Source organism: Mesorhizobium sp. M0626 (assembly GCF_040320665.1).
Lineage (GTDB): Bacteria > Pseudomonadota > Alphaproteobacteria > Rhizobiales > Rhizobiaceae > Mesorhizobium.
On sequence record NZ_JAMYQD010000005.1, the window covers coordinates 1 to 54,604 of the forward strand.

At 62.4% G+C, this 54,604-nt stretch carries 61 protein-coding genes, 1 tRNA gene and 1 pseudogene (1 of these 63 cut by a window edge); 32 read left to right on the forward strand and 31 right to left on the reverse strand.

The features are described 5' to 3' along the window. Positions 1-292: 292 nt before the first annotated feature. Both NKI37_RS07155 and cysE read right to left on the reverse strand, forming a co-directional pair. Complete coding sequence (locus NKI37_RS07155) at positions 293-496, reverse strand: DUF3126 family protein (protein ID WP_006200852.1); 204 nt, start codon at positions 494-496, stop codon at positions 293-295. Positions 497-752: 256 nt separating this feature from the next. Next, positions 753-1,601 (reverse strand): serine O-acetyltransferase, encoded by an 849-nt coding sequence (gene cysE, locus NKI37_RS07160; RefSeq protein ID WP_023667506.1) that lies wholly within the window; start codon positions 1,599-1,601, stop codon positions 753-755. Positions 1,602-1,734: 133 nt separating this feature from the next. On the opposite strand from cysE, the gene NKI37_RS07165 reads away from it, so the two are divergent. Next, a complete protein-coding gene (locus tag NKI37_RS07165) occupies positions 1,735-2,349 on the forward strand; it encodes an HD domain-containing protein (protein ID WP_023681513.1) in 615 nt (204 codons plus the stop codon). On the opposite strand, the gene NKI37_RS07170 is transcribed toward NKI37_RS07165, so the two are convergent. The 6 genes from NKI37_RS07170 to NKI37_RS07195 form a co-directional block, all read right to left on the reverse strand. Continuing rightward, positions 2,346-2,846, reverse strand: coding sequence for a GNAT family N-acetyltransferase (locus NKI37_RS07170; RefSeq protein ID WP_023735356.1), 501 nt, complete (start codon positions 2,844-2,846; stop codon positions 2,346-2,348). The genes NKI37_RS07165 and NKI37_RS07170 overlap by 4 nt on opposite strands. A 39-nt stretch (positions 2,847-2,885) precedes the next feature. Continuing rightward, a complete protein-coding gene (locus NKI37_RS07175; protein WP_352787171.1) occupies positions 2,886-3,200 on the reverse strand; it encodes a hypothetical protein in 315 nt (104 codons plus the stop codon). Between the two features lie 70 nt (positions 3,201-3,270). Continuing rightward, positions 3,271-3,642, reverse strand: a complete 372-nt coding sequence (locus NKI37_RS07180) for a hypothetical protein (RefSeq protein WP_023741428.1) — start codon at positions 3,640-3,642, stop codon at positions 3,271-3,273. A gap of 56 nt (positions 3,643-3,698) precedes the next feature. Beyond that, a complete protein-coding gene (locus tag NKI37_RS07185; RefSeq protein WP_023681517.1) occupies positions 3,699-4,466 on the reverse strand; it encodes an alpha/beta fold hydrolase in 768 nt (255 codons plus the stop codon). 10 nt (positions 4,467-4,476) lie between these two features. Continuing rightward, a complete protein-coding gene (locus NKI37_RS07190; protein WP_023681518.1) occupies positions 4,477-5,049 on the reverse strand; it encodes a DUF192 domain-containing protein in 573 nt (190 codons plus the stop codon). A gap of 113 nt (positions 5,050-5,162) precedes the next feature. Next, entirely contained in the window at positions 5,163-5,759 is a 597-nt protein-coding gene (locus NKI37_RS07195; protein ID WP_352757901.1) for a cold-shock protein, read from the reverse strand. Between the two features lie 359 nt (positions 5,760-6,118). Here NKI37_RS07195 and NKI37_RS07200 point away from each other — a divergent pair, with 359 nt between their 5' ends. Then, on the forward strand, positions 6,119-6,559 hold the full coding sequence (locus tag NKI37_RS07200) for a VOC family protein (RefSeq protein ID WP_023681520.1): 441 nt from the start codon (positions 6,119-6,121) through the stop codon (positions 6,557-6,559). Between the two features lie 133 nt (positions 6,560-6,692). Continuing rightward, positions 6,693-6,986, forward strand: a complete 294-nt coding sequence (locus NKI37_RS07205) for a DUF2218 domain-containing protein (protein ID WP_023744840.1) — start codon at positions 6,693-6,695, stop codon at positions 6,984-6,986. Between the two features lie 105 nt (positions 6,987-7,091). Here the strand turns inward: NKI37_RS07205 and NKI37_RS07210 are convergent, their stop codons facing one another. The 3 genes from NKI37_RS07210 to ilvA form a co-directional block, all read right to left on the reverse strand. Beyond that, positions 7,092-7,796: an outer membrane protein gene (locus NKI37_RS07210; protein ID WP_023815356.1), complete on the reverse strand. Its 705-nt coding sequence runs from the start codon at positions 7,794-7,796 to the stop codon at positions 7,092-7,094. 145 nt (positions 7,797-7,941) lie between these two features. Continuing rightward, positions 7,942-8,487 (reverse strand): DUF1697 domain-containing protein, encoded by a 546-nt coding sequence (locus tag NKI37_RS07215; protein WP_023815357.1) that lies wholly within the window; start codon positions 8,485-8,487, stop codon positions 7,942-7,944. Beyond that, the gene (ilvA, locus tag NKI37_RS07220) at positions 8,484-9,740 is read right to left on the reverse strand and encodes a threonine ammonia-lyase IlvA (protein WP_352757902.1); all 1,257 of its coding nucleotides are present in this window, start codon (positions 9,738-9,740) and stop codon (positions 8,484-8,486) included. Before ilvA ends, NKI37_RS07215 begins: the two co-directional genes overlap by 4 nt. A gap of 123 nt (positions 9,741-9,863) precedes the next feature. Between ilvA and NKI37_RS07225 the strand changes: the two genes are divergently transcribed. The 3 genes from NKI37_RS07225 to NKI37_RS07235 all read left to right on the forward strand — a co-directional run bounded on the left by NKI37_RS07225 (position 9,864) and on the right by NKI37_RS07235 (position 13,784). Beyond that, complete coding sequence (locus NKI37_RS07225) at positions 9,864-11,267, forward strand: aminopeptidase P family N-terminal domain-containing protein (RefSeq protein WP_352757903.1); 1,404 nt, start codon at positions 9,864-9,866, stop codon at positions 11,265-11,267. A 146-nt stretch (positions 11,268-11,413) separates the two neighbouring features. Continuing rightward, a complete protein-coding gene (locus NKI37_RS07230) occupies positions 11,414-12,487 on the forward strand; it encodes an alpha/beta hydrolase (protein ID WP_023695396.1) in 1,074 nt (357 codons plus the stop codon). A 133-nt stretch (positions 12,488-12,620) separates the two neighbouring features. After that, positions 12,621-13,784, forward strand: coding sequence for an alpha/beta hydrolase (locus NKI37_RS07235; RefSeq protein WP_352653771.1), 1,164 nt, complete (start codon positions 12,621-12,623; stop codon positions 13,782-13,784). A gap of 21 nt (positions 13,785-13,805) precedes the next feature. Here NKI37_RS07235 and ade read toward each other — a convergent pair whose 3' ends face one another. Then, a complete protein-coding gene (gene ade, locus NKI37_RS07240) occupies positions 13,806-15,617 on the reverse strand; it encodes an adenine deaminase (protein WP_023751503.1) in 1,812 nt (603 codons plus the stop codon). A 247-nt stretch (positions 15,618-15,864) separates the two neighbouring features. On the opposite strand from ade, the gene NKI37_RS07245 reads away from it, so the two are divergent. From NKI37_RS07245 to NKI37_RS07265, 5 genes are all read left to right on the forward strand, one after another. Further along, positions 15,865-16,716, forward strand: coding sequence for an alpha/beta fold hydrolase (locus NKI37_RS07245; RefSeq protein WP_023702492.1), 852 nt, complete (start codon positions 15,865-15,867; stop codon positions 16,714-16,716). Positions 16,717-16,845: 129 nt separating this feature from the next. After that, positions 16,846-17,508: an outer membrane protein gene (locus tag NKI37_RS07250; protein ID WP_023702493.1), complete on the forward strand. Its 663-nt coding sequence runs from the start codon at positions 16,846-16,848 to the stop codon at positions 17,506-17,508. A 128-nt stretch (positions 17,509-17,636) separates the two neighbouring features. Beyond that, positions 17,637-17,722 (forward strand) — tRNA-Leu (locus NKI37_RS07255). 747 nt (positions 17,723-18,469) lie between these two features. Then, positions 18,470-18,661: a hypothetical protein gene (locus tag NKI37_RS07260; RefSeq protein ID WP_023667524.1), complete on the forward strand. Its 192-nt coding sequence runs from the start codon at positions 18,470-18,472 to the stop codon at positions 18,659-18,661. A 943-nt stretch (positions 18,662-19,604) separates the two neighbouring features. Next, positions 19,605-19,853, forward strand: coding sequence for a hypothetical protein (locus NKI37_RS07265; RefSeq protein WP_352520436.1), 249 nt, complete (start codon positions 19,605-19,607; stop codon positions 19,851-19,853). Here the strand turns inward: NKI37_RS07265 and NKI37_RS07270 are convergent. Continuing rightward, positions 19,850-20,713, reverse strand: coding sequence for an ATP-dependent DNA ligase (locus NKI37_RS07270; RefSeq protein ID WP_352787174.1), 864 nt, complete (start codon positions 20,711-20,713; stop codon positions 19,850-19,852). The two genes, NKI37_RS07265 and NKI37_RS07270, sit on opposite strands and share 4 nt — an antisense overlap. A gap of 86 nt (positions 20,714-20,799) precedes the next feature. Between NKI37_RS07270 and NKI37_RS07275 the strand changes: the two genes are divergently transcribed. The 3 genes from NKI37_RS07275 to NKI37_RS07285 all read left to right on the forward strand — a co-directional run bounded on the left by NKI37_RS07275 (position 20,800) and on the right by NKI37_RS07285 (position 22,288). Next, positions 20,800-21,021 carry a hypothetical protein gene (locus NKI37_RS07275; protein WP_023710600.1) on the forward strand — a complete coding sequence of 74 codons (222 nt, stop codon included), beginning with the start codon at positions 20,800-20,802 and terminating at the stop codon, positions 21,019-21,021. Between the two features lie 723 nt (positions 21,022-21,744). Then, positions 21,745-21,933, forward strand: coding sequence for a hypothetical protein (locus NKI37_RS07280; RefSeq protein ID WP_023688348.1), 189 nt, complete (start codon positions 21,745-21,747; stop codon positions 21,931-21,933). A gap of 148 nt (positions 21,934-22,081) precedes the next feature. After that, positions 22,082-22,288, forward strand: coding sequence for a hypothetical protein (locus NKI37_RS07285; protein WP_023815363.1), 207 nt, complete (start codon positions 22,082-22,084; stop codon positions 22,286-22,288). A gap of 142 nt (positions 22,289-22,430) precedes the next feature. On the opposite strand, the gene NKI37_RS07290 is transcribed toward NKI37_RS07285, so the two are convergent. After that, positions 22,431-23,402: an ATP-grasp fold amidoligase family protein gene (locus NKI37_RS07290; protein WP_352787175.1), complete on the reverse strand. Its 972-nt coding sequence runs from the start codon at positions 23,400-23,402 to the stop codon at positions 22,431-22,433. An 88-nt stretch (positions 23,403-23,490) separates the two neighbouring features. Further along, positions 23,491-24,069: an NUDIX domain-containing protein gene (locus NKI37_RS07295; protein WP_023688346.1), complete on the reverse strand. Its 579-nt coding sequence runs from the start codon at positions 24,067-24,069 to the stop codon at positions 23,491-23,493. 143 nt (positions 24,070-24,212) lie between these two features. Here NKI37_RS07295 and NKI37_RS07300 point away from each other — a divergent pair, with 143 nt between their 5' ends. The 4 genes from NKI37_RS07300 (at position 24,213) to NKI37_RS07315 (ending at position 26,411) form a co-directional block, all read left to right on the forward strand. Continuing rightward, on the forward strand, positions 24,213-25,310 hold the full coding sequence (locus NKI37_RS07300) for an NADH:flavin oxidoreductase/NADH oxidase (protein ID WP_352787177.1): 1,098 nt from the start codon (positions 24,213-24,215) through the stop codon (positions 25,308-25,310). Positions 25,311-25,434: 124 nt separating this feature from the next. Next, the gene (locus NKI37_RS07305; protein ID WP_352787179.1) at positions 25,435-25,749 is read left to right on the forward strand and encodes an SH3 domain-containing protein; all 315 of its coding nucleotides are present in this window, start codon (positions 25,435-25,437) and stop codon (positions 25,747-25,749) included. Between the two features lie 84 nt (positions 25,750-25,833). Then, a complete protein-coding gene (locus NKI37_RS07310) occupies positions 25,834-26,112 on the forward strand; it encodes a DUF982 domain-containing protein (protein ID WP_032891817.1) in 279 nt (92 codons plus the stop codon). Positions 26,113-26,171: 59 nt separating this feature from the next. Then, a complete protein-coding gene (locus NKI37_RS07315) occupies positions 26,172-26,411 on the forward strand; it encodes a DUF2188 domain-containing protein (RefSeq protein ID WP_023667535.1) in 240 nt (79 codons plus the stop codon). A 152-nt stretch (positions 26,412-26,563) separates the two neighbouring features. On the opposite strand, the gene NKI37_RS07320 is transcribed toward NKI37_RS07315, so the two are convergent. Then, entirely contained in the window at positions 26,564-26,797 is a 234-nt protein-coding gene (locus NKI37_RS07320; protein WP_352787180.1) for a hypothetical protein, read from the reverse strand. A 65-nt stretch (positions 26,798-26,862) separates the two neighbouring features. Further along, a complete protein-coding gene (locus NKI37_RS07325; protein WP_352787182.1) occupies positions 26,863-27,864 on the reverse strand; it encodes an alpha/beta fold hydrolase in 1,002 nt (333 codons plus the stop codon). 175 nt (positions 27,865-28,039) lie between these two features. Between NKI37_RS07325 and NKI37_RS07330 the strand changes: the two genes are divergently transcribed. From NKI37_RS07330 to NKI37_RS07360, 7 genes are all read left to right on the forward strand, one after another. Next, positions 28,040-28,780: a competence/damage-inducible protein A gene (locus NKI37_RS07330; RefSeq protein WP_023681539.1), complete on the forward strand. Its 741-nt coding sequence runs from the start codon at positions 28,040-28,042 to the stop codon at positions 28,778-28,780. 98 nt (positions 28,781-28,878) lie between these two features. Beyond that, a complete protein-coding gene (locus tag NKI37_RS07335; RefSeq protein ID WP_023681540.1) occupies positions 28,879-29,712 on the forward strand; it encodes a universal stress protein in 834 nt (277 codons plus the stop codon). A gap of 87 nt (positions 29,713-29,799) precedes the next feature. Then, entirely contained in the window at positions 29,800-30,300 is a 501-nt protein-coding gene (gene gpt, locus NKI37_RS07340; RefSeq protein WP_023667540.1) for a xanthine phosphoribosyltransferase, read from the forward strand. Positions 30,301-30,506: 206 nt separating this feature from the next. Further along, positions 30,507-30,986 carry an NUDIX hydrolase gene (locus NKI37_RS07345; RefSeq protein WP_352787184.1) on the forward strand — a complete coding sequence of 160 codons (480 nt, stop codon included), beginning with the start codon at positions 30,507-30,509 and terminating at the stop codon, positions 30,984-30,986. Between the two features lie 203 nt (positions 30,987-31,189). After that, a complete protein-coding gene (locus tag NKI37_RS07350; protein ID WP_023688340.1) occupies positions 31,190-31,510 on the forward strand; it encodes an ArsR/SmtB family transcription factor in 321 nt (106 codons plus the stop codon). Continuing rightward, complete coding sequence (locus tag NKI37_RS07355) at positions 31,507-31,971, forward strand: SRPBCC family protein (protein WP_023681542.1); 465 nt, start codon at positions 31,507-31,509, stop codon at positions 31,969-31,971. Before NKI37_RS07350 ends, NKI37_RS07355 begins: the two co-directional genes overlap by 4 nt. Before the next feature lie 20 nt (positions 31,972-31,991). Further along, entirely contained in the window at positions 31,992-32,405 is a 414-nt protein-coding gene (locus tag NKI37_RS07360) for a GFA family protein (RefSeq protein WP_352787185.1), read from the forward strand. 43 nt (positions 32,406-32,448) lie between these two features. Here the strand turns inward: NKI37_RS07360 and NKI37_RS07365 are convergent, their stop codons facing one another. The 6 genes from NKI37_RS07365 to NKI37_RS07390 form a co-directional block, all read right to left on the reverse strand. Next, on the reverse strand, positions 32,449-34,254 hold the full coding sequence (locus NKI37_RS07365) for an ABC transporter ATP-binding protein (RefSeq protein WP_352787186.1): 1,806 nt from the start codon (positions 34,252-34,254) through the stop codon (positions 32,449-32,451). A gap of 387 nt (positions 34,255-34,641) precedes the next feature. Further along, a complete protein-coding gene (locus NKI37_RS07370) occupies positions 34,642-35,052 on the reverse strand; it encodes a GNAT family N-acetyltransferase (RefSeq protein WP_352787188.1) in 411 nt (136 codons plus the stop codon). 70 nt (positions 35,053-35,122) lie between these two features. Further along, a complete protein-coding gene (locus tag NKI37_RS07375; protein WP_352787189.1) occupies positions 35,123-36,073 on the reverse strand; it encodes a diacylglycerol kinase catalytic domain-containing protein in 951 nt (316 codons plus the stop codon). Positions 36,074-36,086: 13 nt separating this feature from the next. Continuing rightward, positions 36,087-36,971, reverse strand: a complete 885-nt coding sequence (locus NKI37_RS07380; RefSeq protein ID WP_023695413.1) for an SPFH domain-containing protein — start codon at positions 36,969-36,971, stop codon at positions 36,087-36,089. A gap of 34 nt (positions 36,972-37,005) precedes the next feature. After that, complete coding sequence (locus tag NKI37_RS07385) at positions 37,006-38,721, reverse strand: NAD+ synthase (RefSeq protein ID WP_352787191.1); 1,716 nt, start codon at positions 38,719-38,721, stop codon at positions 37,006-37,008. 62 nt (positions 38,722-38,783) lie between these two features. Continuing rightward, a complete protein-coding gene (locus tag NKI37_RS07390; RefSeq protein ID WP_023818164.1) occupies positions 38,784-39,500 on the reverse strand; it encodes a DNA-3-methyladenine glycosylase I in 717 nt (238 codons plus the stop codon). A gap of 91 nt (positions 39,501-39,591) precedes the next feature. Between NKI37_RS07390 and NKI37_RS07395 the strand changes: the two are divergent. Continuing rightward, positions 39,592-40,155, forward strand: a pseudogene (locus tag NKI37_RS07395) (DUF1003 domain-containing protein). Next, positions 40,152-40,760 (forward strand): DedA family protein, encoded by a 609-nt coding sequence (locus NKI37_RS07400; protein ID WP_023704560.1) that lies wholly within the window; start codon positions 40,152-40,154, stop codon positions 40,758-40,760. Before NKI37_RS07395 ends, NKI37_RS07400 begins: the two are co-directional and overlap by 4 nt. A 3-nt stretch (positions 40,761-40,763) precedes the next feature. Here NKI37_RS07400 and NKI37_RS07405 read toward each other — a convergent pair whose 3' ends face one another. The 3 genes from NKI37_RS07405 to NKI37_RS07415 form a co-directional block, all read right to left on the reverse strand. Then, positions 40,764-41,351, reverse strand: coding sequence for a hemerythrin domain-containing protein (locus NKI37_RS07405; RefSeq protein WP_023708466.1), 588 nt, complete (start codon positions 41,349-41,351; stop codon positions 40,764-40,766). Between the two features lie 43 nt (positions 41,352-41,394). Next, on the reverse strand, positions 41,395-41,754 hold the full coding sequence (locus NKI37_RS07410) for a diacylglycerol kinase (protein ID WP_023681553.1): 360 nt from the start codon (positions 41,752-41,754) through the stop codon (positions 41,395-41,397). Between the two features lie 75 nt (positions 41,755-41,829). Then, a complete protein-coding gene (locus NKI37_RS07415) occupies positions 41,830-42,249 on the reverse strand; it encodes a GFA family protein (RefSeq protein WP_023667555.1) in 420 nt (139 codons plus the stop codon). Positions 42,250-42,587: 338 nt separating this feature from the next. Between NKI37_RS07415 and NKI37_RS07420 the strand changes: the two genes are divergently transcribed. The 3 genes from NKI37_RS07420 (at position 42,588) to NKI37_RS07430 (ending at position 44,889) form a co-directional block, all read left to right on the forward strand. Next, positions 42,588-43,658 (forward strand): GGDEF domain-containing protein, encoded by a 1,071-nt coding sequence (locus tag NKI37_RS07420; protein ID WP_023681555.1) that lies wholly within the window; start codon positions 42,588-42,590, stop codon positions 43,656-43,658. 105 nt (positions 43,659-43,763) lie between these two features. After that, positions 43,764-44,159: an MbcA/ParS/Xre antitoxin family protein gene (locus tag NKI37_RS07425; RefSeq protein WP_023667557.1), complete on the forward strand. Its 396-nt coding sequence runs from the start codon at positions 43,764-43,766 to the stop codon at positions 44,157-44,159. After that, positions 44,119-44,889 carry an RES family NAD+ phosphorylase gene (locus NKI37_RS07430; RefSeq protein ID WP_023748545.1) on the forward strand — a complete coding sequence of 257 codons (771 nt, stop codon included), beginning with the start codon at positions 44,119-44,121 and terminating at the stop codon, positions 44,887-44,889. The genes NKI37_RS07425 and NKI37_RS07430 overlap by 41 nt, the downstream gene beginning before the upstream one ends. Positions 44,890-44,947: 58 nt before the next feature. Here the strand turns inward: NKI37_RS07430 and NKI37_RS07435 are convergent, their stop codons facing one another. Next, positions 44,948-46,321 (reverse strand): class II 3-deoxy-7-phosphoheptulonate synthase, encoded by a 1,374-nt coding sequence (locus NKI37_RS07435; protein WP_023688326.1) that lies wholly within the window; start codon positions 46,319-46,321, stop codon positions 44,948-44,950. A gap of 271 nt (positions 46,322-46,592) precedes the next feature. Between NKI37_RS07435 and NKI37_RS07440 the strand changes: the two genes are divergently transcribed. Next, positions 46,593-47,201: a hypothetical protein gene (locus NKI37_RS07440; RefSeq protein WP_196814070.1), complete on the forward strand. Its 609-nt coding sequence runs from the start codon at positions 46,593-46,595 to the stop codon at positions 47,199-47,201. Here NKI37_RS07440 and mfd read toward each other — a convergent pair. Then, positions 47,198-50,689 (reverse strand): transcription-repair coupling factor, encoded by a 3,492-nt coding sequence (gene mfd / locus NKI37_RS07445; protein ID WP_023691172.1) that lies wholly within the window; start codon positions 50,687-50,689, stop codon positions 47,198-47,200. The two genes, NKI37_RS07440 and mfd, sit on opposite strands and share 4 nt — an antisense overlap. A 10-nt stretch (positions 50,690-50,699) precedes the next feature. After that, positions 50,700-50,987, reverse strand: coding sequence for an FAD assembly factor SdhE (locus NKI37_RS07450; RefSeq protein WP_023681561.1), 288 nt, complete (start codon positions 50,985-50,987; stop codon positions 50,700-50,702). Positions 50,988-51,301: 314 nt separating this feature from the next. Here NKI37_RS07450 and recG point away from each other — a divergent pair, with 314 nt between their 5' ends. Further along, positions 51,302-53,410 (forward strand): ATP-dependent DNA helicase RecG, encoded by a 2,109-nt coding sequence (recG, locus tag NKI37_RS07455; RefSeq protein WP_027050382.1) that lies wholly within the window; start codon positions 51,302-51,304, stop codon positions 53,408-53,410. Here recG and NKI37_RS07460 read toward each other — a convergent pair. Both NKI37_RS07460 and glmS read right to left on the reverse strand, forming a co-directional pair. Beyond that, the gene (locus NKI37_RS07460; protein WP_031193123.1) at positions 53,362-54,132 is read right to left on the reverse strand and encodes a DUF502 domain-containing protein; all 771 of its coding nucleotides are present in this window, start codon (positions 54,130-54,132) and stop codon (positions 53,362-53,364) included. The two genes, recG and NKI37_RS07460, sit on opposite strands and share 49 nt — an antisense overlap. A 92-nt stretch (positions 54,133-54,224) precedes the next feature. After that, on the reverse strand, positions 54,225-54,604 hold the final stretch of the coding sequence (glmS, locus tag NKI37_RS07465) for a glutamine--fructose-6-phosphate transaminase (isomerizing) (RefSeq protein ID WP_352444069.1). Its footprint extends 1,444 nt past the window's final position; the window shows 380 of its 1,824 coding nt (coding positions 1,445-1,824); its start codon lies beyond the right edge, outside the window; it ends in the stop codon at positions 54,225-54,227.

The following is a 54,604-nucleotide window of genomic DNA, read 5'->3' on the forward strand; positions in this document are numbered from 1 at the left end:
CGGCCCAGCCGTCATCAACAAGCGATTCGTGTGTCATCGCAGTGTAGAATCACACCCGATTCCGCAGGGCAATACCTATCTTAGCGCCTATGCCCGCAAGGGGGAGATTACGCCCCCATCACTGCTTTCGCCAATTATCGAGGTTGCAGAAGAAGAGCCGAGGAACTGCCGATCTCCCCCCTTGCGGGGGAGATGTCCGGCAGGACAGAGGGGGGTGGGAAGGATCGCCGAGGCTTGCTCTTCATCTCCCCACTTCGTTGGAGATAGGCAACTCCGATCCCCAGTTCCGCGATCAGGCCAGATCGATGTCGAGGATCGCCATCGAGAAATTATAGTCGCCGTCGTCCTCGTCCTTGAAGACGATGCCGAGGAACTCGTCGCCGACATAGACCTCGGCCGAATCTTCCTTGCGCGGCCGCGCCTTCACCTCGAGTTTGGGATTCTGGAAGACGCGCTTGAAATAGGCGTCCAGCTTTCTGATTTCGTCCGGCTTCAAAAGTCTTCTCCGATCGTCGGGCTTGCTCGTTGGAACGCGCTTCTGGCACGTCGACAATGGCGATGTAAAGGCAAGCCGGCTGGATAGAACGCGAACCCTGGGGCCGGATGATTTCAGGTCGAATCCAAATCCGCCTCTAAATCAAGGAGGTAGAGCATGATGTCGTCCGAAAACCGCCTCACACTTTTCGGCATCATGCTTCAGAGGCAACGGCGCCGGCAACCGGACTTCAGTCCGGCGCGCCGGGTGTTGCAAATCAGATGTCGAAGCTGACGACCTGGTCCATCGATTGCGACGGCAAAAGCTGGTCCATCTGGCGCGAAGGCTGGTCGCAGCCGGTCTCGCCGACGACGCGGGCCGGTACGCCGGCAACCGTCTTGTTGTGCGGCACCGGCGACAGCACGACCGAGCCTGCCGCGATCTTCGAGCAATGGCCGATCTCGATATTGCCGAGAATCTTGGCGCCGGCGCCGATCAGCACGCCGTAACGGATCTTGGGGTGGCGGTCGCCGCCGGCCTTGCCCGTGCCGCCCAGCGTCACGCCGTGCAGGATCGACACATCGTCCTCTATCACCGCCGTCTCGCCCACGACAAGGCCGGTGGCGTGGTCGATGAAGATGCCCTTGCCGATGCGGGCGGCCGGGTTGATGTCTGTCTGGAACACCGAAGACGAGCGGCTCTGCAGATAGAGGGCGAAATCCTTGCGGCCCTGATTCCACAGCCAATGTGCCAGCCTGTGCGTCTGGATGGCATGGAAACCCTTGAAATAGAGCACCGGCATGATGAAGCGGTCGCAAGCCGGGTCGCGGTCGTAATAGGCCTGGATGTCGACACGCACGATCGACGACCATTCCTTGTCGTCGGCCAGCATCGACTTGAACGTCTGGCGGATGAGGTCGGAGCCGATGTCCTGATGCGCGAGCCGCTCGGCGAGCCGATGGATGACAGCTTCCTCCAGGCTCTCCTGGTTGAGGATGGTCGAATAGAGGAACGCCGCCAGAAGCGGGTCGCGGTTGACCGCTTCCATCGCCTCGTCGCGGACCGAACGCCAGATCGGATCGACCGGCTGGACCATTGTGGGGCGGGAAATGCTGATGCTGTTCATCGACGTCTTGTCCTGCGTCCTGGCCGCTTGCCTATTCTCCGGCGGCACATATAAGCCAGATCATAGCACGATTAAACTCAATTTTCCTTAGTGCTCGGTGAAATGGATTTGGTTCACGGAAATTCAAGCCGCCATGGAAAACGAACCCTTGATCGACGCTCCGCTGAAACGCGCGCTCTCCGCGCTCTATCAAGCTCCGGATCGCCACTATCACAACCTCGCCCATATAGAGGCGTTGCTGGCGCTGGCGGACGAATATCGAGCATCGCTGCATGATTCCGGCGCCGTCGAAGCCGCAATCTGGTTCCATGACGCCATCTATGACAGCCGCGCCAAGGACAACGAGGCCAGGAGTGCGGCACTTGCGCAGGACAAACTTGCCGCCCGCACCGATCCGGAGCGCCTCGGCCGCATAGCGGCGATGATCGTCGCCACCGCCACGCATGAACTGCCCAGCCTTCAACCACGGTGCCTTGCCGATGAGAACGCCCTCCGCGACGCAGCGCTTTTCCTCGACATGGACCTGGCGATCCTGGGTGCGTCAGCCGACGCTTTCGACGCCTATGAACAAGCGGTCCGCCGCGAATATGGCTGGGTCGAGGAGCCGATGTGGCGCGCCGGTCGCGGCGCGATTCTCAAGACTTTCCTCGCGCGCCAGCATATTTTTCACACGCAGGAATTCCGCCAGAGGTTCGAGCCCCAGGCCAGGCAAAACCTGGCGCGGTCTCTAGAAACGCTCAAATCCTAATCCGGAAATGTCTCCATGCGCTGCGCATAGGCTTTGAACCCGGCGCGCCTGTAGACCGATTGCGCAGCCGGATGGTCGTATGTGTCGGTATGAAGCCAGACCCCTTGCGGCGCGTGCGACCAGATGGCGCGAAGCGCCTGGTCGAGCAGGAACGGCCCAAGCCTGCGACCCTGGAAGACGGGGACCAGCCCGAAATGAACCAGCTCGACCTCAGGCTGGCCGACGCCGTTGAATTCGCACAGACCAGCCGCTTCGCCCTCGACGCGCAGCACATGGATATGTGTCGAGGGCAGCGCCAGCAGGCGCTCGAGCTCTTCCGCCGGCATGCGCAGCCGCTGGTCCCACTGCACCGGCTCGCCGACAGCGCGGTAGAGGCTGAGATAGGCGGCGCGGTCCAGCCTCTCACGCACAACCCTGGCACTTGCCGCCGGGTTGGCGCGCGCAGGCGCCAGATCGGCCTGGCGCATTTCCATATAGGTGACGAAAAGTTCAACCAAAGCGGCACCGCCTCCGGCTGCAAGCCAGACGAAGATCGATCACCTGAAGGCGCCAACGGATTTGGTCGCCGCCCAAACAAAGAACAGGCCGATCACCAACGACAGCCCGTTGAGGAGGATACCCATGATGCCGAGGACATGATTGTCGTTTGAACGTCCCAGTGCCATCAAGCCAAAAACCACGCCGGTGATGTGCGCCAGCGGCGCCGCAACGAGAAACACCAGCAGAAAAACCCCGCCGAGGACGTTTTGAGCGGCCAGCGACGCCTCGCCTGGCATCAACGCCAGCGTGACCACCGCCGCAAAATCCATTGCGAACGCCAGCAGGGCCAGGATCACCGAGCGTTTGCCCAAGCTGCTCCGCCCCGCCACGCCGGGCATTGCTATCGTGCTTCTTCCCCATCCGGCCATTACTCGTCCCCGATCAGGTGAAAGCGCCGATCGTCGATGCCATTGCCACAAGCAGCAGGAAGCCAACCGCCAGGGAGCCGCCGTTGAGCAGGATGCCGACGACCCCAAGCACGCGGCTATCGTTCGAACGCACCAGCGCCATCAGTCCGAAAATCAATCCGGCAATATGCGCCAACGGCCCTGCCAGCAGGAAAACCGCCATGAAGAAACCCGTGGCGATGTTCTGGGCACGCTCGGATGCGTGGGTCGGAAGCGCCACCATTGTGGTAAGCGCCATCACACCGGCACCGAAGGCGAGCAGCGCCAGGATGACGGAACGCTTGCCGAACTTGCTTGTCACGACGGCGCCCGGCAGAGCGTCGGCGCTTCTTCCCCATTGTGCCATTGTTTGCCACCCCTCGCCGGCCGCCCAATCCATATCGCCCGAAAATCGCTTACCGGTTAAAGCGGATTTTCGGCATAAAACTCCAAAACCCGCTGCTTGAAGGTCTTGTCGCCCACAGCCAGCATATGGTCGCGGCCGTCTATGTGAAACACCTTGGCGTTCGGCATCAGCGCGGCGAGCTCGTCGGGCGAGCCGCCGATATCGTCTGTCGTCCCGACCGCAATCAGCGTTGGTTGGGCGATGCGCGTCATGTCGTCTTCGCTGAGCAGTTCGCGCGACGTGGCGATGCAGGCGGCCAGCGCGCGGCGGTCGCTGCGCGTCTGATCGGCAAAGGCGCGAAACGAGCGACCGCGCGGATGGCTGGTGGCGGCCGGATCGTTGGCCAGCAGCGCCTCGGCGATCGGATCCCAGTCGCCGACGCCGTCGACCATGCCGATCCCGAGCCCGCCGAAGACAAGCGTCGCCACCTTGTCGGGATCCGACAGTGCCAGGAACGCCGCGATGCGCGCGCCCATCGAATAGCCCATGACATGCGCGCGGCCGATGCCAAGATGGTCGAGCAGGGCCGCCGCGTCCGAGCCCATCTTGGCCGGGGTGTAGTCGGCCTCGTCATAGCTTTTCGACGACGAGCCGTGGCCGCGATTGTCGAAGGCGATGGCGCGATAGCCGGCATCGTTCAGCGTCTTGAACCAGCCGGGCGATACCCAGTTGACATAGTGGCTGGAGGCAAAGCCGTGGATCATCAGCACCGGATCGCCCGCCCCCGACGCCGGCTGGCGGTCGAGGAAGGCGAAGTCGAACCCGTCATGGGAGAAGAATTGCATCGGGAGCGGCTCAGCCGGCGCCGGGCGTGGGCGCGTTGCCCTTGTCCGATGGCGGCATGCCGGGGCCGGACACCGTGCCGACGGCCGGATGGCGCAGCAGATCGCCATAGTCGATGCCGTTTTTGGCGGCGGTGCCGGCCTTGAGCTCCAGCACGAAGCGCACTGGCACACCCGGCGAGATGACTGCATCGGACAATGGAGTGCCGTGCTTGACGGCCCGGACCTTGCCGTCCTGTCCAACAAAGATCAGGTCGAGCGGCATCGGCGTGTTGTGCATCCAGAAGCCGACCTGCTTCTGCATCTCGAAGACGAACAGCATGCCATGATTGTCGGCCATATCCTGGCGATACATCAGGCCGGCCTCGCGTTCCGAGTCGGTGTCGGCGACTTCGATCGAAAAGGATTTATCGCCCCCTTTCGTCGCCACGACCAAGGGTGTCGGATCGACGGGAAGGATCATCGCCTGACCGCCGGCGATCGTCTGCTGGGATGCGGTCGGCTGCCCGGAATAGAAGTAAGCGCCTGCGGCTACCGCAACGATGACGCAGAGCGCGCCCGCTGTCAGCCAGTTCCTGTACGCCATTGGAAATCCTCGACCAAAGACCATGATCCCTAAAAGTGGTCTCAGGTATTCGGATAAGATCGTGGTGAAACCAAGAAAAACGCCGTCCTGACTTCCTCAGGAAGGCTCGCGTCCTAATGCGCGACCGGCAAGGTGCCCATATCAGGGTGAATCTCGGCAGCCATGAGGCCCTTGTCACCGCGTCCGAAACGCACCAGCACGACCTGTCCGGGCCTGAGCTCGGTGATGCCATAGCGGCGCAGCGTCTCCATATGGACGAAGATATCCTCGGTGCCCTCGCCGCGCGTCAGAAAGCCGAAGCCCTTGGTGCGGTTGAACCACTTAACCAGCGCCCGCTCGAGCCCGCTTTCCGGCGTCACCGCCACATGGGTGCGCTGTTCCTGCATCTCGGCCGGATGGACCGCGGTGGCGGTGTCCATGGACAGCACCCGGAAAGCCTGCAAACCACGGTCGCCATGCTTGACAAGGCACACGACACGCGCGCCCTCCAATGCCGTCTGAAAACCGTCCTTTCGAAGGCAGGTGACATGGAGGAGGATGTCGCCCGAGGAACCGTCATCGGGTAGTATGAAACCGTAGCCCTTGGCCACGTCGAACCATTTGATGGCGCCGGCGATTTCGACAAGGTCGGCGCTATCGCCGCCACTGTCACTCTTCAGGGCGTCGTCAAGGTTCTCATCCCGCCTCGTGAAAGAGGCCTTATCCCCCATAAGAACGCCCCCTTTTTTTCAAGAAAACCGCAAGTGATTCTTGACATTAGATTAACACCGCCGCTTCCGGGGTGTGCAAGACCTGCCGTGCCTTTTTTCACGGTTGAATACAGGAATAGCTGACTTGTTGTTTGCCGGCGTCGCTGCCGGCTGCAATGGCGATCCGTCAAGGCCGTCAACCGGTCGGCAATTTGCATCGGATTTTGCCGAAATCGGCAACCACTTGTGGTCGGACGCTTTTGTCAGAGCAACCTGATTTTCCAAAAACCGGTGATCACTTTTCCAGTCCGATGCTCGTTGCCCTCCGACGGGGTGGACCTTATGTTGCCTCGCAACCCAAACATCCCCGAGGAAATCCCATGCGCTACCTCCACACAATGGTCCGTGTCGCCGACGTCGATGTCTCGCTCGATTTCTACTGCAACAAGCTCGGCCTGAAGGAAGTGCGCCGCTACGAAAACGAGCAGGGCCGCTTCACGCTGATCTTCCTCGCCGCCTCCGAGGATGTAGAAAGCGGCATCACTGAGAAGGCGCCGCTGATCGAACTGACCTACAATTGGGATCCGGAGGAGTACAAGGGCGGCCGCAATTTCGGCCATCTCGCCTATGAGGTCGACGACATCTACGCCACCTGCCAGCATCTGATGGACAATGGCGTCGTCATCAACCGGCCGCCGCGCGACGGCAACATGGCCTTCGTCAAGTCGCCGGACGGCATCTCCTTCGAACTGCTGCAGAAGGGCCCGGCCAAACCCAAGGCCGAGCCGTGGGCATCGATGCCGAACACCGGCACCTGGTAGCGATCACGCCATCTTGAGCGAGGCGGCCGCGCCGACAAGCCGGCCGCCTTTGCCATTTCGACCAACGGCACCTATTTACCTGCCTGTCGCGCCAGCCAAGCAAAGCCAGTGCCTCATCCAGGAGAATTCATTTATGCCGACCAGCCGTGCCGATGTCACCACCGCATATGCCAGCCGCTATTTGCAGCAGCTGTGCAAGCACTGGGCGCACAAATTTCCCGTCGTGTTCGATCCAAACCACGGCACCATCGATCTGTCGCTCGGCCGCACGGTTCTCGATGCCGATGCGGCAGCGCTGCATATCACGGTGTCGACGGAGGAAAGCGGATCGCTGGAGCGCATGGAGAGCGTTGTTGCCGATCACATCAAGCGCTTTGCCTTCCGCGAGGAACTGACTTTCGAGTGGAAGCAGGCTCCGGCGACCTGATCTGCTGTCAGCCGCAACGCCGAACGCCGGAAGCTGCCAGCCCCGGGCGACGTTATGGCGTCACTTGGTTGCGACGCCATCTGAACCGTCGGAACGACGGATCGATCAGAACTTGTAGTTCAGGCCGATCTTGATCGTATGGGCGTCGATCTTCACCTTTGCGTCGTTGCCCTCGATATCTGTCAAACGGACCTTACCGAAGTCGAAGTACTGGTATTCCAGCTTCGTGGTCCATTTGTCGGCGAAGGCCCATTCGACACCGCCACCGATCGTATAGCCGAAGCGGCCTCCGCTCTTCGATGCGCTGCTGTCCGGGTCGGGCACCCCGTCAAAATCGAAAGTATCGCCATAACTCAATTTGTAGTGAGTCGCCGCCGCGCCGCCCTTGGCGTAGATCACCAGCCTGTCGGTGGCGTAGCCCAGACGTGCCGTCAGATCGCCATAGACGCCCAGTTTCGCCGATCCGAAATTGTCGGGCTCTTCGACGATAGTCCTGTCGCCATCGAGGCCGAGATAGCCCAGATCGGCTTCGACGCCATAGACGAATGCTCCAGACTGCCAGTTGTAACCGGCCTGAACGCCGCCGAGGAAGCCGTCGGTATCGACGTCATGGGTCTGACCAAGCTCCTCGTCGAAGAAGGAATCCGTCTGGTCGACCGCGTCACCGCGTCCCCAGCCATAGCCGGCGTTGATGCCGACATAGCCACCCGACCAGACAAACCCTGCCGGTACGGTCTCAATCACGTCGGCGGCGAACGCCGCGCCGCAAGCCGAAATCAGGAAAGTAGATGCGAGAAGCAGACGTTTCATGAAACTCCCCAATGCGTCGGAAAGAGCATAGCACAGACATGCAGTATTCATTAAGCTGCCTAGGCCGGATAATCGAAAATTGTTGCAGAAAAACAACTGTTTAGCCGAGGCTTAATTAGCATCGCGACCGCAACGTAGAAGCGGTTCAAAGCGAACGCGCTATCTGCAGCAGCGCCAGCACCGAGCGCCAGTTGCGCGCGGTGCCGGGCACTTTCAGCACGCGCGGGATGAGATTGGCGAACACCGATTTGCCGAGCCCGTCCGGCGCCTTGAGGTAGAGCACGTCGTCCCTGACCTCGAAGCTTTCCGGGCCGGTGCATTTTTCGGCAAGCCTGGCGATCTCGTCCGCCGTCGGCTGGCGCTCCAGCGTGTAGGCGTGAAGCTTGGTCGGATCGCCGGCGACTTCCGGATAAGGATTCTCCTTCACCAACCGTTCGAACCAGGAGAGATCGCGCACCATGATGCGCGAGTGAAAGCCCCATTTTTTCTCGAACGCCATTTCGATCTGTTTCGCCAGCGTGGCGGCGTCGCCCTTCTTGGTCCGGAACACGACATTGCCGCTCTGCACATAACTGGCGACATCGGTGAAGCCTAGCGCCTCGAATAACGCCCGCAACTCCGCCATCTGGACGATGCGGTTGCCGCCGACATTGATGCCGGAAAACAGCGCGACGAACACGGCACCGCTCATATGATGAACCCGGCCAGGGTCTCGTTGTCGCTGATGTCCTGATAGTGGACGCCCTCGGCCTCGAAATTCGCCTTCAGCAGGTCGAAATTGCGCCGGTCCCTGGTTTCGATGCCGATTAGCACAGAGCCGAAATTGCGTGCCGATTTCTTCATATATTCGAAGCGGGCGATATCATCGTCGGGACCGAGCAGTTCGAGGAAGTCGCGTAGCGCGCCCGGCCGCTGCGGAAAGCGGATGATGAAGTATTTCTTCAGCCCCTCGAAGCGCAGCGCCCGCTCCTTCACGTCGGGCAGCCGCTCGAAATCGAAATTGCCGCCCGACACCACCGCGACGATGGTCTTGCCGCGGATTTCCTTGCGCGAAAAATCCTTCAACGCGTCGATCGCCAAGGCACCGGCCGGCTCCAGCACCACACCTTCGATGTTGAGCATCTCGATCATGGTGGCGCAGAGCCGGTTCTCAGGGATCAGCCGCACCGCCTGAGCGGCGAACTCCTTGAGGTGGCGCAACGGCTCGCGGCCGATCTCGGCCACCGCCGCGCCGTCGACGAAATTGTCGACATTGGCGAGCCGGACGCGCTTGCCGCTGGCGAGGCTCTGATGCAGGCTCGGCGCACCGGCCGGTTCGCAAAAGACGTAGCGCGCGTCACGTTGCTGATCGGCGAAATAGTGCGTCACCCCCGCGGCCAGGCCACCGCCGCCGACCGGCAGCATGATGATGTCGGGCATGCGCGCGCCCGGCATCTGGCCGGCGATCTCATAGGCGACCGTCGCCTGCCCCTCGATAATGTCCTTGTGGTCGAAGGGCGGCACCATATGCGCGCCGGAACTTTCGGTGAATTCGAAGGCGGCGCGGTAGCAGTCGTCGAAGAAGTCGCCGACCAGCCTGATCTCGACGAAATCGCCGCCGAACAGCCGCGTCTTGTCGATCTTTTGCTGCGGCGTCGTCACCGGCATGAAGACCACGCCCTTCTTGCCGAAATGGCGGCAGACGAAGGCAAAGCCCTGCGCATGGTTGCCGGCCGAGGCGCAGACGAACAGCTCGGCCTCGTTGCCGGCGGCAAGCGCCTTGCGGAAAAAGTTGAAGGCGCCGCGGATCTTGTAGGAGCGCACCGGTGAAAGGTCCTCGCGCTTCAACAGCACCCGAGCCCCCGTCTTCTTCGACAGATAGTCGTTTTCCTGCAGCGGCGTTTCGGGAAAGATCTCGCGGATCGCGGTTGCGGCGGTGGCGACACGGGAGGAGAAACTGTTCATGGCGCCGTCACCTCTGGATCGAATGGTTCGAAGGCGAAGCCTATTGCACAATTCGCCGTTTGCAGCCACCGATGCGGCCGGCCGCTTTGACGCGCCAGCAGGAAATCCATTGGAGCCATCTTCATGCCTGTTTCGGCTGTCGCCCTGAAGACCGTAGACCTTCCTGAATTCGGCGAACCAACAGTGATGCCGCTAGTTCAGCGGCGGACCTACGAAGCGCGCATCGAGGCTCTGCTGGCGCGCGGCGCCGAGGCCGGGCTCGACGCCTTTGCCGTCTATGGCGACCGCGAGCACGCGGCCAATGTCGCCTATCTCAGTGGTTACGATCCGCGTTTCGAGGAGACGTTGCTGGTCATCGTCCCCGGCAGCCAGCCAAAGCTTCTCGTCGGCAATGAGGGCTGGGGCTATGCCGAAATCTGCGACGGGCCTTACGAGCGCGTCCTCTACCAGACCTTCTCGCTGCCGGCGCAGCCACGCGACCGCTCGGCCTCTCTATCCGACACGCTTGCCGCCTGCGGCCTGAAGGCCGGCCAGAAAATCGGCGCCATCGGCTGGAAGCCGTTCGGCGCCGGCGATGGCGGCTTTGGCGAGACGACGCTCGACCTGCCGTCCTTCATCGCCGATACGCTGCGCACACTGGCCGGCGACAGAGGCGCGGTGGTCAACGCCGCCAACCTGTTGATGAACCCATCCGACGGCCTACGCGCCATCAACGAGGCAGACCAATTGGCGTCCTTCGAATTCGCCGCGACCTTTTCCTCGCAGGGCCTGCGCAACGTGCTTGGGAATATTGAGCCCGGCATGAGCGAATTGCAGGCCGCGCGGCTGATGGGGATCAACGGCCTGCCCCTGTGCTGCCACCCGATGCTGTCCGCCGGCAGGCGTGCGCCCTACGGCTTGCCTAGCCCGCGCCTCGACATCATCAAGCGCGGCGATCCCGTCACCATGGCCTATGGCATCCAGGGCTCGCTCAACGCCCGCGCCGGCTTCCTGGTCGAGAGCGCCGCGGAACTGCCGCGCGAGATCGACGACTATATCGACAAGCTGGTAGCGCCCTATTTCGCCGCCGTCGTCGACTGGTACGAGACCATCGGCATAGGCGTTGCCGGCGGAGCGCTTTGGAAAGCCGTGCATGACCGCATAGGCGACCCGTTCTTCGGCGTCTCGCTCAATCCCGGCCATCTCGTCCATATGGACGAATGGATGCATTCGCCGGTGTTTTCCGGCTCGGACATCAAGCTGCAATCGGGCATGGCGCTGCAGGTCGACATCATTCCGGCGACCGGAACCAGCTATTTCACCACCAACATCGAAGACGGTATCGCGCTTGCCGATGAGTCCCTGCGCGAGGAGATCGCGGCCCGCTATCCCGAGGCATGGCGCCGCATCGAGGCGCGCCGCGCCTTCATGCGCGACGTGCTGGGCATCAGGCTCAAACCCGAGGTATTGCCCTTCTCCAACATTCCGGCGTTCCTGCCGCCATTCTGGCTTTCGCGCAACAGTGCGATGGCTGTGACCCGACGCTGACCACATTTCGGCTGGACACGACTTACTTCTGCCGCACTCTCACTGTCCGGGAGGTGTCGCGGAGGGTAGACGGGCCGAGGGTAGACAGGCCTTTGGGCCTCAAAGTGAATTCTATGTGAATTCATCTTTCGATTGGAATTTTTGACGTGCGTTTGAAGACGATTTGCATTCTTGCACTTGCCCTGTTGATCGCCGGCTGCGGCGGCCGCAAAACCGAGGAACTGCTCGGCAGCGCCGTCATGTCCACGCCGGTGACCGAAATCTCGGGCAATCACTCGATCTTCATTGCCACCACACGCAAGAAATCCGACGATCCCAACAAAGTTTTCGACGGCGAACGCTCGGCGACGCTGAACTACGCCCGCGTCACCGTCACCGTTCCCGGCACCCACCAGACCGGCCAGATCGAGCGCCGCTCGCGCGGCAAGTCGAACGACCCGGCGAAATACTTCATGGCTTCCGAGGTCGTCGGCTACGATGCGCAGCCTCAATTCTCAAGCGCGCTCAATGCCGACATTGCCGCGCGCGGCGGCCGCGTCATGGTCTTCGTGCATGGCTACAACACCGGCTTCGACGACGCGGTCTACCGCCTGACCCAGATCGTCCACGATTCCGGCTATCCCGGCACGCCGGTGCTGTTTTCCTGGGCATCCGGCGCCAGAACCACCGACTATGTCTATGACAAGGAAAGCGCCAGCGCCGCCCGCGATCAGCTGGAGGTGACATTGCGCATGCTGCAGCAGTCCGGCGCGCGGCGCATCGACATCGTCGCCCACTCGCTCGGAACCTGGGTGACCATGGAAACGCTGCGCCAGATGGCCATCACCGGCGACCGCGATCTCGGCGGCAAGCTCGGCGATGTCGTGCTGGCCTCTCCCGACATCGACGTCGACGTCTTCAAGAGCCAGATGCGCCGCTACGGCAAGCCGGACAAGCCGTTCATCCTGCTGCTCTCCGACGACGACCGGGCGCTGCGGCTCTCAGGCCTGATCGCCGGCTCGCGGCCACGCGTCGGCGACTACAAGGATGCCGCCGACCTCGCCGCTTATGGCGTCACCGTGGTCGACCTCTCCAAGGTCAAGGGAGGCGACAGCTTCAACCACACCAAATTCGCCGACAATCCCGAACTGGTGAAGATGATCGGCCAGCGGCTGCGCGAGGATGACGGCTTTGCCAGCGACCAGACGGTGACCGACCGTATCAGCGCGCTCGGACAATAAGGCTGTCGCCTTGCGGCGACCGTCGCCGCGTGAGGTCGCGAATGCCGCTCGGCCCGATCACTTTCAACTGGACCGGGCCGGTCTCTGCCTCTACGACATTGAAATCGGCGCCAATGCGCCAGCGGGAGCCCGCGTGAACGAGCGTTGGAAGACTGTCCTGGTCCTTGCGTTCGCGCTCGCTGCCGCCGGCTGCGCCGGCCCGAACACCCATGACCTGTTGAACGAGACGACGGTTTCGGTGCCTGCCTCCGACATCGCGGCCACCCACGAAATCTTCGTCGCCACCACCCGCAAGCAGGCGACCAAGGACCCACGCCAGGTGTTCGATGGCGATCGCTCGCTGACCACCAGCTACGCCCGCGTCGACGTCACCGTGCCGAAGGTCCACCAGGTCGGCGCCATCGAGCGCGCCAAGGGCTCGGCAAATTCGAACCCGGCCAAGCAATTCACCGCCACCGACGTCGTCCACTATGGCGACGCCTCGCAATTCGCCAAGGCCGTCGGCGCCAACATCACCATGAATGGCGACCGCGCGCTGGTCTTCGTCCACGGCTTCAACAACGGCTTCGACGACGGGGTCTACCGGCTGGCGCAGATCGCCCACGACACCGAATATCCCGGCACGCCGATCCTGTTTTCGTGGGCTTCGAGCGGCAAGACCACGGGCTATATCTACGACAAGGACAGCGCCAACGCCGCGCGCGACGACCTCGAGGCGACGCTCAGGATGCTCGCCAAGACAAAGGTCAAGAGCATCGACATCATCGCGCATTCGATGGGAACCTGGGTGACGATGGAAGCGCTGCGCCAGCTCGCCATCACCGGCGACCGCGATCTCGACGGCAAGCTCGGCCGTGTCGTCCTGGCATCGCCCGATATCGATGTCGACGTCTTCAAGAAGCAGATGATCCGCTACGGCAAGCCCGACAGGCCGTTCGTCATCCTGCTTTCCGCCGACGACCGTGCTCTGAGACTGTCCAGCCTGCTATCCGGCGACAAGCCGCGCGTCGGCGACTACGGCAACGCCGCCGACATTGCCAGTTACGGCGTCGTTGTGGCCGACCTCAGCCAGATCAAGGGCGGCGACCGCCTGAACCACGCCAAATTCGCCGACAACCCGTTCCTGGTGCAATTGCTCGGCGACCGTCTGCGCGCTCCAGCCGGCCTGGCATCGGACGAACCCACGCAGGGCCAGATCGACAATCTCGGCCGAGGCCTCGGCAAGGCAGTCGGATCCGTCGCCGAGATCATCATCACCACGCCATTCAAGGTGCTGACCATCGCCACCGGCGGATGAGAGCCAAGCAGCGGGCTGATCTCAGATAAAAAGATCGACCTTCTGGAACGTCGTCACGTCGATCAGGCCGACATCGGAAATCCTGAGCTCCGGAATGACGACCAGCGCCAGCAGCGAGTGCTGCATGTAGGCGTTGTTGAGCGAGCAGCCCATCTTGCGCATTGCTTCGGTGAGTTTCTCGGCCTTGGCCGCCACGATTTCGGCGCGCTCGTCCGACATCAGCCCGGCGATCGGCATTTCGACAAGCGCCAGTTCCTTGCCCTTTGAAAACAGCACCACGCCGCCACCGACCTCGCCCAGGCGGTTGACGGCCAGCGCCATGTCTTCCTTGTTGGTGCCGACGCAGATGATGTGGTGGGCATCATGTGCGACGCTCGACGCAATGGCGCAGTCGCCCATATAGCCGAAGCCTGAGACGAAGGCATTGGTGACGCCGCCGGTGCCGCGGTGGCGCTCGACCAGCGCGATCTGGCAGATGTCGTTGCGGCGGTCCATGGCGACCAGCCCGTCCTCGACCGGCAGGTCGGCCTCCAGCGCCCGCGTCGGCGCCTGGTTTTCGATCACGCCGATGACCCGCACCCGCACCTCGTTGGCGCCCTTGGGCGCCGCAATGTCGAAGTCGCCTGGCTTCAGCTTCTTGCCGAGCTTGACGGTGTTCTTCGCCGATTTGGGGTAATCATAGGCCGGGATGTCGATCTCGAGCTTGCCGCCCTTGGCCAGCCTGATACCGCGGCCATAGACCTCGTCGATGGTCATGGCGGCGAGATCGGCGACGATCAGCAGATCGGCCAGCCGTCCCGGCGCGATCGAGCCGATCTCGCGCTCCAGCTTGAAATGCTGGGCGGTATTCAGCGTCGCCATCTGGATCGCCGTCACCGGCTTCAATCCCTGTTGGATGGCGTGGCGCACCACCCGGTCCATATGGCCTTCATGCACCAGCGTGCCGGAATGGCTGTCGTCGGTGCACAGGATGAAGTTGCGCGGGTCGAGCCCGCTCTCGGTCACCGCCTTGATCTGCGAGGCAACATCGTACCAGGCCGAGCCCAGCCGCAGCATTGCCTTCATGCCCTGGCGCACGCGGGCGATCGCGTCCTCGGCGCGCGTGCCTTCATGGTCGTCCTCCGGCCCGCCGGCGACATAGCCATGGAACGGCAGGCCGAGATCGCGCGACGCATAGTGGCCGCCGACCGTCTTGCCCGCTCGCACCGTGGCGGCTATCTCGCCCGACATCACCGGATCGTTGGCCACGACACCGGGAAAATTCATCACTTCGCCGAGCCCGATGATGTTTTCCCAGGTCATCGCTTCCGCGACATCGGCGACCGTCAGTTCGGCCCCGGCATGCTCCAGCCCCGGCGCGGACGGCACGCAGGACGGCATCTGGACATGGACGTTGATCGGCATGGCGACGGCCTCGTCATGCATCAGCCGCACGCCGGGCAGACCCAGCACATTGGCGATCTCGTGCGGATCGATGAACATCGAGGTGGTGCCGTGCGGGATGACGGCGCGGCAGAACTCGGTCACCGTCACCATGCCGCTCTCGACATGCATGTGCGCGTCGCACAGGCCGGGCACGAGATAGCGACCGCCGGCGTCGACCACCTTGGTGCCCTGGCCGATGGCATGGCTGGCATTCGGCCCGCAATAGGCGAAGCGGCCGCCTGATATGGCGATGTCGGTGCCGGCTATGATTTCGCCGGAGTGCACGTTCACCCAGCGGCCGTTGCGAATGACGAGATCGGCAGGCTTGCGCCCCGTCGCGACGTCGACCAGATGCGTCGCCATCTCGGTCCAGGGCTTGGGTTTCGTCGCCGACGGCTGCTTGGCCATGAAAGACTCCTGTTTGCCAGACTGTGCCAAGCCGGCAAGGTTTTGGCCAGCGATCACGGACGAAATCCGCTCGATGATCGGCGGATGCGCTGCACCCGTTCACACCGGCGAGCGTCACGGCGGTCATTCAGTTTGGCTTGTGCCGGCACTTATGCTACTATTCTGCCGACGGTGCTGATTTGCGCCGACGACCCGCCGCGAGGCGGGTTTTTGTTGTGATGAGGCCGAAACCTCCTGAGGTGAAGTCATGACCCGGTTCCTGAAAGCACTCGCCTTCGTCACCCTGTTCCTGATCTCGGCCGGCTTTGCATCCGCCGAGGAACGTTGGCAGACCTTGCCCGAACCGGCGGCCATGCCCAAGCCTGAACAGAGCGGATATGCGCCGGTCAACGGCATTCAGATGTACTACGCCGTTTTCGGCGCCGGTGATCCGATTCTCCTGATCCATGGCGGCCTTGGCCATGGCGACATCTGGGCAAGCCAGGTGGCGACCATGTCCAAGACGCATAAGGTTATTATCGCCGACAGCCGCGGCCATGGCCGCTCTACCCGCACCGAGCAGCCTTACGGCTATGACCTCATGGCGTCGGACTATCTTGCGCTGCTCGACTATCTCAAGATCGACAAGACCGCTCTTGTCGGCTGGAGCGACGGCGGCATTATCGGCATCGACATCGCGCTGCATCATCCGGAGCGGCTGACAAGGCTCTTTGCGCAGGCCGCCAACGTCACCACCGATGGCGTCGATCCGGGTGTGCTGACCAACAAGACCTTTGCCGCCTATATCGACCGCTCGGGACGCGACTACAAGAAACTGTCGAAGACTCCCGACCAGTACGATGCCTTCGTGGCGCAGATCAGCCACATGTGGGAGTCGGAGCCGGCCTGGACCAAGGAACAGCTCGGCAAGATAACCACGCCGACTGCGATCGTTGCCGGCGACCATGACGAGGCGATCAAGCGCGAACACACCGAATACATGGCCTCCGTCATTCCGGGCGCCAAGCTCATCATCCTGCCCAACGCCAGCCATTTCGCCATGCTGCAGGCGCCGGACGAATATAGCAAGGCGGCGCTGGACTTCATCGACGCCAAATAGCGCCCCCCAAGATAGAGCACCCAGCGCAGCAACGGGTGCTTCCGATTGTTGAACAATGGGTTCCGTTTTGCGGCGAATAGGATTACCTTCCGGCAAGGCGCCTTCTGAACAGCCTTTTCGGAGAACTCGATGCGGTGTCTGACGATTGCCAGTGCCGGATTTCTGATCGCTCTGGCCGCGCCGGCATTCGCCGCCGACCCGATGGCGGTGCCGATGACCGAACCAGGCTTCGACTGGACCGGCTACTATGCCGGCCTGCAGGCCGGCTACGGCTGGGGCCAGTCCGACATATCAGTGACGGAAGGCGCGCCGTTTTCCATCTCGCCCGATATTGACGGCGGTTTCGTCGGGGGCCATGTCGCCGGCCTGTGGCAGTTCGATCAGGCGGTGCTCGGCGCCGAGGCGGAGCTCAATTATTCCGCCGTCGACGGTACGGCGGTATCAGGCCTTGGAAGCACATTCCGCACGGACATCAAGTGGTTCGGATCTGTAAACGCCAAAGCGGGCTTCGCCATGGACCGCGTGCTGGTCTACGGCGTCGGCGGCGTCGCCTTTGCCGGCATCGAAACGTCGCAAGTCGCGGGCGCGTCGTTCGCCGGCACACGCACGAATATCGGCTGGACCTTGGGCGCCGGCGTTGACTATGCGCTGACCGACAAATTCATCGTCGGCGCGCAATATCGCTATTACGATTTCGGCTCCGAGCACTATGACGTGGCGGAACCCTTCAACGATCGCGATCAGGATGTGAAGCTGAACGCGGTCGGTATCAATCTCAGCTACAAATTCTGAGCCTTCTCGGCGACTGAGATTTTGGCAACAACCAACTGTTTTGCCATCACGAACCACCTTTCATGAGTCCGACACTCGGCAAAAGATGGCTTGACGGGTTTTCGCTGGCGTCTGAAAAGGGCTGGCCTGCGGACGTGGCGGAATTGGTAGACGCAAGGGACTTAAAATCCCTCGATCTCTGATCGTACGGGTTCGATTCCCGTCGTCCGCACCATTTGAAATGCTTAGGATTTGTTCTGTAAGAACTCACTGGCTACCATAGAAAAGGCTGACGCGGGTAGCAACTGAAGAGGTTTAACACTCTTGCTGGAATACCTGCTGCAACACTCCTGTCGGTAGCGACCGACCGCGCGGGCCAGGTCAAGGCACTCCCTTAGGAGCCGGCTGGGGCCGCAGCGGCCTTAACCCGGTGGGCATGCTCCGTCGCGATTTTAAGAAGAGTTGCGGCCGTTTCCTGTGGCGTCCAACCTTGCGCTTCTGACGCAGTCACCAAGGCCGCAAACGCGGCTTCTAATGCGACTTCACAGTTCACCCCACGGTCTGGGCTATCCTCTGGCAATATCGGGGGTTCGACGGATTGGGACATGGTGACTTCTTTCAAAGGGGAAAACCCGCCGCCCCAGCCTTTTGCCACTTGAAAATTTCAGCAAAGGATCATTCCAGCTATCAGCAGCGTGATTAGAACTGACAACGGCACGGCCAGAAGACCGACCAACTCAACATTTCTTGTGTTTTGTCGCTTGTCCATCTTCGTCGCCCGCATGTCGTTGGCTTTGGCATCTTGCCGTCAACGTGCAGCTGTTGGAACCAACCACAAGTGCCGCTGATCGGAGATTCAGTCGGTGCTGCATATTAGCAACACATTGTGGAACGATCGGGCGGCATCAGCCAATTGCTTTTGAATGCGCTTGCACTTGCTTCGTACGATTCCGTACAGTTTCCCCCATAGGGGAGGCGGCCGATGGACCATGACGAGGAAGGCTACAGCATTGACGCCTTCGATTTCGATGTGGTGTGCGAGACCTTCAGGAGATCCGTTCGGGAGTTGAACCTGGCTGAAGAGCATTGGGTAGACCACGCGAAGGCGCTGCTACGGGAATTCACCGACAGCGCACCTGATGACGACATGATTAGCCGGATCGTCGGGCGCTAGTGGCCTATACAGCGGTAGTTGGTTAGAATCGTACCCCGGTCCTGCCACGGAAACCTTTTCCAAGGTTTGCCGCGTCATAGAGGCATCACAGAAGCTCCTGGAACAGATTGCCCAGCGCGGAGGGCCCTATAACGAAAAAGCTCGCCACCGTGAGGCAGCGGGCAGTTTTGGGAGAAACAGAAATGGGAACAATGGACCCCCGAATTGCCAACGGGCCATCGCCAATGCCGTCAGAGAGCCCTGCCTGGACGTGTGGCGTCCTGTCCGGCCCTCGCCATTGATTTCGTCGGCAAGCTTGTCTTTGGCCTCGTGATAGGTCTTGAAGTTGGCATCGGGATGGCAATCGCCGGCTGCCAAGGAGGCCGGCCGCTGGCCGACCCATCAGTTAGGCGTCCGTAGCCAGAGCGTTATAAAGCAGCAAACACGCCAGGATAGGAACGGCGCTGCCTAGCAGCTGGTCTGCCGTGAGGCCGGAAAAATAGACAAGATGAAACGTCACCATCGCTCTACCAATCACGGTTCGGAACACTGCCGAATTAACCGTTGGCCGACGCTAATGTTCCGCTCTGGACTCACTACCGCTTTGGAAGAATCCTGCATCAGCGCCCCGCCGACCTTGATCTCAACGTCCGTGCCACAAGGCTTTCCTTCGTTCGCATGGTTCGCAGAGATTAGCACGATCGCATACTCTCATCTCATCCGGCGTCGTCTCCCTCACAAAGCAGCGCCGGTAAGGCTCGGCGACCTTCTTGTTTGTCCGTGTGCCAAAGGAGGTCGCCGGGCCTGCCGTTGCTCATCTTTGCTGGTGGTTGCTCCTGATGCTGCGCTTGGCGCCGTCGCCCTACTGCTACCTGCGGGGTAAGGCCGGCGAGCCCTCTTGTCAGGCAGTCCGGCATGTAGGATTATAGTCCTCGTTGCGGCGACCCCTCAATGGAGAGCGCCAATGGCCAGAACCAAACCTTCGGAACAACTTTCCCGGGCTGAAATCGAGCGCTTCCTGGCGGCAGCCGAAGCGCTGCACAAGAGCATCGTCGGGCCGCTCCTGGCGTACCACGGCGAGCACTACCAAGCTCTACGTAAGGTCCATGGACCCCTGTTGAAGTCGATCGAGACCATCACCGGCCAGAAGTCGAAGTTCATCCAGTGGAACGGGACAGGACCGGCACAGCCCCGGGACAAGCCTCCGGGCTAAGTCTCCTCCCGGAAATCCAGCAGCTTGGCATGGCGAAGCTTCTCCTCGCCCTTCAGGAACCGCACGCGGCCGACCAGGCCCGGCTTTAGCCATTCGGCTTTGTCACTTTTGAGCCCTTTCGGCGCCGGCCCGCCAATCTTGCCTTGCACGCGGTCCCATAGGCGCTGGCGCTTGTCCGCCTTGAAGGTGACGAAGGCGCCGCCGGCATAGTGGCCTTTGTCGGCCATCAGCACCATGGCAGGCTTGCCGGGCTCGCGCTGCACGCCGATGATGTCCATCTCCTTTTCGGCATAGCACTTGATCTTGCGCCAGTTCGTCGTCGGACCCGACCGATACTTGCTGCCCTTCCGCTTTGAAACGATACCTTCAAGCCCAGCCTGGTCGACCAGATGAAAGACGGCGTCGCCAGTGCCCGGCATCGCTTCGCTGAACTGAATTCGGCCGCCGTCCGGGATCAACGCCCGGAGTATCTCGCGACGGTCTTCCACCGGCGTGTTCCGCAAGTCATGCCCGTTCAGGTGCAAGAGGTCGAATGCTGGCAGATACAGATCGCGCGACGGCTTGCGGCTGGTCGCGGCTGATTGATGCGCATGGAAGTCGGATAGGCCAGCCTCATTGATCGTAATGGTCTCGCCGTCGATGATGAAGTCTTTCGCCTCGATCGCTTCCGCCTCACCGGCAAGTTGGATGTAGCGGCCCGTCCAATCATAACCGTTCTTGGTGATCAGCCGAATCCCGTCATCATCCTTGATGACCTGGGTGCGGTAGCCATCGAATTTGATCTCATGAATCCATTCATCGCCCATCGGCGGCGTGTCGACCAGTTCGGGTTCCATGGGCTTGATGAATTTCAGACGCATGCACTGACTCGCAGAACTGCGACTTCAATTAGCTAGCGCTAAATTAGTTCCGGAACATTTTAGACGAATTGGATGTTTGAAGGGCTATGAAGATCGAAGCCGACCAATGCCGGGCAGCGCTGACGCTCATCCGGCGCACAATGGAAGAGCACTGTCCTCCTGGCGTGCTGCCGAGCGAAGAGATGGTCAATGGGCTCTATGGTCCGGAACTGATGCATGAGGCGGAAGCCATTGCCGCCGGCATCGTCGCAACCATTGACCAGCTGCAATTGCCCGTGATGAAACCGCCGTCCCCTAGTATCAAATAGAGACGACACAGGGAAGGTCGCTTGGCCGCGCGATCGTGGGCTCGCAACGACCGGCGAGGCGATGCCGGCCCCACCAAGGGTTACAGCCCCTCGACCAGCAGCGAAGGCGGCTCGCGGCAGTGCAACGCCCGAAGTGTTTCGAGACGACGATGTCCACCGAGCGTAGCCAGCGCGCGTTGTGCTGCACAAGGACTGAGGCAGCGGCACGGCCGCCCGGGCTACTCCAAAGGCGGCTCTTCGCTCTGTGGAGCCAAAACGGTGATATCCATCCTGGCGATTGTCGATGCGGCGCGCCCCTGGGCGCCAGAATCCGTGTCGCCACTTTCTGCCGCCATTGCCTTGGCGCGATGTCCTACGCTGTCTGCGCTTTTGCCTGGCGCAAATCCTTCGCCCGGTTCTGTCTTTGCGGGTTTCGGTCGAGTTTCAGCTGCCTGCCGATGTTGGTTTCCAATCGCCGAGACCATTGATACCTCCCCTTGATGAGGCCGCGACTGTACCTGTCAAGGCTGTAGCGAGGCTGATCACTTAAGTGGTCGGGTTGCGCCCGCTCGTCGTGGCCCTCCGATCACTGGGCTCTCGATGCCTTGGCGCTCGCGGACGTCTGGCCGGGTGGGAAGTTCAAACTCAGCCGCCCTTTGCGGCACCGGCTTCGCCCGACAATTAGGAACGATTTCGCCCGCCATGTGTTACGCAATCATGAATCTCGCGGATCCCGGATCAACAATGGCAACCGATCTTTTCACGATGCAACTCGCTGATGCTCAGCAGCGCATCAAACAGACCGAGTTCGCGCTGGTACTCAGCGAGAAAATGGTGGCTGAGAACCTCGCTTTATCCAGCAGGATACGATCGGCGAGGCGGCGTGTCCTGAAGGCCGGAAGGCCTCTGGCGACAGTCGACTCAACAAGCTGAAAGATTTTGTCAAATGATCTCGACCCAGTCGGGACGTGGGAGAGCTTCCTGATACCTTAGCGGCAATCGGCCGAGTCGCCGCAGGAACCAAAGCGCTCGGCACGGTTTGGTGTTCCGAAGGGACCGCAACCCAAAAGGAAGCGCAACAATGGACCTGATGAACTTGGAACTGGCCAGAGCCCGTCAGCGCGTCGGCCGGGCAAAGTTGGATCTCGAACGAGCCGAAAACTTGCTGGACGAAGATTGCGGCGTCGCTATCGATCTCGCCTTGTGTTGCCGAATCCGATCTGCGCAAAGGCGCATGGTCGAGACCAGGCAGCGGCTCACGAAGATTGATCCCAGCAGGACGAATTGACCGCTACGGCTCAGTTGAGACGGCACTTCGAAATCACGACTCCCTGCTGAGCTATCAGTTTCCCTCGATCTCTAATCGTATGGGTTTCCGCACCACCCTTCGCTCTTCGAGCTTCGGGTAGCACGCCACCAAGGCAGCCATCTCAAACGTCGAGATAGCCGGCGGCGACGAGCATTGCCTTGTACCGTTGGGCAAATCGGCTGGGCAAACGACTGAGGTAACCTGACGCGCCAATATCCCAATGCTCGCCCAGTTCGCGGTCGAAGGCAGCCGGGTCGAATTGCAGCAAGCCGCTGCGTGGGTAGACCGTGAATTCTCCGAAGATCGGCTCCCCCTCCTCCTCGTAGAAATCGACACGCACCATGTCGAACTCGCTGCCGAGCGCCTCGGCTGCCTCGATCATCCGCGCCAGGCTCTTGGGAGGGGGAATTTCCAGGCTCGAGTCGATCGCGCCCTGGACGATGTTCAGCGGGCGCCAATCGCGATCCAGGTGGGCGGTATTCTTGACCGTGGAACGGAAGGCGACGACGACGATGTAGGCGACGCGGCCAGCCAGCACACAGAATTTGTAGTCGACCGGGTCATAGCCCTGGTCCTTGCCCACAAGTGCTTCGACGAAAACCCGCCGCTCTATGTGCGCATAGCTGCGCTCCAGCTTGCGGGCGCCATAGGTTTGGCCAAGGTATTCCGTCATCTCGGCAATGATCGCCTCCCGGTCGGCGTTGGCCGGATCGCGAACGATGACATTCATGGCGCAACCGTGGTTGCATTTGACGGCGTAGGGGATTTTCAGGTCATCGAAGGGGATCTGGCGCGGATCGTCGCCCTGCCACAGCACCTCAGGGATGGCGAGCCCGGGAAGCCGCTCCCTGACGATTTCCTTGGACTTGAGCTTGTCGAGAAGACCGGCAACGCGAGGATCGTCATCGAAAATCTTGCGCCAGTGGATCTTTTCCGTGAACGTCACCGGGGCTGCAAAATTCGGCAGATGCCGCATTCGCTCAAGGAAACGCTGGGTCAACCGGCGATAGCGGACAAGCAGCGCGGCGTTCAGCAACAGGAGAGATGCCCGCGCGCTGTTTCGCTTCAGCCATGCCTTTGCGCCACGCGCCATTCCGGTGTCCTTGCAACTTGCGCAACTTCATCCGCGAAGTGGACGGCCACCCTGCCCGCAGCAGTGAGGCACGTCGAGCTTCGCCGAGCTAGCCCTTCATCGGGTACAGTTTCAAATGCTGGATCAGGATGATCGTCTTGGCATCGATGATGCGGCCGTCTGAAATGCCGGCCAGCGCTTCATCAAGCCGCATTTCCAGAACCTCGATGTCCTCGCCCTCGTCGGCCGCGCCGCCGCCGGCCGAGATGCGGTCGGCGGGTGAATAGCGCGCCACGAAGAACCACAGCCGTTCGGTGACGCTGCCCGGGCTCATATAGGGGGAAAACAGCCGCTCGATGTTCTGTAGGCGATAGCCGAGCTCTTCCTCGGCCTCCTTGAGGATGGCGGTTTCGGGATCGTTTTTGTCGAGCAGGCCGGCGCAGGCCTCGATCAGCGGTTCGCGGTGGCCGGTGACGTAGGCGGGGTAGCGGAACTGCCGCACCAGAAGCACCGTCTGACGCTCGGGATCGAAAGGCAGGATCACCGCGCCGTCGCCACGATCGTAGGTCTGGCGAATCTGCGTCTCCCACTGCCCGTCGCGCCGACGGTAATCGAGAACAGTCTTCTTCAGGACCGCCCAGTCGTCGGACAGGACTTCCTCCGAGCGGATGCGGATACGATCTTCCATGATGAGCTCCAAGCTGTCGGCGCCATGGCGTAACCGCGAACGGTTTTGCGCGCAACCGAAACGGCGAAGCTTTCACCGCCTCGTGTCTGGTGCCGGCAACTGCCATCGCCTAAATAGCTGCAGTCCCTCTCCGGAGTTTTTTGATGACCGCAGCGCTTTTCCAGCCGATCGCTCTCGACGGCCTGACCTTTCCGAACCGTATCGCGGTGGCGCCGATGTGCCAGTATTCCGCCGAAGATGGCTCGGCCAGCGACTGGCATCTCTATCACTGGATGAACTTGGCGATGTCGGGCGCCGGCATGGTCACCGTCGAGATGACCGACGTCGAACGGCGCGGCCGCATCACCCATGGCTGCCTCGGCCTCTATTCCGACGACAACGAGGCGGCCGCCCGGCGCACGCTGGATGCAGCAAGGCGCGTCGCCGCGCCGGAAACGAAATTCGGCATTCAGCTTGCCCATGCCGGCCGCAAGGCCTCCAACCGAAAGCCCTGGGAAGGCGGCGGCCCATTGCAGCCGGGCGAGGATCCCTGGCAGACCGTCTCGGCCTCGGCCATCGCCTATGACACCGGCTGGAATGTGCCGCATGCGCTGGAGGAGGATGAAATCCTGCAGCTTATCGAGCGCTTCACTCAAGCCGCGAAGCGGGCCGAGCGCGCCGGCTTCGACTTCCTCGAGTTGCACGCCGCGCACGGCTATCTGATCTTTCAGTTCCTGTCGCCGCTTTCCAACCAGCGCACCGACCGCTGGGGCGGCTCGCTGGAAAACCGCATGCGTTTCCTCATCGAGATCGCCAAATCGGTGAGGAAGGCGGTTCCAAACCTGATGCTTGGCGCCCGCCTGTCGGTAAAGGACTGGGTCGATGGCGGTTTCGAGGTCGCGGACGCGATCGAGGTGGCCAAAGCCTTGAAGGCGCTTGATGTTGCCTATCTCTGCTGTTCGAGCGGCGGCAATTCGCCGTTGCAGAAGCTGCCGACCGGCCCCGGCTATCAGGTGCATCTGGCCGAAGCGGTGCGCAAGGGCGCCGGCATCCCGACACGGGCTGTCGGCCTGATCGACGATCCCGCGCAGGCAGAGGCGATCGTCGCCGACGGCCGCGCCGACATGGTCGCGCTGGCCCGCGCCTTCCTCGCCGATCCGCGCTGGGGCTGGCGCGCCGCCGCCACCTTCAGCGAAAAAATCCATCCCGCGCCACAGCTCGCCCGCTCGGTGACGACGATGCAGCATTGGACGAAGGGCTGAACAGGCAGCGCCGACGGATGCGCCAAACGCATCTGCTGGACAGATTGCCGCAGCTTCGCGTTAATCCGCCCGCTATAGTCCCTGGGGGCAGGCCGCCTTGGCGGCCGGATTGGGAGCAAAGTCCATGGCATCAAGGGCAATCTATCCGGCGGCAGCCGCTCTGGTGGTCGCACTGTCGTTCGCCGCGTCGTCTCCCCTCGGCGCGCAATATTGCGAAGGCACGGTGCACGGCCTGTCCAGGCACTACGATCTGGATACCGGCAGCGGGTTTCTCGCCGTGCGCGTACGGCCGAACTCGTCGTCGCGCATGATCGGGCAATTGTTCAACGGCGACCACACGGAGATTTTCGACCGCCGCGGCAACTGGTACCAGGTCGAAATCGGCGGACGGACCGGCTGGGCCAACGCCCACTGGCTGCGCAACGACTGCGGTTACTGAGACCAACGATTGCGGTTGGTGAGACGTTTGGGCGCAGGCTGACGGCCACTTTTGCAACCATATTGGCTGCTTTGCGTTGCGGCCATCATGGATAACAAACCTTTTGAAACCCCGGTCGTGGTCGAACTCGGCCATGTCGGCAAATATCGCCAGATCCGCAGCACCCAGGAAGCGGCGGAGTGTCTGATGACGGTGTGGCCGCTCAATCGCGGCCCGCGCCATCGTGATGCTCTCGACACTTGCCTCAAAGTGCTGGAAGGTTATCGTTCGACGGCCGATGCACGCAGGGCCTTGATCGAAGCGGCCAAGGAATCGGAAGTGCTGGTTCCCGAAGACCGGCTGCCAGACGCCAAGTTGCATTGAAGCCCAAATTGCAATGAAAAACGGGCCGCATTGAGCGGACGGACGAACCGGAGGATTTCATGGCGAAGCTGACTTACAAGATCGTCGAGCATGACGGGGGCTGGGCCTACAAGGTCGGTTCGACATTCTCGGAGACATTCCCGACCCACCAGGATGCGCTGCGCGCCGCCGAGATCGCCTCGGCCGAACAGCAGATCGCCGGCGCCACGGACGGCATCCAGTATGAGGATGCCGAAGGCAAGTGGCACGACGAACTGGCCGACGGCCGCGACCGGCCGCAGACCGAAGTTTCCGACTGATCCTTGCCCCTCAGCTTTCGCTGCCGGCCGTGGATGCTCGCCTAAGCAATTCCCTTGGGAATTGCGTCAAAACAAACAGGCGGGACATCCTGCCGGTCAGTCGAAGCCGCGGCTTGATCACTTGCCGCAATATTGATCGTTCACGTTGGGCCTCACATTTCCGTAGGGTCCTGACGGGTCGGAGGCGCACGGCCCCGTAGCGCCATAGCCTTGCTGCCGTCGGCATTGATGCTGCCGGTGGTGCTCTGGTCGACGGTCGATGACTGCTCGTTGCCGAACGGCCACCAGCTGTGATCGTTGGAATACGTGCCGTCCGATGACTGCGCCATCGCCGATGTGGCAAGACCGATCGTCAGCACGGATGCTGCAAAAACTTTCCTGTACATTGAATTACTCCGTATCTGCCGCCTTGGGTGCGACACGGGGTAAAACCGGATATCAGCCGAATGGTTCAGTGAAATTGTTGTGAGGCTGTGGTGAGGTCTTGGCCGGCGAATGTCCGCTCGGCAATGCGCTTGATGAAGGTGATGACGCGGTCCGGCTCGTCGAATTGCGGCATGTGGCCGAGGCCTTCGACCGTCTCGAAATCGAGCCCTTCGATCCTGTCCTTCATCGGCTCCCCATGTATGCGCATGGCGATGACGCGATCGGCTGTCCCGAAGAAAATCCCGGCCGGCATGGCGATCTCTCCATAGCGCTCTTCGATGCGGCCAAGATCCTCTTCGACCGCCACGAAATCGGTGGAGGTCGCATGGAAATGGACAGGCCTCAGCCCGAGCCATCCGCCGCCATCGATCATGTAGTCGGCGGGAACGGCCTGCGGCGAGAAGATGAACTCCAGTGTCTGCCGCGCATATCTGAGGCTTGTCGGTATCGCGACGGTGTAGGCCATGATCCAGCGCCAAAGCCGCGAACGGATATAGAGCAGGCCCGCTTTCTCGCGGGCGCCGGCTTCCAGATGCGTCAGCGGCGCCAGCAAAGCGATGCCGGAAATCGCGCCGGGATGCTCCAAGGCCAGGGTCAGCGCGACGGCGCCCCCCAGCGAGTGCCCGACCACGAGCGGCCTTTCCAGCCCGAGTGTTTCGATGAAGCGCCTGATGATCTCGACCTGTTCAGGCAGACGGCCGGTGGCTCCTCGCGCGCGAACAGAATAGCCCGATCCCGGCCGGTCGAGTGCAATGAGGCGGTAGCCAGGGCCAAAGCGCTCAAACAGCGTGTGGCGAAACTGGTGGAGCTGCGCGCCAAGTCCGTGCACGAACAGGATCGGCCGTCCCTCGCCCGTTTCGACATAATGGATGCGGCTGCCGTCGATCTCGACGAAGTTTCCGCTGGCCGGCACCAGCCTTTCGGCCTTGGCGGCAATCCAGAGCGTAGCGGCCACCAGACAGGCCACGATGACGAGAGCCAGCACGGACAGGCCGGCGACAAGCCAAAGCAGAATCGATACCAGCATGTTTTCACCCGGGAAGCGGACCGGCGCGCACCATCACCCACTGACGAACGCTCGGCAAGGCAGATGGCGGCTTGTGTCGGCATTGCCGCCAGTTCGATGGCGCGCTATCTCAGGCGACCTTCTTTCTGCCTCAGGCGACCTTGTCTGCCAACGGGCCTGTTTGCCGGAGCCTTCCATGCCTGAAATCGTCACTGCCGCCATGCTTGTCATCGGCGACGAGATTCTGTCCGGCCGCACCAAGGATAAAAATATCGGCCACCTCGCCGACATCATGACGGCCATCGGCATCGACCTGAAGGAAGTGCGCATCGTTCCCGACGAGGAGGACGAGATTGTCGCTGCGGTGAATGCCGTACGCGCCCGCTACACCTATGTCTTTACCACCGGTGGCATCGGCCCGACGCATGACGACATCACCGCCGATTCCGTTTCCAAGGCTTTTGGGGTGCCGTGCGAATACGACGCCAAGGCCTATGCCATGCTGGGCGAGAGCTATGCCGCGCGCGGCATCGAATACACCGAGGCCCGCAAGCGCATGGCGCGCATGCCGCGCGGCGCCGACCATATCGACAATCCGGTCTCCGTCGCGCCCGGCTTTCGCATCGGCAACGTCCATGTCATGGCCGGCGTGCCTGCGATTTTCCAGGCCATGCTCGACAATGTCGTGCCGACGCTGAAGGCCGGCACCAAGATGCTGTCGGCCACCGTCCATTGCCCGTTCGGCGAAGGCCTGATCGGTGGTCCCTTGGGCGATATCCAGAAGGCGCATCCCGACACCATCATCGGCTCCTATCCGAAATATGGCGACGGCAAATTCTGGACCGAGCTGGTGGTCCGCGCCCGCAGCCAGGAGGCGCTGGATTCGGCACGCAAGGACGTCGAGGCGATGGTGGCCGGCTTCACCGCCGCCAATTGACCCTGGGTTCGCGGACCATCGCCGGGCCGGAACCAAGCACCGCACTCCCACGTTTTCCCTCGGGCGCAGCACGCGCTGGCAGATTTGAGGGATTTCGCATGCGCTTCAAGACCATCGTCGCCATATTGCAGAACGAACAGGACGCCGAACGCGTGCTCGACTGCGCCATCCCGCTTGCCGACCGGTTCGAGAGCCATCTCATCGGCATCCATGCCGAAGCGCTGCCCGTTCCCTACACCTCGGCAACCGGCTTCCCCGACACTGAGTTCCTGCAGGTCTCCGCCGACATGAACCGCGAGCGCGCCGAGAAATTGCAGGCGCTTTTCGTTGGGCGGATCGAGAATTCCGGCCTTTCCTTCGAATGGCGCAGCCTCGAGAGCTTTTCCGGCGACAGCGCGCTGACGGGTATTTCCAGCGTGCGCGCCGCCGATCTGATTATTGCCGCGCAGCGCGAGACCGGGGGCGACACGAGCGCCGATGTCGACACGCTGGTTTACGATGCCGGCCGGCCGGTGCTGGTGGTGCCGCATGAGGGGCCGTTGGTCACCACATTCAAACATGTGCTGCTGGCCTGGAACGGCAGCAAGGAGGCGGCGCGTGCCGCCTTCGACGCGCTGCCCTTCATCATCGAGGCCGAAAAGACCGACATTCTGGTCATCGATCCGCCGGATACGCTGGATGACAACCCGGAAGCCGCCGGCGCCGAGATCGCCGCGGCACTCTCCAGGCATGGCGCAACGGTCAGCGTGTCGGTGCAGAAATCGGGTAATGCTTCGGTCGATGACGTCATCCAGACCCGGATCGCCGAGACCGGAGCCGACCTTCTGGTGCTCGGCGCCTACAGCCATTCCTGGCTGCGTCAGCTTTTGTTCGGCGGCGTCACGCGCACCGTGTTGCGCAGCGTGCCGGTTGCGGCCTTTTTGTCGCGGTAACTCCACAGACTGGCCCCGCCCTTGCCAATGCCCTGACTTTCCAGTTAATTCCGCGCGCATTCCACAATGGTGCGCGCGGAGTGCAGAATGTCCCTTCCCGAAAAAGCCTTTCCGGTCTCCTGGGACCAGTTCCACCGCGATGCCCGGGCGCTCGCCTGGCGGCTTGCCGGCGCCAACAAGGGTCAGTGGAAGGCCATCGTCTGCATCACCCGTGGGGGCCTGGTTCCCGCTGCCATCATCTCACGCGAACTCGGCATACGCGTCATCGAGACGGTCTGCGTCGCCTCCTATCACGACTACACCAGCCAGGGGCAATTGCAGGTGCTGAAGGAGATCACGCCGGCGCTGCTCGCCGATGATGGCGCGGGCGTGCTGATCATCGACGACCTCACAGACACCGGCAAGACGGCAGGCATCGTGCGCGCCATGATGCCCAAGGCGCATTTCGCCACCGTCTACGCCAAGCCGAAAGGCCGGCCGCTGGTCGACACCTTTATCACCGAAGTCAGCCAGGACACCTGGATCTACTTTCCCTGGGACATGGGTTTCACCTACCAGAAGCCGATCGCCGACGATCACGCCGGCTGATTCGCGCCAGCCCCATTTCTGCCCAGACGGCCAAACCCGCCCCGTCTGCTATGAAAACAGACACTGGAAGGCACATTATTCTGTCGAATCGACGCCTGTTGGCGGATTGGACGGTTGGTGTGATGTTTTTTACTTTTAAGACTTACACTTGTCGGTAAGATTCATACGGCGGCTAACGATTCTGAGGGCTGGGGTAGCTTTCACTGATGCTGACGACACCGGCGACACACGACCATCTGGCTGAAAGGGTCCGCAAGCTCTTCGGCACTTCGCCTTGTCGCCTGCAGGTTGCCGCTTTGCCATGGCGCAATAACGAAGACGGCGTCGAGATCATGCTGATCACCAGCCGAGACACCGGGCGTTGGGTGCTGCCGAAGGGCTGGCCCGAGGCCAGGGAGCCGCTCTGCGAGGCAGCGGCGCGCGAGGCGGGCGAGGAAGCCGGATTGCGTGGCAAGATTTCGCTTTTCGAGGCCGGTCGTTACTTTTACGCCAAGGCCCTCGCGTCCGGCGAGGAAGTCCCTTGCGAAGTGCTGGTGTTTCCGCTGCAGGTCGAGCACGTTGCCGACCGCTGGAAGGAAAAGCGCGCGCGCACCCGCAAATGGGTCAATGGGGCCGAGGCCGTACGCATGGTCAACGAGCCGGACCTCTGCCAGATCATCGCCCATTTCTGCGCCGATCCCGACTAGTTCGTCGTTAGAGCCTAGCTCACAGCCACCGCTGCATAGTCCTGCGCGCCCGCACCGGTTCTTGCCCCGATTCCGGGCTCGGTGCTTCGCTCCGCGCGCCAGCAATCCGACACTATAGATCCCTCCCCTTCAGGCCAAGCTTAGCCACAGCTTGACATGCAGGTATTTACCTGCATATTGTGTCTTCAAGATGAGTGAGACCGATGGACGCCGACAAGGTTTTCAAAGCGCTGGGCGACCCGACCCGCAGAAGGCTGCTCGATCTTCTGTGTGAGAAGAACGGCCAGACGCTCGGCGAGCTTTGCCAAAACCTCGACATGGCAAGGCAATCCGCGACCCAGCACATCGATCTTCTGGAGGCGGCCAATCTGATCAGCACGGTCAAGCGTGGCCGAGAGAAGCTGCATTTCATCAACCCCGTGCCGCTGCACGAAGTCTACGAGCGGTGGGTGCGAAAATTCGAACGGCAGCGGCTGAGCCTGCTGCACGACCTGAAACAAGAACTCGAAGGAGACGACCAATGACCCGGGAAACCACCAGTTTTGTCTACGTGACCTACATCAGATCGACGCCACAAAAGGTGTTCGAAGCCATCACCAGGCCCGATATCGCCAAGCGCTACTGGGGCCACGAAAACGTCTCCGACTGGAAGCCCGGCTCGAAATGGGAACACATCCGCGCCAATGACGAACGGACCGTCGAACTCGTTGGCAAGGTCGTCGAAATCTCGCCGCCGACCCGGCTGGTCATGAGCTGGGCCAACGCTTCGCAGGCCGACGATCCGACCAAGCACAGCCGGGTGACGTTCGCCATCGAGGAATACGACACCATGGTCAAGCTGACCGTCAGCCATGACGAGCTCGAAGCCGGCAGCGGCATGGCCAAGGGCATCAGCCAGGGTTGGCCGGCCGTGCTGTCCAGCATGAAATCCTTCCTCGAAACCGGCACAGGCATCGACCTGTTCGCCAAGCCGAAATCGGCCTGAAGCAACCGCGGAGAACGACGATGACCAGGCACTTTACCGGCGGCTGCGCCTGCGGCGCGATCCGCTATGAGGCCACCGGCGAGCCGATCTTTCAGAACCACTGCCAATGCCTCGATTGCCAAAAGCGCAGCGGTACTGGCCATTGTTCCTATGTGACCTTCGGCCGGCGCGCTGACGTAAAGATCACCGGCGAGCCGAGCACATGGCGGATGATCGCCGACAGCGGCAATGAAAAAGCCCAGGCCTTTTGCCCGACCTGCGGCACGCCGGTCTACGTAACGTTCGTCGCCATGCCGGAGGTGACGGCGATCCAGGCCACGAGCCTCGACGATCCCGGCCAGTTCGACCCGCAGGCGGTCACCTACACCGTGCGCGGCCACGTCTGGGACACGATCGACCCAGCGCTTCAGCCATTCGAGCGAATGCCTGGATGAACCAGGCAGAGCCCTATCCCTCGGATAGGGCTCTGCGTTCAGCTCAGATCACCAGGCCCTTGGTCAGTTCCAGCGCCTGCCGCTCGAACAGGCGGCGGTAGATGCCGCCCTTCAGCCGGATCAGCTCGTCATGCGAGCCTTCCTCGACGATCTTGCCACGGTCGAACACGAGCAGCCTGTCCAGCGCCCGCACCGTCGACAGACGGTGCGCGATGACCAGCGTCGTGCGGCCAACCATCAGCCGCTCCATCGCCTGCTGGATCAGTACTTCCGATTCCGAATCGAGGCTCGATGTCGCCTCGTCCAGGATCAGGATGCGCGCATCCGCCAGGAAGGCGCGTGCGATCGCCACCCGCTGGCGCTCGCCGCCCGACAGTTTCACGCCGCGTTCACCGACCAGCGTGCCGTAGCCCTTCGGCAGGCCGGTGATGAAGTCGTGCGCGCTGGCGAGCTTGGCGGCATGCTCGATCTCGGCCTGCGTGGCGTCCGGTCGGGCATAGGCGATGTTTTCCGCCAGCGAGCGGTGGAACAGGATCGGCTCCTGCTGGACGATGGCAATCTGCGCGCGCAGCGACGCCTGTGCAACCTGGGAGATGTCTTGGCCATCGATCAGGACCCTGCCGCCGCTGACATCATAGAGACGCTGGATCAGCTTCACGAAGGTCGTCTTGCCCGAGCCGGAATGGCCGACCAGTCCGACCCGCTCGCCCGCCGCTATCTCCACCGAGAAGTCGCGGTAGAGCGGCAAGCGATGGCTGCCATAGTGGAAGGTGACGTTATCGAAGGCGATGTGGCCATGCGTGATCCGGATCGGCTTGGCGCCGGGCCGGTCCTCGATGCCGAGCGGTTGCGACTGGAAATCGACCAGTTCCTCCATGTCGTTGACCGAACGCTGCAAATTGCGGATATGCGTGCCGATGTCCCTGAGGTAGCCCTGCAGCACGAAGAACGAGGTCAGCACGAAGGCGACATCGCCCGCACTTGCCTGGCCCCAGGCCCACAGCATCAGCGACAGGCCGATCACTGCCGTCCGCAGCACCAGCAGCATGGCGCCTTGCGTCGTGCCGTTGATGGTGCCGCGCACCCAAGTGCGGCTGGTCCGCGCGCGCCATTTGGCGACGACCTTGGCAAGACGCGTCTCCTCGCGCGTCTCGGCACCGAAACCCTTGACCACGGCATTGCAGCTCACCGCATCGGCAAGCGAGCCGCCAAGCCGCGTATCCCAGCTGTTGGCGAGCCGTGCCGCAGGCGCGACATAGCCGAGCGACAGCAGCGCCGTCACCGTGATGAACAGCACCGAGCCGACTGCCACGACCAGCCCCATCAGCGGCCAGAACCAGCCGAGCAGCAACGTCGAGCCGACCAGCATGGCGACCGACGGCAACAACGCAATCAGGATGGTGTCATTGAGCAGGTCGAGAGCCCACATGCCGCGCGTGACCTTGCGCACCGTCGATCCGGCAAAGCTATTGGCGTGCCAGTCGGTTGAGAAGCGCTGCACGCGATGGAACGCGTCGGCGGCGACGTCGGCCATCATCTTCAGCGTCAGCTCGACAATACCCATGAAAGCCAGGTTGCGCAGCACCACGCCGGTCAGCGCCAAAGCGATGAGCGCGGAGAACGCCGCCATTGCCGCATTCCACGCGACATCGTCAGCCAACGCACTGCTGGCGACGGCGTCGACCAGCCGGCCGGAATAGAGCGGCGTCAAGACATCGGCCAGGGTCGACAGCAGGAAGCTGCCCATGATCAGAGAAAGCCGCCACGGCTGGCGCCGCCAGTGGCTGAGCGTGAAGCCAAGAACGCTGCGAAAGGCGCTTGCACGCAGATCGATTCGAAGACGAGCCATGATGTCATCCCGGCGCAAATCTGCCCGGTCCCGGTAAGGTCTGAAAATTGAAAACCGCGCTGGGCAATTCGCCCGGCTGCGGAGGTTCGGCATGGGTGGCGGCGCGCCCCGGGTTGTCGGGTGGCGACCGGCATCGGCAGAAGCCTGTACTCGACCCGGCATCGGTGCGAAGGGCAAACCTTCGCCGGACGCCAGGTGAGACCTAGGCTTCGCGGCCTCGCATTACCATGTGAAATACTGCCATTCAGACCTCCCGCAAGACACTTGCGGAGCGGTCCTTATAGAGACGCCATGAAGGATCGCCAAGGCCGGGCACGTGGCAAAGCGTAACTGGTCCAACCAGTGAGGTTATTTTGCAACAACAGCGGGTCAACCCCTCGCTATGCCTCATTCCGGGTTGCGATCGAGGCGCATGTAGCGGCCGTCGGTCGATGCCTTGAAGCCCAGCTTCTCATAAAGGCCATGCGCGTCACTGGTCGACAGGCTCCAGTGCGAGACCGTGTTGAGTTCAGGGTGGTTGATGAGCGCCCGCACCAGTTGCGTGCCAATGCCTTGGCCGCGATGCTGCGGGCAGATGATGATGTCGGCGAGATAGGCAAACACCGTACGGTCGGTGATGGCCCGGCCAAAACCGACTTGGTTCCTATCGATATAGGCCGCGGTGCAGAACGAGTTGCCAAAGGCGCGGCGATGAAAGTCATCGCTGCGGCCGGCGCCCCAATAACTCGCCATCAACAGATCGGAGGTCGCCCGGAAATCGATCCGTGACATGTCGAAGCTGATTTCACAGTCGGGCATGGTGCCTCGCAAAGAATGGAGGGCGGCCGAATTCAGTCCGGCCGGTGATTTGGCTGCCCACGTGGCGCGCTTATGGCACCACGAGATAGGCCTTCTGGTCGGCGATCGCGATGGTCACGTGGGTGCCGGAATTGAACTCGACGAAATCGAGCTCCATCCCGTCGCTGAAGATGACGCCGCCCCTGCTCTGCCGCGAAGAAACCACCAGCGGCCGGTCGCGGGTGATGACGCCATGCACAAGCGACACGCCGGTCGTGTTGCTCGGAAACGGTTCGCGCACCGAAAAGAACAGCTGTTCGGCTTCGCGGTCATAGCCTTGCGGCGGCACGGTCGGCACGGACTTGTCACCATAGGCCGCGGCCAGTCCCGCGGCGCCCGCCATCACCGAGCGCAGCCAGCCGGTAGAGCCGGCGCCCGTGGAGATGATAATGCCGCTCGACGACTGGCGCTCGGTCCTGCCGCCATAGGTCAATTCGTAGCGCGCCGAGACATGCGTCGAGGCGCCAACGAACAGATCGTTGAAGGCGATCAGCCGGCGTCCGTCATTGGAGCGCGCTTCGGCCATCACCACCGCCTGGCGCTTCGCCTTGCCGGCGATCGTCAGGCCGAGGACCTTTTCGGTATCGTCGGCATTCCACGGCAGCAACACGCCGTCGAAAAGCGCCGGGTCCGGGTTGATGCCGATCAGCGGCTGGTACGGGAGGTACTTCGCGGTGTTGGACACCAGCCCGTCCTGACCGAGCGCGACCACCGCGTCGGAGCCGAATTCGAACTGCGGTACCAGTTCGCGGTCGAGCCGCAACTGTTTGAGGCCTTGGGGAAGCGAACCCATCACCCGGTCGAGCGCCTGGTGATAGACGTCATGCGCCGCCTTGACCGGGTCGAAATCCATGCCGGCCTGCCGGAGATAAAAGCGCGCCTGTCCCTGCGTGTTGAAGCGCGTCGTCAGCTCCTCCAGCTCGGTCTTGCGGGTGACGACGATCACCCGGTCGATCGGCCTGCCGCTCTGGTCGCTTGCCACCCGTGCTTGCCTTTCAGGACCCGGCTTTCGGCGTGGAAAGCTGGCTGAGCGCGCTGGTGAGCATGTCAGGCGTGATCGACAGATTGCCGACCGAACCGCCCTTTTCCGCCCAGGCCTTGAAGGCCATCGCCGTCAGCACGTGGGCGGGCGCCGACGAATAGACGGTCAGTTCCAGCTGCTGCGCCTTGGCTTCCGCCTCGGCAAGCGTCAGCTTGTTGCGCGCTTCGGTGTCGACCAGCAGCTTGTTGCGTTCGGCAAGCTCGATTTCGGTCGCCAGTTCGCTCTGCTTGATCTCGCGCTCCTTCTCCACGCCCCAGGCACGGCGCCCATAGATCGCGGCATCGGCCTGGCGCTGCAGCGCCTCGCGATATTCGGTCTGGAGCGCCTTGCGGATCTCCGGCGTCGGCTGGACCGAGGTGATGTGGACCTCCTCGATCGACAGGCCGGCGGTTGCCGCAATCGGATCGTTGCGCAGGAGTTCGGCGAGATTGCCGCCGAGCTTGGTCACCTCGGCCAGCGCCTGCTCCAGCGTCATGCTCGAAACCACCGCGCGGGCGCGGCTCTGTATCGCCAGCACCAGGCGCTCGGCGATCTTCTCCCGGCCGTCGCCGACGACGTCGGCACGGCTGAGCTTGGCGCTGAAATCAAAACCTTCGGCTGCCTTGAGTGGATCGATGATGCGGTAGCTGACCGACCCCTGGATTGCCAGATCCTGGAAATTCGCCGTCGTCTCGGTGAAGATGAAGGGGTTATCGAGCGACGTCACCGGCACCATCGCTATCGTGGTGCCGAACGTGCCGTACCAGAAGGAGATGCCGCGCCCCTGCTCCCTGATCTTGCCGTTCTTGAAGCGCAGGATGTGATACTCAGGCGTTCCCTTGAAATAGCTGATAAACATGCGCCCCCCAAGGTTCATCAATTTAATCAGATGTTTAGCCGCGATCCCTGAAACGGTTGGTGATGGGATAGCGGCGGTCGCGTCCAAAATTCTTACGGGTGATCTTCACACCCGGCGCCGCTTGCCGGCGTTTGTACTCGGCAATGTAGAGCAAATGTTCGACGCGCGTCACCGTCGCCCGGTCGTGGCCGCGCGCGACGATGTCGTCGACGCCCATTTCGTTCTCGACCAGGCATTCCAGAATGTCGTCCAGCACCGGATAGGGCGGCAGCGAATCCTGGTCGGTCTGGTTCTCGCGCAATTCCGCCGACGGCGCCTTGTCGATGATATTCCTGGGGATCACCTCGCCTGAGGGACCGAGCGCGCCCGGCGGCACATGGCTGTTGCGCCAGCGCGACAGCGCATAGACCTGCATCTTGTAGAGGTCTTTTATCGGGTTGAAGCCGCCATTCATGTCGCCATAAAGCGTGGCGTAGCCCACCGACATCTCGCTCTTGTTGCCCGTGGTGACGACCATCGAGGCGAACTTGTTGGAGATCGCCATCAGGATCGTGCCGCGCGCGCGGCTCTGCAAATTTTCCTCGGTAATGCCTTCCTTGGTGCCCTCGAAAAGCTGCGTCAGCGTATGCAGAAAACCCTCGACCGGTTCGAAGATCGGCACGATGTCATAGCGGCAGCCAAGCGCACGGGCGCAATCCTCGGCATCCTTCAGCGAATCCTCCGAGGTATAGCGGTAGGGCATCATCACCGCCCGCAGCCGCTCCTCGCCGAGCGCATCGACGGCCAATGCGGCGCAGATCGCCGAATCGATGCCGCCGGAGAGACCCAGCACGACGTTCTTGAAGCCGTTCTTGTTGACGTAGTCGCGCAGGCCGAGCATGCAGGCGCGGTAGTCCGCCTCCTCGCGCTCGGGGATTTTCGACATCGGCCCTTCCGAGCAGACCCAGCCGTCAGAGTTTTCTGCATCTTGCGCGCCTGCGGCGACGCGGTTGCGCTTCCAGGTGGTGACATCGACAGTTTCCTCGAACTGGCTCATCTGGAAGGCGAGCGTCTTGTCGGCGCCGATGGCAAAAGAGGCGCCGTCGAAGATCAGCTCATCCTGGCCGCCAATCTGATTGGCATAGATCATCGGCAAACCGGTCTCGATGACCTGGCGGATAACGACCTGATGGCGCACGTCCATCTTGGCGCGGTAGTAGGGCGAGCCGTTCGGCACTAGCAGGATTTCCGCGCCGCTCTCGGCCAGGGTTTCACAGATGCCAACGTCGCCCCAGATGTCCTCGCAGATCGGAATTCCGATGCGCACACCGCGGAAATTGACGGGTCCCTGAGCCTCGGGCCCGGCCTGGAAGACGCGCTTCTCGTCGAACTCGCCATAGTTTGGCAAATCGAGCTTGTAGCGCTCGGCGAGGATCTTGCCGCCATCGGCGACGATGATCGAATTGTGGGTGCCGCTCTTGCGCTTCAACGGCGTGCCGATGATGACGCCCGGCCCGCCATCGGCGGTATCTCCGGCGAAGTCCTGAGCGGCCTTCTCGCAAACCTTGAGGAAGGCCGGCTTCAGCACCAGGTCCTCCGGCGGATAACCGGCAAGGAAAAGCTCGGTGTAGAGCACGATGTCGGCGCCCTGGCGGGCGGCATCCGCCCTCGCCTCGCGCGCCTTGGCAAGATTGCCGGCGACATCGCCGACCGTCGGGTTGAGCTGGGCAACGGCGATGCGCAGAATATCGGGTGCGGTCTTCTGGGTCATCTGTGCGGTTTAGCGCGGCAAATTTGCCCGAGCAATGGCGTTCGTTTGGACCAATTCGGTGATCAGTCGTCGCCCATATATTCGCGCAGCGATTGCGGCGAATGGTTCTCTCCGATCGACATCGCCAGAATGCGCGAAATGTGCCGGCGCGGCAGGCCGGTTTCCTGCGCCCATTTGTTGATCTGCGCCTGAATCCTGTCGAGATCCCTCTTCGACGTCGGACTTTCGGCGATGTCGAGGCCGGCGTCACGCAAAGCCGCGACCATATCGGCCGAGATGACGAAGGCGTCCCATTGCAGCCAGCGCAGGAAATACTGGCCGGTGTTGCCGCCAAGCCGGCTGCCATGCTTGCCGAGATACGCCATCAGCCCGACCTGGTCGTCGTCAGGCCACTCCGCGAGGAATTTGCCGAAACCGCCATGTTCCTTCGACACACGCTCAACGAAGGCGGCGTTGTCGCGGACGGATTTGATCTTCTGCGGGTTGCGCACAATGCGTTGATCAGCCGTCAGGTCGTGCCAGAAGTCATCAGGTTGAAACAACAGCCGTTTCGGCTCGAAATGAAGAAAGGCTTCCTCGAAGCCCGGCCATTTCTGTTCGATGACGCGCCAGACGAAGCCGGCGGCAAACACCCGCTCGGCCATCGTCGACAGGATACGATCGTCCGTAATTTCGGCAATCGCAGCATTGTCAGGCGCCGGCCCGAGCAGCGAGGTCAGCACCGCGTCGCCGCCTTTGCGTTTTGCAGCACGGGCGCGAATCTTCGCGAAATCGGGCATCCTGCATCCTCGCGCCGCGCTTTTGACGAAACGCCATCTTCCTATATGCAAACAAGGCTGCCAAGCCGACGCTTTTCCTATGGAGACATCCATGCACAAGACCGTGCCAGAACTTGCCAACCGCTGGTTGAGGCGAACGCCTGAAACCCTCAGCGAGCTCGAGCGGCGGGTGTTGCAGAGCACTGTCGACCGCAAGCCCATCTCGCAGGATATCAACGACAGCCTCACCGGCCTTCAGGGCGCCGGCGACCGGATCGCCGATGCCATTGCCCGCATCGGCGGCTCGTGGACGTTCATCCTGTCATTCATTGCTTTCCTGGTGCTGTGGATCGGCGCCAATTGGTGGCTGCTCGGGCGAGACTCGTTCGACCCCTACCCCTTCATCTTCCTCAACCTGGTGCTGTAGATGATCGCCGCCTTGCAGGCGCCGGTGATCATGATGTCGCAGAACCGACAGGCCGCGCGCGACCGCATCGACGCCGCGCATGACTATGAGGTCAACCTCAAGGCCGAGATCGAGATCATGGCTCTGCATGAAAAGCTGGACGAACTGCGCCACAGCCAGATCATCGGCGTGCGCGAGGACATCGCGCGCCTGGCCGAACAGGTGAACCGCATAGACGAAAAACTGTCGGGCCGGCAAACCTCTCAATGACCGGGATCGTCCATCACCTCATCGAGCAATATGGGTTGATCGCGGTTTTCATGGGCTGTGTCGCCGAAGGCGAAAGTGCGGCCATCCTCGGCGGCTTCTTCGCCCATCAGCATGTCTTCATCCTCTGGAAGGCTTTCCTCACGGCCGCCATTGGCGCCTTCGTCGGCGACACGTTTTTCTTCGTTCTCGGCCGCAGCTTTGCCGACCATCCCAGGGTGCTGAAACTGAAGGCGAGGCCCGGCTTCAACCACGCCTACCGTCTCGTCTCGTCCCATCCCAACATATTCGTCCTGTCCAACCGCTACATCTATGGCCTGCGCCTGGTCGGCGGCATCGCGGCCGGTTTCGCCAGCATTTCGGTAGCGCGTTTCGTTATCCTCAACGCGGTGTCGTCGCTGGTCTGGGCGGCTTTGTTCTGCGGCATCGGCTACGTCTTCGGCCTCGGCGCCGAGCAGATGATAGGCAAGGCACTGCTCCATCACGAACGGCTGCTGATCGCGCTTGCCATAGGTCTGGGTGTCGCCATCCTTGCCTGGCTCATCGCCCGCACCGTCGCCGGCAAGGAGCGCGCCAAGGACGCCCGCGACAGCGAAACCACATCGTAAGGTTCAGTCGTCGTCCTCGACCAGAGCCCGGTCGCCGCGATCGAGGATCAGCGGGATGATGAGATCTTCCTCGTCGGCCAGATGCCGCTTCAGCATGGCAATCAGCCGGCTGTTCTCGTCCGCATAGGCGTCGGCGGCGAAGCGCTGCCTGTCCTCGCTCTCCTCGAGCGTGCGGATGAAGGCGTTCGCCGTCTCGGCGTTGCGCTCCAGCCCCTCATGAATGGTGTGATGGTCGGCATCGAGGATTTCGAAGCCGCGCTTCAGGCGCGGCTCCGCCTTGGCGAAAGCCGGGAAATATTGGTAGTCCTCGACATTGTGGTGGCCGTCGAGATTGCCGAGAAAGTGGTTCAGCCGCGGCGCGAACCAGCGCGCGAAATCCGGCGCCGTCAGCCTGCCTTCGCGATAGTCGCCAATGCCGTTGGTGAGCATGCCGCCCAGCTCTCGGAACATGTCGTGCCGCTGCAGCCACATGTTTGCCATGCCGTGGATGTTGGCGTGGCCCCGCCATGTCTCGCGCGGATATTTTTCCGCCAGCCAGCGCAGGTCTTCCGGCAGGCCGGCTCTTTCAAGCAGCAGAAAATTGGCTTCCACGACGTCAGTCTCCTTTGGTGACTAACATATGGGAGCGTTCAGATCAGATCGGTAGTCCCGTGATGCGCTCGATGAGGGCGATTCCCCAGACGCCGGCGACGATAATAACCGAAATCAGCACCGCCAGCGAGCCGCAGTCCTTGGCGAGCTGGATGTCGACGTTGAACTCGCGACTGAAGGCATCGCAGGCTGCCTCGATGCCGGTGTTGAGCACTTCGACCATGATGAGCAGCAGCACCGCGCCGATCAACAGCGCGTAGCCGCGCCACGAGACCGAGACGAACCAGCCGAGCGGCAGCGCCAGCACCAGCAGCATCAGTTCCTGCTGAAATGCCCTTTCGCTGGCGGCGAGCTTGCGAAAGGCTCGCACAGAATTGAAGTAAGCACCGATCAGCCGCTGCATGCCGCATCCCCTTCGAATCACCGGCAGGGGATATCGCAATGGCTGGATCAAGGGAATAAGGCAGCCGCCGCAAAATCACTCCTCCGCAACCTTGATCGTCGGCGTCGACTTCTCGAACTGCGGCAGTCCATCGTCGATCGTATAGTAGTCGCCCTTGTCGCCGACAAAGATGTGGCATTGGCCTTCGAGCCCGGTCGGGTTGTCGAACGATCCGGCCAGAACTGAGACATAGGCATCCTGACCCGGCTTCCAGAACAGCACCGAGCCGCAGATCTTGCAAAAGCCGCGCTTGGCAAAGGAAGACGATTCGTACCAGCTGATGTTGTCGGCGCCGGTTATCGTGATGTCGCCGTCGGCGACGTTGGTCGCGGCGTAAAAATGCCCGCTCTGCTTGCGGCACTGCGAACAGTGGCAATAAATGACGCCGCGCAACGGCCCTCGCGTCTGGAAACGCACGGCTCCACACAGGCAAGATCCGCTGTGGTTGTTGCTCATCCCTACCTCCACCAGCCATCGTCCACGGCTTCGCCGCTGGCCGAGAGGATTTCAGTTTTGCCGCAGCCGGGCACCGGCAAATGCGACATGGGGTGGGCGTGTTCGGACCTGACCTCAGGATCTTTGCAAACCATTTCTGCAGCCTGCGGTAGAACGGACGCGTTACCTGGCGGCACATTAAGGAAACTTTAGCGCCGGCGCATCTATGGTCGTTGCCAAGCGAATGTCGCGATTGGGGACGTGTCTTTCGCAGGATGATCCGAAATACGGCTGGCACTCTCCGGTCGGCGGCATCTCGCACGGTCTGCGATGGTTCCCAGAGGCAGAGTGAACAGAACATGCAGCCGGCAGCCGTCCAGACCGACCGAAACAGCGACATTGCAACAGCCGTTGTGGCGACCATGCGTCAGCTCGGCGTGCTTGGCCTGCCGCGCAATTACGAAATCTTCTACGAAGCACTGAAAGGCACCAATCGCGAACTCGGCCTGGCCGTCGTCGCGCTCGGCAACCAGCCGACGCAGGACGATCTCGACCGCATCGGCCGCGCTTTCTTTGCCCAGCATCACGGTCCCGGCATTGTCGAGCAGGCGCGCGACGTGCTGGCCAGGGAACTCGAGGACATCGCCTTGCTGCTGCGCAGCGAACGTAGCCATATCGAGAAATACGGCAAGATCCTCGATGAGACATCGAGTGGCCTCGCCAACCGCAGCCTGCTTTCGCAGGATCTGCTGCAGAAGGTCGCCAGCGCCATGGCGGCGGCCACCAACTCGACCCTCGACCACGGCAAGCAGGTTGCAACCACGCTGAGCGACAAGACGGCGGAACTGGAGAGCGTCAAGTCGAAGCTTGAGGAGTACAAGCGGCTCGCCGACACCGACCCCTTGACCCATATCTGGAACCGCCGCGCCTTCGACAAGCAAATCACGGCGATTTACACCTCCAACAAGGGGATCCTGTTCAACGCCCTGATCCTTGCCGACATCGACCATTTCAAGGGTGTCAACGATCGCTACGGCCACCCGGTCGGCGACAAGATCATCCAGATCGTCGCTGAAATCTTCCAGACCAGCATCCGTGAAGACATGTTCGTTGCCCGCACCGGCGGGGAGGAATTCGCGCTGATCGTCGAGGGCGCCAGCGAGGATACCACTTACGAGATCGCCGAACGCATCCGCGTGCTGATCGAACAGACGCCGTTCACCAGCAGCCAGACCGGCGCCAATTACGGCACGGTGACCGTTTCCATGGGCATCTGCATGGCTTCCGAAGCGGAAAGCCCGGAGGATCTTTACACCAAGGCGGACCGGGCGCTCTACCGCTCCAAGGTTGGCGGGCGCAACCGCGTCACCCGGCACTCGACAATGGCCGGCCGCACGGGCAAGAACTGGCTGCTATACAAGAAAGACTGACACTTCGGCGTGCAGCCAATTCCCGGGCACAGGCAAATTTATCGGATCCCGCCTCTTTCCATATGAATTTTAGTGGACTATATTTTCCATGGAAAGAGAGAGGCCATGTCTGTTACACAACCCAATGCCGCCCCTGATCTCACCGCGACGGCGGCCGAAAACGCGGTTCTGACCAAGGCCACGCTGCGCGCCGCCGAACTCTTGGATATAACCGCCAGGGTGCTTGCGTCGATCATCGGCGTCTCGGAAGCCACGGTTTCACGCATGCGCAGGCAGGAATTCCTGCTGGAGCGCGGCACCAAGCCGTTCGAACTCGCGGTGCTGTTCGTGCGGCTGTTCCGTTCGCTCGATGCCATTGTCGGCGGTGACGAGACGATAGCCCGGGCATGGCTGAAGAACGCCAACACGGCTTTCGATGGCAGCCCGCTTGAAAAGATCCTCACCATTACCGGGCTTGTCGATGTCATTGCCTATCTGGACTCCCGACGCGCTCTCGTCTGAAGCCGTCCGGCTCGACGGCAAATACTGGCGCATGGTCGAGGCGCAGCACCGCGTCTCGACGCTGAAGATCGTCGACACGCTGGACGAACAGGCGCTGCTTGAGGATCTGATCGAGGAGACCAAGCCGCAGATCCCCATGGAATGCCGGCATCTCCACTATCTCCTGGCGACGCCCTTCCGCTACGGCTCGATCTATCCCTACGGCTCGCGCTTCCGCCGCGCTGGCCGCACCCTGGGTGTCTACTATGCCGCGGAGACGATCATGACGGCGGTCGCCGAAATGGCCTTCTACCGCTTGTTGTTCTTCGCCGATTCGCCCGACACGCCATGGCCGCACGACGCCGCCGAATACACCGCCTTCGCCGCCGCGATCCGCACCGACAAGGCTGTCGACCTCACGCGGCCGCCACTCGACCGCGATCAGGCTGAGTGGACGCATCCGACCGACTACGCCGCCAGCCAGGCGATTGCCGATGTCGCGCGTGAGGCTGGGCTGGAGGCGATCCGTTACCGTTCGGCGCGCGACCCGAAGGGCGTCAATGTGGCGCTGCTGACATGCCGCGGCTTTACCAAGGCCAAGCCGCTGGAGCCGCACACATGGCGCATCCGGCTAGGCTCCCTCGGCGTCCAGGGGATCTGCGAATTTCCGGAAAGGCGCATCGAGTTTTCCAGAACCGCCTTCGCCAATGATCCCCGGCTCAACGGATTGCGCTGGGAACGCGGGCGTTGATCAAACGAAAAAGCGCCGGATTTCTCTGGCGCTTATCATTTCAATTCTGAAAACGGGTTCAGCCGTTAGCCACCTGCTTGTGCTGCACCGGATGGCTCTTCTTCAAGAGATCCGACACCAGGAACGCCAGCTCGATCGCCTGGTCGGCGTTGAGGCGCGGGTCGCAATGGGTGTGATAGCGGTCCTGCAGCTCCTCGGCGGTGATGGCGCGGGCGCCGCCGGTGCATTCGGTGACGTTCTTGCCGGTCATCTCGACATGGATGCCGCCGGGGTGCGTGCCTTCGGCGCGATGCACCTCGAAGAAGGTCTGCACTTCCTTGAGGATGCGGTCGAACGGCCGCGTCTTGTAGCCGGCAGCCTCGATCGTATTGCCGTGCATCGGGTCGGACGACCACACGACGCTGCGACCTTCCTTCTGCACCGCGCGCACCAGCTTCGGCAGATGGTCGGCGACCTTGTCGGAGCCGAAGCGGGCGATCAGCGTCAGCCGGCCCGGCTCGTTCTCCGGATTGAGCAGGTCGATGAGCTCCAGCAGGCCGTCAGTCGTCAGCGACGGGCCGCATTTGAGGCCGAGCGGGTTCTTGATGCCGCGGCAATATTCGACATGCGCATGGTCGGGCTGTCGGGTGCGGTCGCCGATCCAGATCATGTGGCCCGACGTTGCGTACCAGTCGCCGGAGGTCGAATCGACGCGGGTCAGCGCCTCTTCATAGCCGAGCAGCAGCGCCTCGTGACTGGTGTAAAAGTCGGTCTCGCGCAGCGCGTAGTTGGTCTCCGAGGTGATGCCGACGGCCTTCATGAAGTCCATCGTCTCGGTGATGCGGTTGGCGAGCATGCCATACTTCTCGCCTTGCGGGCTGTCGGAGACGAAGCCCAGCATCCAGCGATGCACATTCTCCAGGCTGGCGTAGCCGCCTTGGGCGAAGGCACGCAGCAGGTTAAGCGTCGCCGCCGACTGGCGGTAGGCCATTTCCTGGCGGGCCGGGTCGGGAATACGCGACTTGGGGTCGAACTCGATGCCGTTGATGATGTCGCCACGGTAGCTTGGCAGCGTCACCTCGCCCTTGGTCTCATTGTCGGACGAGCGCGGCTTGGCGAACTGGCCGGCGACACGGCCGACCTTCACCACCGGCTGCGCGCCGGCAAAGGTCAGCACCACCGACATCTGCAGGAAGACGCGGAAGAAGTCGCGGATGTTGTCGGCGCCATGTTCGGCGAAACTCTCGGCGCAATCGCCGCCCTGCAGAAGGAATGCGTCGCCGGCAGCGACAGCCGCAAGCTGCTTCTTCAGCTTGCGCGCCTCACCGGCAAAAACCAGCGGCGGAAAGGTGGCGAGCTGGGCTTCCGTGTTCTTCAGCGCGGCGAGGTCCGGATAGGCAGGAACCTGCTTGATCGGCTTTGCTCTCCAAGAATTCGGCGACCATTTCGTCATCGCTGCACCCAAACGCTCTTTCCAGCAGGCTTTTGCCCGCCATTCCCGCCCCATATGGGGATGGCGGCTCCATACACGAAGCCGATTTTCTATTCTAGACCGGAATTCAAGCGCTGGCGAATGATGGGGAGCTCCATGCCGCGACCCACTTTGGCTTCTTATCTTCGCGACGGCTGTGCAATATCCCTTGGTGCCAGAATCGATCCTCACCGATGTAGTCGCGCCGGTCATCGTCCGCTGCGCAACAATTCTCCATGGAGTCCCTATGTCCGTGTCCGCCTACCTTGACCGCGTGCGCCGCGAGCAAGGCCTGTTTACGATCGAAGAGGTTGTTGGCCTGTCCGAGCGCGGCAACGTGATCTACGACCCCTACTCCACGCTGATTTCCGCAGGCGCCGTCATCGGGCGAGGCAACGTCTTCTTCCCCGGCGTCTACCTGTTCTGCACCGACGGTGGCGCGCTGGAGATCGGCGACGCCAACATTTTCCACGCCAACACACTGTTCGAAGCATCCGCCGGCGCAATCCGCGTCGGCTCACGCAACCAGTTTGGCGAAGGCGGTTTTACTGCAAAGGCCAACAGGCCGGGAGCCTCGATCGTGATCGGCGATCAAGGCCGCTATCTCAACGGCGCGGCGGTGTTCGGTGAGACGGTGCTCGGTTCGGGCAGCCAGCTTCTCGGCGCGATCACCGTCGACAGTTGCCGGCTGGAACCGGGCGGCAGTTTTCGTGAGTCCGACCCCGACCGCCGGGCCGGATTGCTGAAAGGCGCCGGCGCCGCGCGCGGCTTCACCGTGCCTGCCGGGCACGTCATCGTCGGCGCCGGCACGTTCTCGGCATCCGACCTGCAGTTGCAGTCGAATTTCCATCCGAAAGTCTAGGTGGCCACCAGCCGCGCCAACTGCGTCATGACGACAGCCGAGCCCGCCAGGCGCTTTTCCGCCGTCGGCCAGTCGCGGATGAAGACCACGCTGTGGTCGGCCCTGATCTTGGCCAGCGAGCCCTGTTCGCCGATGTACTTGACCAGCCCGACCGGGTTCGAAAACTCGCGCTTGCGGAAGTGGATGACGACGCCCTTGGGGCCGGCATCGAGCTTTTCGACATTGGCCCTCCGGCAGAGTGCCTTGATGAAGACGATCTTGAGCAGATGCTTCACTTCCTCCGGCAGCGGGCCGAAGCGGTCGATCAGCTCGGCGCCGAAAGCATCGATCTCCTCGGTGCTTTCGAGATCGCCAAGGCGGCGGTAGAGCGCCAGCCTGAGCTGCAGGTCCGGCACATAGCTTTCCGGGATCATGACCGCCGTGCCCACCGCGATCTGCGGCGACCAGCCGCCATCCTGCACCTCACCGGAATCCTTCACCTCGGCCACCGCCTCCTCCAGCATCTGCTGGTAGAGCTCAAAGCCGACCTCCTTGATGTGTCCGGATTGTTCTTCGCCGAGTAGATTGCCGGCGCCCCTGATGTCGAGGTCGTGGCTGGCGAGCTGGAAGCCGGCGCCAAGCGTGTCCAGCGATTGCAGCACCTTCAGCCGGCGCTCGGCGGTGTCGGTGAGCTTGCGATTGGCCGGCAGCGTGAACAACGCATATGCCCGCACCTTGGAACGGCCGACGCGGCCGCGCAGCTGGTAGAGCTGCGACAGGCCGAACATATCGGCGCGATGGATGATCAGCGTGTTGGCGGTCGGAATGTCGAGCCCGGATTCGACGATGGTGGTCGACAACAGCACGTCGTACTGGCCGTCATAGAAGGCGTTCATGATGTCGTCGAGTTCGCCCGGCGGCATCTGGCCATGGGCCACCGCCACCTTCAGCTCGGGGACGGATTCGCGCAGGAAATCATGGATTTCGGCGAGATCGCTGATGCGCGGAACGACATAGAAGGAATGGCCGCCGCGGTAGCGTTCGCGCAGCAGCGTCTCGCGGATGACCAGCGGGTCGAAAGGCGAGATGAAGGTGCGCACCGCCATGCGGTCGACCGGCGGCGTGGCGATCAGCGACAGTTCGCGCACGCCGGTCAAGGCAAGCTGCAGCGTGCGCGGGATCGGCGTCGCCGACAGCGTCAGCACGTGGACGTCGGTCTTGAGGTCCTTCAGCCGTTCCTTGTGCTTGACGCCAAAATGCTGCTCCTCGTCGATGATCAGCAGGCCGAGATTCTTGAACGAGATCGCCGACCCGAGCAGTGCATGGGTGCCGATGACGATGTCGACCTGCCCCTCGGCGATGGCTTTCTTGGTTTCCGCCAGTTCCTTGGCGCCGACCAGCCGCGAGGCCTGGCCGACGCGGATCGGCAGGCCGGAGAAGCGCTGCGAAAAAGTCTTGAAATGCTGGCGCGACAACAGCGTCGTCGGCACCACGACCGCGACCTGGAACCCTTCCATCGCCGCGATGAAGGCGGCGCGCAACGCCACTTCGGTCTTGCCGAAGCCGACATCGCCGCAGATCAGCCGGTCCATCGGCTTGCCGGCGCCGAGATCGTCCACGACGGCATCGATCGCGCCCTGCTGGTCGTCGGTCTCCTCATAGGGAAAGCGCGCCGAGAATTCGCCGTAAAGCCCTTCCGCCGGCACCATGGGCGGCGCGGTACGCATCTGGCGCTCGGCGGCAATGCGGATCAACTGTCCGGCCATGTCGAGCAGGCGCTTCTTCAGCCGCGCCTTGCGCGACTGCCAGGCGCCGCCGCCGAGCTTGTCCAGCGTCGCCTCGGCTGTGTCAGAGCCGTAGCGCGACAGAAGCTCGATGTTTTCCACCGGCAGGAACAGCCGGTCGTCGCCGGCATAGTGGATTTCCAGGCAGTCATGCGGCGCGCCGACCGCCTCGATGGTGCGCAGGCCGATGAAGCGGCCAATGCCGTGATCGGCGTGGACGACGATGTCGCCGGCCGACAGCGACGAGGCCTCGGCGATGAAATCCGACGCGCGCTTCTTGCGCTTCGAGCGGCGGATCAGCCGGTCGCCCAGAATGTCCTGCTCGGCGACGACGACCAGCTGTTCGGTCTCGAAGCCGGATTCCAGCGGCAGCACGGCGAGTACCGCCTGCCCCGGCTCGAGCTTTTCCGCCTCGGCCAGCGTCGCCACCGGCACGAGATTGCCGAGATGGTGCTCGGCCAGGATCTGGCCCAACCGGTCGAGCGAGCCTTCGGTCCAGCCGGCGACGATGACCCGGCGGCGCGCCGCGCGCTCGTCAGCGATGTGTTTTACGACGACATCGAAGACGTTGATGTTTGGGTCAGCCCGTTCCTCGGCAAAGCTGCGGCCATGGCGCGAGCCGCCATGGAAGACCTTCTTGGCCCCGACATCGGGCGCGTCGAAGGCGGTGAAGTCGATGGCTTCGCGCGGTCCGAGCGACGCCACGAGGTTTTCCGGTGAGAGATAGAGCAGGTCCGGCGCCACCGGCTTGTAGGGCACGGCGTCCTTCAACGCGGCGTCGGCCTGTTTGCGGCGCGCTTCGTAGTGGTCGAGGATTAGCGTGTGACGCTCAGCCAGCGCTTCGTGCGCCAGATGGTCGAAGATGACAGGCGCATCCGGCAGATAATCAAACACTGTCTCCAGCCGCTCGTAGAACAGCGGCAGCCAGTGCTCCATGCCGGCAAAGCGCCGCCCTTCGCTCACCGCCGCATAAAGGCCGTCGTCGCGCTGCGGCGCGCCAAAGGCTTCGATATAGGAGCGGCGGAAGCGGCTGATGGTTTCGGGGGTCAGCGCCACTTCACTCATCGCCTGCAGCGCCATCGACTTGCGCTGGCCGGTGGTGCGCTGCGTGGCGGCGTCGAAGACGCGGATCGATTCCAGCGTGTCGCCGAAGAAATCGAGCCGCAGTGCTTCCGTCCAGCCGGGTGCGTAGAGGTCGAGGATGCCGCCGCGCACGGCGAATTCGCCGATACCGCGCACCGTCGGCACTCGCTCGAAGCCGGAAATCTCCAGCCGGGACACCAGCGCGTTCATGTCGATTTGGTTGCCGGGCTTTGCGTGGAAAGTCTGCGCTTCGACCAGATCGGCCGGCGGAATGCGCTGCAGCAGCGCATTGGCAGTGGTCAGGATGACCGCGCGATGCGGCTTTTTTGCCAGCGCGATCATTGCCGTCAGGGCGTCGAGCCGCTTGGCGGCGGCATCGGAGCCTGGCGAAACGCGGTCATAGGGCAGGCAATCCCAGGCCGGCAACTCCAGCACCGGCAGGCCGGGGGCGGCAAAGGTCAGCGCCTCGATGATCGACGGCAGGCGCTGGCCGTCGCGCGCCACGAACAGCACCGGTTTGTCAGGCGCAATCTCATGGATCGCCTGCACCAGCGCAAAGGCTTCGTAGCCATCGGCAACGCCGTCGACGATGAACTGGCCGGCACGGCCTTTCGGCAGACCGATTTTGGGAATGAGGCTCATGGTTGCACGTTTAAAATGTCATGGTCCGGCGCGATGCCAGGATCTTTTGCAGGACGGCACAGTCGATATTCCTGGGAACCGGGCGTTCGCCGGTGACCATGGGCAGGAATTCGGTGTCGGGGATGTCGAGGAGCCTTTCATATTGGTCGATTTCATCGCCGGTCAAGGCGCCGATCTCGTTGTCGGCAAACGTACCGAGGATAAGGTCCATCTCGCGCATCCCGCGATGCCAGGAGCGGAACAACAGCTTGCGGCGCCTGATATCCAGCCCCTCGCTTGATCGTTTCGTCCCGGTCATCGTGCCGCATCCTTGCTTGGTGCGGCGCATATAGCGTGGATAGAGGGCGGTGTCAGCCTTGCAACGCACGGGTGGGCGGCTAAACATCCCTGGTGTGAAGAACACTCCTGACAACGCTGGTGCCGGACACCGCCCGCACTTCACCCTCCCCCTTGTGGGGAGGGTCGGCGAGCACGCTTCGCAAAGCGAAGCGAGTGAGACGGGGTGGGGGTGCGGCGCTGACCTACCGACTTCCTCGAAAGTTAGCCGCGCACCTACCCCCATCCCGCTCCGCTTCGAGGATCGACCCTCCCCACAGGGGGGAGAGTGAAGCCATGCGCCCCTCCCTCCTCGACCCTCTCTTCGTCCCGATCACTTCGCTTGCCGGCGTCGGCCCCAAGGTTGGCGCTCTGATCGAGAAGGTGGTGGCGGCCGATCTCGGCGAACGGCCGGCGCGCGCCGGCGACCTGTTGTTCGTTCTGCCGCACACCGTCATAGACCGCCGCAATCGTCCCGGCATCGCGCTTGCGCCGGCCGGCGCCATCGTCACGCTCGACGTGCGCATCGACCGCCACCAGCCGCCGCCGCGCGGCAACCGGTCGGTGCCTTACCGCGTCTATGCCCATGACGACACCGGCGAGATCGGCCTGATCTTCTTCCACGCCCATGCCGCCTATCTCGAAAAGGCGATGCCGGTGGGCGAGCATGTCGTCGTCTCCGGCCGCATGGAGTGGTTCAACGGCCGCCCGACCATGGTCCATCCCGACCATATCGCCCTGGTGAGCGAGGCGGAAACACTGCCGCTGGTCGAACCGGTCTATCCGCTGACCGCCGGCCTGTCGGGCAAGGTGCTGCGCCGCGCCATCGGCCAGGCGCTCGGCCGGCTGCCGGAATTGTCGGAATGGCAGGACGGCGCCTTCATGCGCAAGCAGACTTTCCCCGCCTTCGCCGACGCGCTCGCCCGCATCCACTATCCCGCGGACCCGATCGATGTCGCCATCGAGGGGGTGGCATGGCGCCGCCTTGCCTATGACGAGCTTCTCGCCGGCCAGGTCTCGCTGGCATTGGTGCGGGCAAAAGTGCGCCGCCTGTCGGGCCGGCCGCTCATCGGCGACGGTCGCATCGTTGAGAAACTGCGCGCAGCCCTGCCCTATTCATTGACCGGCAGCCAGGAATTCGCGCTTGCCGAAATCAATGCCGATCTGGCCGACCCCGAGCGCATGCTGCGCCTGCTGCAAGGCGATGTCGGCTCCGGCAAGACGGTGGTGGCGCTGCTGGCCATGGGGCGCGCAGTCGAGGCCGGTGGCCAGGCGGCATTGATGGCGCCGACCGAGATCCTGGCGCGCCAGCATCTGGCGACGATCACGCCTTTGGCCGAACAGGCCGGCCTGCGCGTCGCTATCCTGACCGGCCGCGAAAAGGGCCGCGAACGCACTGAAACGCTATCAGGTCTCGCCAGCGGCGAGATCGACATCGTCGTCGGCACCCATGCGCTGTTCCAGGAAACGGTGACCTATCACGACCTCGTCTTTGCCGTGGTCGACGAGCAACACCGCTTCGGCGTCCACCAGCGGCTTGCCATCACCGCCAAGGGCGACGCCCCCGACATGCTGGTGATGACGGCGACGCCGATCCCGCGCACTCTGGTGCTGACCGCCTTCGGCGACATGGACGTCTCCAAGCTGACGGAAAAACCGATCGGCCGCCAGCCGATCCGCACCGTCACGCTGCCACTGGAACGGCTGGACGAGTTGGTCGGTCGCATGCTGGACGCGGTTGCCGACGGCCAGAAGATCTACTGGATCTGCCCGCTGGTCGAGGAATCCGAAGAGATCAAGCTGATGTCGGCCGAGGACCGTTTTGCTTCGCTGCAGCCCTTGTTCGGCGATCGCATCGGCCTCGTCCACGGCCGCATGAAGGGTGCCGAAAAGGACGAGGCGATGCGCGCCTTCAAGGCCGGCGAAACCCGCATCCTGATCGCCACCACCGTTATCGAGGTCGGCGTCGACGTGCCGGACGCCACGATCATGGTCATCGAGCATGCCGAGCGTTTTGGCCTGGCGCAACTGCACCAGCTGCGCGGCCGCGTCGGGCGCGGCGACAAGCCTTCTTCCTGCGTGCTGCTTTACAAGGACCCGCTCGGCGAGACGGCAAAGCGCCGGCTGTCGGTGATGCGCGAGACCGAGGACGGTTTCCTGATCGCCGAAGAGGATCTGAAGCTGCGCGGCGAAGGCGAATTGCTCGGCACCCGCCAGTCCGGCACGCCGGGCTTCCAGGTGGCGCGCATCGAGGTGCACGCCGACTTGCTCGAAGCAGCCCGCGACGATGCAAGGCTGATCCTGTCGCGCGACCCGGAACTACAGTCTGAGCGCGGCGAGGCGCTGCGCCTGCTGCTCTATTTGTTCGGCCGCGACGAGGCCGTACGGCTCTTGCGCGCCGGCTGAGCGCCCTCGGCGATCAGCCCGCCAAGCGGCGGGTTGGCGAGATCTCCGTCGATCGGCTGGCCGTTCATCGTCACCATTTTCGGCTTGACTTCGGGCGCCACCAGCCCGGCCGAGACGATCAGCCTGGCGCCGTCCTCGATCGTCATGTCGAGCAGCACGATGTCGGATTTCGGCACGTACATCAGGAAACCGGTGGTAGGGTTCGGCGTGCACGGCATGAACACGGCGATCATCGGGTCGCCTGCATGGTCGAGCTTCTGGTTGATCTCGGTTTCCTTCTCGCTGGCGACGAAGACCAGCGACCAGACGCCTTTTCGCGGATATTCGACCAGCCCGACCTGGCGGAACATATCGCCCTTGTTCGACAGCACCGTCTGGAAAATCTGCTTCAGCGAACCGTAGATGCCGCGCACCAGCGGCATACGGCCAAGCAGCCGTTCGCCGAAATTGACGATGGCGCGACCGACGATGTTGGCGGTCATGAAGCCGATCAGCGTGATCAGCACGAGCGCCACGATCAGGCCGAAGCCGGGCACCGGAAACGGCAAATAGGTGTCGGGGCTGTAGCGCGCCGGAATGTACGGCTTCACCCAGGAATCGACCCAGCCGACGAACGACCAGGCGATATAGGCGGTGATCGCCAGCGGCGCGCAGACGATAAAGCCTGTGAGGAAATAGTTCCTCAGCCGGGTCATGCCGGAAGTTCTGGGAGCATCGGACATGGTTCACCGGGGATGCGGGTTGCAGCGCCACACTAGTGAAGCGGACGGCGCTTTGGAACTGCGAAGTTTTTTAGACCCCCGATGAGCGCCGACTACTCCACGGTCACCGATTTCGCCAGATTGCGCGGCTGGTCGACGTCCGTCCCCATGAACACGGCGGCGTAGTAGGCCAGCATCTGGATCGGCAGCGCATAGATGATCGGCGAGATGATTTCCGGCACGTCAGGCAGGATGATCGTCTCCATCGTCTTCAAGCTCACCTGAGCCGCGCCCTTGGCGTCGGTGATCAGGATGATCTTGCCGCCGCGCGCCGCCACCTCCTGCATGTTCGACACAGTCTTTTCGAAGATGCGGTCATGCGGCGCGATGACGATGACCGGCATGTTTTCGTCGATCAGTGCGATCGGGCCATGCTTCAGTTCGCCCGCGGCATAACCCTCGGCATGGATGTAGGAGATTTCCTTGAGTTTCA

What these genes read in the sequence shown, in the direction of transcription:
- cysE (WP_023667506.1), bottom strand. Translation starts at nt 1,601, where the DNA reads ATGAACAGCATCAGCATTTCCCGCCCCACAATGGTCCAGCCGGTCGAT.
- NKI37_RS07165 (WP_023681513.1), top strand. Translation starts at nt 1,735, where the DNA reads ATGGAAAACGAACCCTTGATCGACGCTCCGCTGAAACGCGCGCTCTCC.
- NKI37_RS07180 (WP_023741428.1), bottom strand. Translation starts at nt 3,642, where the DNA reads ATGGCACAATGGGGAAGAAGCGCCGACGCTCTGCCGGGCGCCGTCGTG.
- NKI37_RS07185 (WP_023681517.1), bottom strand. Translation starts at nt 4,466, where the DNA reads ATGCAATTCTTCTCCCATGACGGGTTCGACTTCGCCTTCCTCGACCGC.
- NKI37_RS07190 (WP_023681518.1), bottom strand. Translation starts at nt 5,049, where the DNA reads ATGGCGTACAGGAACTGGCTGACAGCGGGCGCGCTCTGCGTCATCGTT.
- NKI37_RS07195 (WP_352757901.1), bottom strand. Translation starts at nt 5,759, where the DNA reads ATGGGGGATAAGGCCTCTTTCACGAGGCGGGATGAGAACCTTGACGAC.
- NKI37_RS07200 (WP_023681520.1), top strand. Translation starts at nt 6,119, where the DNA reads ATGCGCTACCTCCACACAATGGTCCGTGTCGCCGACGTCGATGTCTCG.
- NKI37_RS07205 (WP_023744840.1), top strand. Translation starts at nt 6,693, where the DNA reads ATGCCGACCAGCCGTGCCGATGTCACCACCGCATATGCCAGCCGCTAT.
- NKI37_RS07210 (WP_023815356.1), bottom strand. Translation starts at nt 7,796, where the DNA reads ATGAAACGTCTGCTTCTCGCATCTACTTTCCTGATTTCGGCTTGCGGC.
- NKI37_RS07215 (WP_023815357.1), bottom strand. Translation starts at nt 8,487, where the DNA reads ATGAGCGGTGCCGTGTTCGTCGCGCTGTTTTCCGGCATCAATGTCGGC.
- ilvA (WP_352757902.1), bottom strand. Translation starts at nt 9,740, where the DNA reads ATGAACAGTTTCTCCTCCCGTGTCGCCACCGCCGCAACCGCGATCCGC.
- NKI37_RS07225 (WP_352757903.1), top strand. Translation starts at nt 9,864, where the DNA reads ATGCCTGTTTCGGCTGTCGCCCTGAAGACCGTAGACCTTCCTGAATTC.
- ade (WP_023751503.1), bottom strand. Translation starts at nt 15,617, where the DNA reads ATGGCCAAGCAGCCGTCGGCGACGAAACCCAAGCCCTGGACCGAGATG.
- NKI37_RS07245 (WP_023702492.1), top strand. Translation starts at nt 15,865, where the DNA reads ATGACCCGGTTCCTGAAAGCACTCGCCTTCGTCACCCTGTTCCTGATC.
- NKI37_RS07250 (WP_023702493.1), top strand. Translation starts at nt 16,846, where the DNA reads ATGCGGTGTCTGACGATTGCCAGTGCCGGATTTCTGATCGCTCTGGCC.
- NKI37_RS07260 (WP_023667524.1), top strand. Translation starts at nt 18,470, where the DNA reads ATGGACCATGACGAGGAAGGCTACAGCATTGACGCCTTCGATTTCGAT.
- NKI37_RS07265 (WP_352520436.1), top strand. Translation starts at nt 19,605, where the DNA reads ATGGCCAGAACCAAACCTTCGGAACAACTTTCCCGGGCTGAAATCGAG.
- NKI37_RS07270 (WP_352787174.1), bottom strand. Translation starts at nt 20,713, where the DNA reads ATGCGTCTGAAATTCATCAAGCCCATGGAACCCGAACTGGTCGACACG.
- NKI37_RS07275 (WP_023710600.1), top strand. Translation starts at nt 20,800, where the DNA reads ATGAAGATCGAAGCCGACCAATGCCGGGCAGCGCTGACGCTCATCCGG.
- NKI37_RS07280 (WP_023688348.1), top strand. Translation starts at nt 21,745, where the DNA reads ATGGCAACCGATCTTTTCACGATGCAACTCGCTGATGCTCAGCAGCGC.
- NKI37_RS07285 (WP_023815363.1), top strand. Translation starts at nt 22,082, where the DNA reads ATGGACCTGATGAACTTGGAACTGGCCAGAGCCCGTCAGCGCGTCGGC.
- NKI37_RS07290 (WP_352787175.1), bottom strand. Translation starts at nt 23,402, where the DNA reads ATGGCGCGTGGCGCAAAGGCATGGCTGAAGCGAAACAGCGCGCGGGCA.
- NKI37_RS07295 (WP_023688346.1), bottom strand. Translation starts at nt 24,069, where the DNA reads ATGGAAGATCGTATCCGCATCCGCTCGGAGGAAGTCCTGTCCGACGAC.
- NKI37_RS07300 (WP_352787177.1), top strand. Translation starts at nt 24,213, where the DNA reads ATGACCGCAGCGCTTTTCCAGCCGATCGCTCTCGACGGCCTGACCTTT.
- NKI37_RS07305 (WP_352787179.1), top strand. Translation starts at nt 25,435, where the DNA reads ATGGCATCAAGGGCAATCTATCCGGCGGCAGCCGCTCTGGTGGTCGCA.
- NKI37_RS07315 (WP_023667535.1), top strand. Translation starts at nt 26,172, where the DNA reads ATGGCGAAGCTGACTTACAAGATCGTCGAGCATGACGGGGGCTGGGCC.
- NKI37_RS07320 (WP_352787180.1), bottom strand. Translation starts at nt 26,797, where the DNA reads ATGTACAGGAAAGTTTTTGCAGCATCCGTGCTGACGATCGGTCTTGCC.
- NKI37_RS07325 (WP_352787182.1), bottom strand. Translation starts at nt 27,864, where the DNA reads ATGCTGGTATCGATTCTGCTTTGGCTTGTCGCCGGCCTGTCCGTGCTG.
- NKI37_RS07330 (WP_023681539.1), top strand. Translation starts at nt 28,040, where the DNA reads ATGCCTGAAATCGTCACTGCCGCCATGCTTGTCATCGGCGACGAGATT.
- NKI37_RS07335 (WP_023681540.1), top strand. Translation starts at nt 28,879, where the DNA reads ATGCGCTTCAAGACCATCGTCGCCATATTGCAGAACGAACAGGACGCC.
- gpt (WP_023667540.1), top strand. Translation starts at nt 29,800, where the DNA reads ATGTCCCTTCCCGAAAAAGCCTTTCCGGTCTCCTGGGACCAGTTCCAC.
- NKI37_RS07345 (WP_352787184.1), top strand. Translation starts at nt 30,507, where the DNA reads ATGCTGACGACACCGGCGACACACGACCATCTGGCTGAAAGGGTCCGC.
- NKI37_RS07350 (WP_023688340.1), top strand. Translation starts at nt 31,190, where the DNA reads ATGGACGCCGACAAGGTTTTCAAAGCGCTGGGCGACCCGACCCGCAGA.
- NKI37_RS07355 (WP_023681542.1), top strand. Translation starts at nt 31,507, where the DNA reads ATGACCCGGGAAACCACCAGTTTTGTCTACGTGACCTACATCAGATCG.
- NKI37_RS07360 (WP_352787185.1), top strand. Translation starts at nt 31,992, where the DNA reads ATGACCAGGCACTTTACCGGCGGCTGCGCCTGCGGCGCGATCCGCTAT.
- NKI37_RS07365 (WP_352787186.1), bottom strand. Translation starts at nt 34,254, where the DNA reads ATGGCTCGTCTTCGAATCGATCTGCGTGCAAGCGCCTTTCGCAGCGTT.
- NKI37_RS07370 (WP_352787188.1), bottom strand. Translation starts at nt 35,052, where the DNA reads ATGCCCGACTGTGAAATCAGCTTCGACATGTCACGGATCGATTTCCGG.
- NKI37_RS07380 (WP_023695413.1), bottom strand. Translation starts at nt 36,971, where the DNA reads ATGTTTATCAGCTATTTCAAGGGAACGCCTGAGTATCACATCCTGCGC.
- NKI37_RS07385 (WP_352787191.1), bottom strand. Translation starts at nt 38,721, where the DNA reads ATGACCCAGAAGACCGCACCCGATATTCTGCGCATCGCCGTTGCCCAG.
- NKI37_RS07390 (WP_023818164.1), bottom strand. Translation starts at nt 39,500, where the DNA reads ATGCCCGATTTCGCGAAGATTCGCGCCCGTGCTGCAAAACGCAAAGGC.
- NKI37_RS07400 (WP_023704560.1), top strand. Translation starts at nt 40,152, where the DNA reads ATGACCGGGATCGTCCATCACCTCATCGAGCAATATGGGTTGATCGCG.
- NKI37_RS07410 (WP_023681553.1), bottom strand. Translation starts at nt 41,754, where the DNA reads ATGCAGCGGCTGATCGGTGCTTACTTCAATTCTGTGCGAGCCTTTCGC.
- NKI37_RS07415 (WP_023667555.1), bottom strand. Translation starts at nt 42,249, where the DNA reads ATGAGCAACAACCACAGCGGATCTTGCCTGTGTGGAGCCGTGCGTTTC.
- NKI37_RS07420 (WP_023681555.1), top strand. Translation starts at nt 42,588, where the DNA reads ATGCAGCCGGCAGCCGTCCAGACCGACCGAAACAGCGACATTGCAACA.
- NKI37_RS07425 (WP_023667557.1), top strand. Translation starts at nt 43,764, where the DNA reads ATGTCTGTTACACAACCCAATGCCGCCCCTGATCTCACCGCGACGGCG.
- NKI37_RS07430 (WP_023748545.1), top strand. Translation starts at nt 44,119, where the DNA reads ATGTCATTGCCTATCTGGACTCCCGACGCGCTCTCGTCTGAAGCCGTC.
- NKI37_RS07435 (WP_023688326.1), bottom strand. Translation starts at nt 46,321, where the DNA reads ATGACGAAATGGTCGCCGAATTCTTGGAGAGCAAAGCCGATCAAGCAG.
- mfd (WP_023691172.1), bottom strand. Translation starts at nt 50,689, where the DNA reads ATGAGCCTCATTCCCAAAATCGGTCTGCCGAAAGGCCGTGCCGGCCAG.
- NKI37_RS07450 (WP_023681561.1), bottom strand. Translation starts at nt 50,987, where the DNA reads ATGACCGGGACGAAACGATCAAGCGAGGGGCTGGATATCAGGCGCCGC.
- recG (WP_027050382.1), top strand. Translation starts at nt 51,302, where the DNA reads ATGCGCCCCTCCCTCCTCGACCCTCTCTTCGTCCCGATCACTTCGCTT.
- NKI37_RS07460 (WP_031193123.1), bottom strand. Translation starts at nt 54,132, where the DNA reads ATGTCCGATGCTCCCAGAACTTCCGGCATGACCCGGCTGAGGAACTAT.